General features: G+C 31.3%; 48 protein-coding genes and 1 other annotated feature (1 of these 49 running past the window's edge). Of the genes, 23 read left to right on the forward strand and 25 right to left on the reverse strand.

Going from position 1 to position 57,671, the window contains the following annotated elements:
* Nucleotides 1–1,847: MucBP domain-containing protein (locus tag IAE52_RS08145; RefSeq protein WP_200136777.1), on the reverse strand; the 1,847-nt coding region annotated here is incomplete at its 3' end.
* Between the two features lie 180 nt (nt 1,848–2,027).
* Between IAE52_RS08145 and IAE52_RS08150 the strand changes: the two genes are divergently transcribed.
* Together IAE52_RS08150 and IAE52_RS08155 are read left to right on the forward strand one after the other, a co-directional pair.
* Nucleotides 2,028–3,122 carry an AraC family transcriptional regulator gene (locus IAE52_RS08150; RefSeq protein WP_200136772.1) on the forward strand — a complete coding sequence of 365 codons (1,095 nt, stop codon included), beginning with the start codon at nt 2,028–2,030 and terminating at the stop codon, nt 3,120–3,122.
* 97 nt (nt 3,123–3,219) lie between these two features.
* Nucleotides 3,220–3,810, forward strand: a complete 591-nt coding sequence (locus IAE52_RS08155) for a PepSY domain-containing protein (RefSeq protein WP_109990705.1) — start codon at nt 3,220–3,222, stop codon at nt 3,808–3,810.
* Between the two features lie 623 nt (nt 3,811–4,433).
* Here the strand turns inward: IAE52_RS08155 and IAE52_RS08160 are convergent.
* The 4 genes from IAE52_RS08160 to IAE52_RS08175 all read right to left on the reverse strand — a co-directional run bounded on the left by IAE52_RS08160 (nt 4,434) and on the right by IAE52_RS08175 (nt 7,032).
* Nucleotides 4,434–4,757 carry a bacteriocin immunity protein gene (locus tag IAE52_RS08160; RefSeq protein WP_109990704.1) on the reverse strand — a complete coding sequence of 108 codons (324 nt, stop codon included), beginning with the start codon at nt 4,755–4,757 and terminating at the stop codon, nt 4,434–4,436.
* 143 nt (nt 4,758–4,900) lie between these two features.
* Complete coding sequence (locus IAE52_RS08165) at nt 4,901–5,536, reverse strand: ATP-binding cassette domain-containing protein (RefSeq protein ID WP_109990703.1); 636 nt, start codon at nt 5,534–5,536, stop codon at nt 4,901–4,903.
* Between the two features lie 6 nt (nt 5,537–5,542).
* A complete protein-coding gene (locus IAE52_RS08170) occupies nt 5,543–6,718 on the reverse strand; it encodes a hypothetical protein (RefSeq protein ID WP_109990702.1) in 1,176 nt (391 codons plus the stop codon).
* Between the two features lie 65 nt (nt 6,719–6,783).
* On the reverse strand, nt 6,784–7,032 hold the full coding sequence (locus tag IAE52_RS08175) for a hypothetical protein (protein ID WP_109990701.1): 249 nt from the start codon (nt 7,030–7,032) through the stop codon (nt 6,784–6,786).
* A 910-nt stretch (nt 7,033–7,942) separates the two neighbouring features.
* On the opposite strand from IAE52_RS08175, the gene IAE52_RS08180 reads away from it, so the two are divergent.
* The 5 genes from IAE52_RS08180 (at nt 7,943) to IAE52_RS08200 (ending at nt 12,116) form a co-directional block, all read left to right on the forward strand.
* A complete protein-coding gene (locus IAE52_RS08180; RefSeq protein WP_200136773.1) occupies nt 7,943–8,116 on the forward strand; it encodes a hypothetical protein in 174 nt (57 codons plus the stop codon).
* Nucleotides 8,117–8,726: 610 nt separating this feature from the next.
* Entirely contained in the window at nt 8,727–9,287 is a 561-nt protein-coding gene (locus tag IAE52_RS08185; RefSeq protein WP_109990699.1) for a helix-turn-helix transcriptional regulator, read from the forward strand.
* Nucleotides 9,287–10,228, forward strand: coding sequence for a multidrug resistance efflux transporter family protein (locus tag IAE52_RS08190; RefSeq protein WP_162551426.1), 942 nt, complete (start codon nt 9,287–9,289; stop codon nt 10,226–10,228). The genes IAE52_RS08185 and IAE52_RS08190 overlap by 1 nt, the downstream gene beginning before the upstream one ends.
* Before the next feature lie 598 nt (nt 10,229–10,826).
* Entirely contained in the window at nt 10,827–11,945 is a 1,119-nt protein-coding gene (locus IAE52_RS08195) for a hypothetical protein (RefSeq protein WP_109990697.1), read from the forward strand.
* Nucleotides 11,946–12,014: 69 nt separating this feature from the next.
* Nucleotides 12,015–12,116, forward strand: coding sequence for a type I toxin-antitoxin system Fst family toxin (locus IAE52_RS08200; RefSeq protein ID WP_109990696.1), 102 nt, complete (start codon nt 12,015–12,017; stop codon nt 12,114–12,116).
* Nucleotides 12,117–12,314: 198 nt separating this feature from the next.
* Here the strand turns inward: IAE52_RS08200 and IAE52_RS08205 are convergent, their stop codons facing one another.
* Complete coding sequence (locus tag IAE52_RS08205; protein WP_109990695.1) at nt 12,315–12,821, reverse strand: hypothetical protein; 507 nt, start codon at nt 12,819–12,821, stop codon at nt 12,315–12,317.
* A 391-nt stretch (nt 12,822–13,212) separates the two neighbouring features.
* Nucleotides 13,213–15,093 carry an FUSC family protein gene (locus tag IAE52_RS08210; protein WP_162551425.1) on the reverse strand — a complete coding sequence of 627 codons (1,881 nt, stop codon included), beginning with the start codon at nt 15,091–15,093 and terminating at the stop codon, nt 13,213–13,215.
* A gap of 1,515 nt (nt 15,094–16,608) precedes the next feature.
* On the opposite strand from IAE52_RS08210, the gene IAE52_RS08215 reads away from it, so the two are divergent.
* The 6 genes from IAE52_RS08215 (at nt 16,609) to IAE52_RS08240 (ending at nt 19,740) form a co-directional block, all read left to right on the forward strand.
* Nucleotides 16,609–16,806, forward strand: a complete 198-nt coding sequence (locus IAE52_RS08215) for a hypothetical protein (protein ID WP_017865361.1) — start codon at nt 16,609–16,611, stop codon at nt 16,804–16,806.
* A gap of 30 nt (nt 16,807–16,836) precedes the next feature.
* On the forward strand, nt 16,837–17,028 hold the full coding sequence (locus IAE52_RS08220) for a hypothetical protein (protein ID WP_017865360.1): 192 nt from the start codon (nt 16,837–16,839) through the stop codon (nt 17,026–17,028).
* Between the two features lie 51 nt (nt 17,029–17,079).
* A complete protein-coding gene (locus tag IAE52_RS08225; protein ID WP_003140242.1) occupies nt 17,080–17,256 on the forward strand; it encodes a hypothetical protein in 177 nt (58 codons plus the stop codon).
* Between the two features lie 147 nt (nt 17,257–17,403).
* Nucleotides 17,404–18,009 carry a helix-turn-helix domain-containing protein gene (locus IAE52_RS08230; RefSeq protein WP_109990693.1) on the forward strand — a complete coding sequence of 202 codons (606 nt, stop codon included), beginning with the start codon at nt 17,404–17,406 and terminating at the stop codon, nt 18,007–18,009.
* Nucleotides 18,010–18,471: 462 nt separating this feature from the next.
* The gene (locus IAE52_RS08235) at nt 18,472–18,924 is read left to right on the forward strand and encodes a GNAT family N-acetyltransferase (protein ID WP_058204273.1); all 453 of its coding nucleotides are present in this window, start codon (nt 18,472–18,474) and stop codon (nt 18,922–18,924) included.
* Between the two features lie 261 nt (nt 18,925–19,185).
* Complete coding sequence (locus IAE52_RS08240) at nt 19,186–19,740, forward strand: recombinase family protein (RefSeq protein ID WP_109990692.1); 555 nt, start codon at nt 19,186–19,188, stop codon at nt 19,738–19,740.
* Between the two features lie 1,250 nt (nt 19,741–20,990).
* Here IAE52_RS08240 and IAE52_RS08245 read toward each other — a convergent pair.
* Nucleotides 20,991–21,827, reverse strand: coding sequence for a hypothetical protein (locus tag IAE52_RS08245; protein ID WP_058223462.1), 837 nt, complete (start codon nt 21,825–21,827; stop codon nt 20,991–20,993).
* 358 nt (nt 21,828–22,185) lie between these two features.
* On the opposite strand from IAE52_RS08245, the gene IAE52_RS08250 reads away from it, so the two are divergent.
* Nucleotides 22,186–22,671, forward strand: coding sequence for a helix-turn-helix transcriptional regulator (locus IAE52_RS08250; protein WP_233610974.1), 486 nt, complete (start codon nt 22,186–22,188; stop codon nt 22,669–22,671).
* Between the two features lie 245 nt (nt 22,672–22,916).
* Here the strand turns inward: IAE52_RS08250 and IAE52_RS08255 are convergent, their stop codons facing one another.
* Complete coding sequence (locus tag IAE52_RS08255; protein ID WP_033898703.1) at nt 22,917–23,894, reverse strand: Gfo/Idh/MocA family protein; 978 nt, start codon at nt 23,892–23,894, stop codon at nt 22,917–22,919.
* Complete coding sequence (gene rpiA / locus IAE52_RS08260; protein ID WP_327063416.1) at nt 23,867–24,589, reverse strand: ribose 5-phosphate isomerase A; 723 nt, start codon at nt 24,587–24,589, stop codon at nt 23,867–23,869. The genes IAE52_RS08255 and rpiA overlap by 28 nt, the downstream gene beginning before the upstream one ends.
* Before the next feature lie 144 nt (nt 24,590–24,733).
* On the opposite strand from rpiA, the gene IAE52_RS08265 reads away from it, so the two are divergent.
* On the forward strand, nt 24,734–25,555 hold the full coding sequence (locus IAE52_RS08265) for a MurR/RpiR family transcriptional regulator (RefSeq protein WP_033898701.1): 822 nt from the start codon (nt 24,734–24,736) through the stop codon (nt 25,553–25,555).
* A 47-nt stretch (nt 25,556–25,602) separates the two neighbouring features.
* The gene (locus tag IAE52_RS08270) at nt 25,603–26,970 is read left to right on the forward strand and encodes an MFS transporter (protein ID WP_109990691.1); all 1,368 of its coding nucleotides are present in this window, start codon (nt 25,603–25,605) and stop codon (nt 26,968–26,970) included.
* Between the two features lie 460 nt (nt 26,971–27,430).
* Here the strand turns inward: IAE52_RS08270 and scrK are convergent, their stop codons facing one another.
* Both scrK and IAE52_RS08280 read right to left on the reverse strand, forming a co-directional pair.
* Nucleotides 27,431–28,303: a fructokinase ScrK gene (gene scrK / locus IAE52_RS08275; protein ID WP_109990690.1), complete on the reverse strand. Its 873-nt coding sequence runs from the start codon at nt 28,301–28,303 to the stop codon at nt 27,431–27,433.
* Nucleotides 28,304–28,315: 12 nt separating this feature from the next.
* On the reverse strand, nt 28,316–30,268 hold the full coding sequence (locus IAE52_RS08280; protein ID WP_109990689.1) for a sucrose-specific PTS transporter subunit IIBC: 1,953 nt from the start codon (nt 30,266–30,268) through the stop codon (nt 28,316–28,318).
* A gap of 178 nt (nt 30,269–30,446) precedes the next feature.
* On the opposite strand from IAE52_RS08280, the gene IAE52_RS08285 reads away from it, so the two are divergent.
* From IAE52_RS08285 to brnQ, 5 genes are all read left to right on the forward strand, one after another.
* Nucleotides 30,447–31,865: a sucrose-6-phosphate hydrolase gene (locus IAE52_RS08285; RefSeq protein ID WP_109990688.1), complete on the forward strand. Its 1,419-nt coding sequence runs from the start codon at nt 30,447–30,449 to the stop codon at nt 31,863–31,865.
* The gene (locus IAE52_RS08290) at nt 31,847–32,818 is read left to right on the forward strand and encodes a LacI family DNA-binding transcriptional regulator (RefSeq protein WP_109990687.1); all 972 of its coding nucleotides are present in this window, start codon (nt 31,847–31,849) and stop codon (nt 32,816–32,818) included. Before IAE52_RS08285 ends, IAE52_RS08290 begins: the two co-directional genes overlap by 19 nt.
* Before the next feature lie 1,107 nt (nt 32,819–33,925).
* Entirely contained in the window at nt 33,926–34,198 is a 273-nt protein-coding gene (locus IAE52_RS08295) for a (4Fe-4S)-binding protein (protein ID WP_015425977.1), read from the forward strand.
* Nucleotides 34,198–34,470, forward strand: coding sequence for a GNAT family N-acetyltransferase (locus tag IAE52_RS08300; protein ID WP_021214922.1), 273 nt, complete (start codon nt 34,198–34,200; stop codon nt 34,468–34,470). Before IAE52_RS08295 ends, IAE52_RS08300 begins: the two co-directional genes overlap by 1 nt.
* Nucleotides 34,471–34,706: 236 nt before the next feature.
* Nucleotides 34,707–36,077: a branched-chain amino acid transport system II carrier protein gene (gene brnQ / locus IAE52_RS08305; RefSeq protein ID WP_058203230.1), complete on the forward strand. Its 1,371-nt coding sequence runs from the start codon at nt 34,707–34,709 to the stop codon at nt 36,075–36,077.
* A 77-nt stretch (nt 36,078–36,154) separates the two neighbouring features.
* Here brnQ and IAE52_RS11720 read toward each other — a convergent pair whose 3' ends face one another.
* The 6 genes from IAE52_RS11720 to IAE52_RS08330 all read right to left on the reverse strand — a co-directional run bounded on the left by IAE52_RS11720 (nt 36,155) and on the right by IAE52_RS08330 (nt 44,301).
* On the reverse strand, nt 36,155–37,342 hold the full coding sequence (locus IAE52_RS11720; RefSeq protein ID WP_333493600.1) for a collagen binding domain-containing protein: 1,188 nt from the start codon (nt 37,340–37,342) through the stop codon (nt 36,155–36,157).
* Nucleotides 37,309–37,608 carry a hypothetical protein gene (locus IAE52_RS11575; RefSeq protein ID WP_233610975.1) on the reverse strand — a complete coding sequence of 100 codons (300 nt, stop codon included), beginning with the start codon at nt 37,606–37,608 and terminating at the stop codon, nt 37,309–37,311. The genes IAE52_RS11720 and IAE52_RS11575 overlap by 34 nt, the downstream gene beginning before the upstream one ends.
* Nucleotides 37,609–37,634: 26 nt before the next feature.
* Complete coding sequence (locus IAE52_RS08315; RefSeq protein WP_033899631.1) at nt 37,635–38,528, reverse strand: polysaccharide deacetylase family protein; 894 nt, start codon at nt 38,526–38,528, stop codon at nt 37,635–37,637.
* 272 nt (nt 38,529–38,800) lie between these two features.
* The gene (locus tag IAE52_RS08320; RefSeq protein WP_109990685.1) at nt 38,801–40,021 is read right to left on the reverse strand and encodes a glycosyltransferase; all 1,221 of its coding nucleotides are present in this window, start codon (nt 40,019–40,021) and stop codon (nt 38,801–38,803) included.
* Nucleotides 40,022–40,025: 4 nt separating this feature from the next.
* Nucleotides 40,026–41,057, reverse strand: coding sequence for an acyltransferase (locus IAE52_RS08325; protein ID WP_109990684.1), 1,032 nt, complete (start codon nt 41,055–41,057; stop codon nt 40,026–40,028).
* A gap of 487 nt (nt 41,058–41,544) precedes the next feature.
* Entirely contained in the window at nt 41,545–44,301 is a 2,757-nt protein-coding gene (locus IAE52_RS08330) for a cation-transporting P-type ATPase (RefSeq protein ID WP_033899635.1), read from the reverse strand.
* Between the two features lie 51 nt (nt 44,302–44,352).
* Nucleotides 44,353–44,396: a sequence feature (sodium ion sensor (DUF1646 type); this cis-regulatory element may regulate processes involved in with the transportation of sodium ions), on the reverse strand.
* A 247-nt stretch (nt 44,397–44,643) separates the two neighbouring features.
* Here IAE52_RS08330 and IAE52_RS08335 point away from each other — a divergent pair.
* Complete coding sequence (locus IAE52_RS08335) at nt 44,644–45,807, forward strand: DUF998 domain-containing protein (RefSeq protein ID WP_023188922.1); 1,164 nt, start codon at nt 44,644–44,646, stop codon at nt 45,805–45,807.
* 380 nt (nt 45,808–46,187) lie between these two features.
* Here the strand turns inward: IAE52_RS08335 and spx are convergent, their stop codons facing one another.
* Nucleotides 46,188–46,586 carry a transcriptional regulator Spx gene (spx, locus tag IAE52_RS08340; protein WP_003129597.1) on the reverse strand — a complete coding sequence of 133 codons (399 nt, stop codon included), beginning with the start codon at nt 46,584–46,586 and terminating at the stop codon, nt 46,188–46,190.
* Nucleotides 46,587–46,745: 159 nt separating this feature from the next.
* Complete coding sequence (locus tag IAE52_RS08345; RefSeq protein WP_003129594.1) at nt 46,746–47,276, reverse strand: hypothetical protein; 531 nt, start codon at nt 47,274–47,276, stop codon at nt 46,746–46,748.
* A 196-nt stretch (nt 47,277–47,472) separates the two neighbouring features.
* Between IAE52_RS08345 and IAE52_RS08350 the strand changes: the two genes are divergently transcribed.
* A complete protein-coding gene (locus IAE52_RS08350) occupies nt 47,473–48,072 on the forward strand; it encodes an ATP-dependent Clp protease proteolytic subunit (RefSeq protein WP_003129593.1) in 600 nt (199 codons plus the stop codon).
* 63 nt (nt 48,073–48,135) lie between these two features.
* Here IAE52_RS08350 and icd read toward each other — a convergent pair whose 3' ends face one another.
* From icd to IAE52_RS08375, 5 genes are all read right to left on the reverse strand, one after another.
* Nucleotides 48,136–49,374 (reverse strand): NADP-dependent isocitrate dehydrogenase, encoded by a 1,239-nt coding sequence (icd, locus tag IAE52_RS08355; protein ID WP_010905501.1) that lies wholly within the window; start codon nt 49,372–49,374, stop codon nt 48,136–48,138.
* A 20-nt stretch (nt 49,375–49,394) separates the two neighbouring features.
* The gene (acnA, locus tag IAE52_RS08360) at nt 49,395–51,941 is read right to left on the reverse strand and encodes an aconitate hydratase AcnA (RefSeq protein WP_017864222.1); all 2,547 of its coding nucleotides are present in this window, start codon (nt 51,939–51,941) and stop codon (nt 49,395–49,397) included.
* Entirely contained in the window at nt 51,938–53,263 is a 1,326-nt protein-coding gene (locus IAE52_RS08365; RefSeq protein WP_017864221.1) for a citrate/2-methylcitrate synthase, read from the reverse strand. Before IAE52_RS08365 ends, acnA begins: the two co-directional genes overlap by 4 nt.
* Before the next feature lie 123 nt (nt 53,264–53,386).
* Nucleotides 53,387–56,800, reverse strand: coding sequence for a pyruvate carboxylase (locus IAE52_RS08370; protein WP_109990683.1), 3,414 nt, complete (start codon nt 56,798–56,800; stop codon nt 53,387–53,389).
* A gap of 105 nt (nt 56,801–56,905) precedes the next feature.
* A protein-coding gene (locus IAE52_RS08375) for an FtsW/RodA/SpoVE family cell cycle protein (RefSeq protein ID WP_012897351.1) crosses the window boundary here: on the reverse strand, nt 56,906–57,671 show its 3' portion. Its footprint extends 497 nt past the window's final position; 766 of the gene's 1,263 nt are visible here — the last part of the coding sequence; its start codon lies beyond the right edge, outside the window; its stop codon occupies nt 56,906–56,908.

Genomic DNA, 57,671 nt, shown 5'->3' on the forward strand with positions numbered 1-57,671 from the left:
CCTGTTTTATCGGTCGCACTGCCTTTGAAGTCACTAACTGTTGGCGTTGGGTCTCCTACATACATGCTAAAGTCTGAACCTGTGATGTGTTGTTCATTTTTAGTATAAGTCAATGTGATATCTGTTGGCTGACCGCCCTCCCCATAGTTCCCAGTTAAAATATCTGGGGTTGCTGATACATAATCGTAAGAGAACCCTCCTACATTAACCGCTGAATTATCTACTTTATAGGTATCTCCGATATCCCCAGAAAGGATTACATCATCTTTTATTTTGCTTCCATCACTATCTTGGTAATGTACTGTAATATCTGAGTAAATCGTTATAACAGCGGTTGCAGTTACAACATTTCCATCACTATCAGAAACTTTATATGTAACCGTTACTGGACCATTTTTATGATTAGTTAAATTTTGAGCAAACCCTCCATCATCTTTAATGGTTACTTTATCACTAATAGCTCCATCTTCAATATCAGTAGCTGTCACATTTTCTAATAACCATTCATTAATATCATTTAGAGACGTTCCTTGTTTTATCGTCTTATCTGAAGCATTAAGAGTTGGTATAAATCCAACTGTATTAGTAGTTTGGTAATTTCCCCAGAGAGTAATTGAATTACCTTGAGGAACAACTCCACCATTACTGTTTCCTGAAGCAGAAGATGTTACAAAAACATCGGCTTGCTTATTTATGTTCGGTTGTTCAGCTTTCAATACTATAGTATATCCAGAATATTGTTTACCATCAGGGACATCTACTGAGATTGTTCCATCTGAAGCAACTGTATAGTTCCACCCTGAATCATTTAAAGACACATATTGTGGATTGCTTGAATATGGTCCTTGAGAAACCCAAAAATTGTTAGGATTTATACTTACTCCAGAACTAACGGTTCTCTTATCAGGAGTGAAAACTATTTTTCTACCCGTTAATTCAGATTGATTGCCAGATGGATCCACATTTACATAATAAATCATACTAGTTTGATTAGGTAGGTAGGTATGAGATCCTAAATAATTATTGTTAAATATTTCGTTATCATTTATAGTGCCAGAGTCCCCACCTATAATCCAAGATGAGCGATCTTCATAATTGTAGTCGTGGATAGTAAAAGCATTATCGCTTGTAAGTATTGGTGTTTCAATACCATCTATATTAATTTTTCCCGAAATAGCACCATCTCCTAACTTAGATGGAAGCATATTCACAATAAATTCTAGCTCTGGAATTCCTGATAAATCTTTTGAAAATGTAACCGTCAAGGTTCTAGTTAAATTATCAATTGCAAATGTTCCATATTCTCCAAGCCCGTTAATTTTAACCGAAGAAATATTTATAATATCAGGAATAGTTAAAGTAATTTGATCTCCCTTTTTTAGGACATTACCAGAAGTGATATCGAATTTGATATTGATGTTGCTATTAGGATAGAAATAAGTGGAAAAATTTGTAGTGATAGCAATCCCTTGAAGAGGATCCACAGTTTTTGTGTCTTTTAACAGTGTGTTGACATCTTGAACAGAACTTGATTGACTTTGTTCACTACCCGATTTTTCAATTCCCCCTGCTTTAGAAGCGGTATCTTCTTGAGATGCACTAGATTTTTGAGAAATTTTTTGTGAATCATCTAAATTGGAATTTTCTGATATGGCAGGTAAAGATTGTTCATTTTTTGAATTAATACTGTTTTCTGAAACTGATTCTTGTACTTGAGTATCCGCATAAGCCATTGCTAAAGGTTCTATCGCTCCGCCAATAGCCAATACAAAAACACTAGAAGCGTATAACCATTTTTTACCAGATTTCCATGACCTGAAATTTTTTATTACTGAATGTTGTTTCATTTATAGCTCCTTATTTTTATTCGAAAAAGCAAGTCAAATTATTTGCTTACTAATAATTGTACATGATAGAATACATAAAATATATATTTATTTTTATATTTTTATTTCTTTTTTTAGATTTATTAAAAATAATTACTTTATTAATTTTAATATAAAATTTATATGAAAGCTATTTTACACATGAACGATACACTTGACCTTCTAATCCCTTTTATCGGGACACCTTTTGCAATATTTGAAAACAATATTTGTATACTATCATCAGAAATAGAAAACAACTATTTCTTAAAATACCTCAAAGATAATCTTTATAACGAAACTGAAAAAGAACAGCTTACCATATTAAAAAGTAATGATTATACTTCTGTAACGATACATTTTGATATTAATCACATAAACTATTTTTTAATAAGTATAGTTTCTTCCAAGCTATCAGAGGATTGGACGTCAAAAGAATGGAACATTCATTATAAAAAAGTAGAGATTTTGGTATCAACTCTTAAAGATTCAACAACTTATAAAATAAAAAAAATAGATAATATTGAAGGTTACAAAAAACAAATTACTTTTGACAAACCCCTTCATCCAATAGCTACAACTCTACATTTACAGCATGACTATTTGGATAACTACAATCTTGAACAGCATATTGTTAATCTTTTAAAAGAAAATAAGCCGACAGCCATTCGTCCTTTATTTAAAACGATTATCAGAATAAATGACTACCCCTTATCCGAAAATAACTTAAGCGACAAAAAATATAAGTTAATTTCACTTATATCATTACTAACAAGAGAAGCTATAAAAAATAATTCTCCTATTAATTTAGCCTATCGTCTCTCTAATCATCTAATACTAAAACTTGACAAAGTAGACAATATTAAAATGTTTTCTGGATTTCTAAATTATATGTTTATAGAGTTCTCTCATTTATTTAACTTTGAAAGCAAGAGATATCCCTCTAACACTGTTAACTTAGCAATAAAATATATACAAAATCACTTATATGATTCATTATCAAATAGTGATATTGCAGACTACTTATTTATAAATTCTTCATATCTTTCTTCTTTATTTAAAAAAACAACCGGCACCTCCTTACGCTCATATATCATTACCTTAAAAATAAAGGAAGCAAAACATCTCCTCCTTAGTACAGATTTTTCGTTGTCATATATCTCGGAAATACTAAATTTCAGTTCTCAAAGTCGCTTCACTAAAGTATTTAGAGTGGAGACTGGGTATACTCCAAAATCTTTTAGGGCACTTTTTTAATGATATAATAGATAAATATTGAACTGAGATTAGCTTTCAAAGTTCTTGTCTTTATTATAATTATTAACTAAGAAATAACTTATGTTATAATAAAAAAATGAATAAATTATTTATTTTAATATATTTAGTAACTTTATCTACTGCTCTATCTGCTTGTAATAATTCATCAACTGACACAGAAGTTTATCATGAAAAACTTGCAAATCCTAGCTCAAGCTCCTCAGAATCCAATACTATTCCTCCTACCCACTCAGAGGAAATACAGGATAATACCGTAATTGATCTTAAAAAAGTTGAAAAAGTTATTCAAAAAGATTTTCCAGAGAGTCAGTTGCTATCAATTAAATCAGATAACTATTATGGAAAGTCAGCAATTCGTGTCACTTCCAGAATTGGAGCTACAAGAAAAGAAATTATCTATAATAGTACTCTTGATAAAAAATTAGATGATTATAATCATTATGATAAACATTATGATGAAAATAAAAAAATTAATTTAATTAATATTATTTCTTTGAGTGAAGCAATAGATATCGGGGCTAAGGCAATTAATCATGAGTTTAACATCGACGAATGGAAATTAACTTTTGAAGATGATGAACAGGCAATAGTTTGGGAGATAGAAGATAAAGATTTTGAAGTTCAGTTGAACGCTCAAACAGGGGAAGTTTACGATATAGACTCATAAAATCAAGAACTCATACTACAAATAAAGAAGTTTTATAAAATTTTTAAAACTCTCTCATACTGGGGGAGTGTTTCTTAAGTATCATAATGTTACATTTTTCGTAAAGCTTTTGGGGTCACAACATATCAAAGTAGAACGATCATTTTTTTGCTTTTATTTATGACAATAATCATTAATATTGCAAAAGCAATAATTAAACTCAATTTATGAAAAAACAGTCAAAAAATTTTCGCCTTCCATGTTTTGTGAGATATTCTCCTGAAAAAATCATAATCCCCCACACTCAGACTACCGTTTAAAAACTCTACAAAAAATGTTATATCATACTTAAACTAAAAAATTTATAAAGTGTCCAATTTATAGCGCCTTATAGCTTTAAAAAAATGTAACATATGATAAACTGCTTATTTTATGCAATTATTACTCTTACTCTTCCTAAATAAAAACATTCCATAATTCTCGAAATGTATTGAAGTAACAGCAGCTTGCAAAATAAAAAGTCACATAGACATTCGTGCTTATAATTAAAAAACCACTAGTTGTTATAACCAGTGGTTTTTCATATTTTTATATATAATTTCCCCATAATGCCACTAAATAATTCGTGACAAGATGATATAATCTCAACTATCCCAAATAGGTAGCAACGCAGTTGATAATGCAACACCTTTTGTTAAACCACTTGTCGCGCTATTACTTTGATAAAGCTTAGAATAAAATTCTGAAACTGGTTTACTTAAACTTCTTTGCACTGCACCTAGTCTAAAACTATTCATCAAATCATTGATTGATTTAGGAACATTCCCCGTTTTCTCCAATTCTTTTTTTGCAGAAAGCAAAATATTTCGTTCATCTGATTTAATTTCTGCAGACATTGATAGATTATATATTGAATCTAAGAAGGCTAACTCTCCGTCAGAAAATTTAATCTCTTTTTTATAAAACATTTTAACTCCTTACTTTTTAAAACCTTAGAAATTATCTTAACCAAAGCTTCCTATATATTAATTACTGTTTGCATCATTTAGGAGCTTACTAATTGCATTTGTATCCGTATATATTTTTTGTGATACATTTCGGAAATATTATTTCACTTGCTAAATACATCACTTTCAAAAATTAATTTTTTGGCTTCACTTAAACTGTTTACACTAAGAAAACCTGTATCACTTAAGAAAAAGATTTCAGAACAATTGACCTCAACTTCTTCTAAAATATGAGAAGTTAATAAAATAATTTTTGTTTTTGCAAGTTCATTAAGAATCTTAAAAGCTTCTTTTCTCATTGTATTGTCAAGTCCATTCATTAATTCATCTACAATAATAAAATCAGATTGGAGACTTACACTATATATAAAAGCAAGAATTTCTTTCATACCCAAGGAATATTTTTTTATTTTTTTTCCAAAAAAATTAGATGCTTGAAAAATACTCATATATTTTTGGGCTCTATCGTATTCTTCTCCCTTCAACTCTTTGATATAATCATTAGCAGTTAAATTATTATCAAAAATATCTAAGTTAGGAACATAAGAGATTCTACCAAAAAATTTAGCATCCTCAAACCTTATGGTACCTTTATACAACATTTCCCCACTTATAGCAGTAAATAGTGTTGACTTCCCTGCTCCATTTCTACCAATTACACCATATAGACCTGGAGTATTAATTTTTAAATTAAGATTCTTAAAAGCATTTGTTTCTAAATTCTCAATTATAAATTTCATATGATATTATTCCTTTCTATAGGTATACTTTGAGAACATAAAGTAAGTAGTACTATAAAATATTATAGTACACCCTAAAAGCATTAGTGCCCCTATCCAAAACGAATTATGACCAAATAAATAATTTCCTGTATCAGGCCAATTTTTATCTCCATTTGAAAGATAAATTACCTTAGTTATATTTAAATAAGTCAAAGGAATCCATTTTATAAAATCCTGCATTACTTTTTGAGTTTCCAAAATAGAATAGCCAACTAAAACAAGGACTATTATTGCAGAAGAAATGTAAGCTTTCTTTATAAATTGGGAGATAAGTTGTCCTAAACTAGTAATGAATAATAGAGCTAGGACGAAATATATAACTTTCCATATTAGAATCTCTCCTGCATACTGCGTATATGTTGCATTAACAACAAACTCTGGAAATTTATAATCTCCAATCCCGAATTGAATAATAGCTATTATTAAAGGAATAATTAATCCTCCAACTATAATTATTAGAGTGGTAATGATAGGAACAAATAGATAATCAAACTGTAGTTTAGATCTTCTCTTCTTTAATAGATGATAGAAGCGTAAGCCATTTGGAAACTCATTCCCAAGGGCATCACCACATAACACGGTAATCAGAATCAGACCAAAAAGCCCTCCAAGTGCCGATAACAAATAATTAAGCCACCCAAATCCTGATGCATTAGCCCCTATGATTTCTGCAAATTTTTGATGAGTAAGTTTAGCCTGATTATACCAAGTGATATACGAAGAGAAATAATCCTTATTTGCTCCCATCATAGGAGATTTTTCTCCTTCTTCATCAATACTTTTTAAAAACAATAAAGCGTTTTTCTCTTCCAATCTATAGAATTCTTTATAGTCTTTTTTTGTAGCTGCTTCTAACTTTTCTTTATCCACAGCCAATTGTTGTTTCATTCTATCCAATAGTTTTTCATCATTAGCTTTTTCATCTTCTTTAATATCACCCTTTAGATACTCCGATAGTTCAGAAATTCCCTTCTCTCCAGATTTTACATTTACCTTTGTAGATGATACTAACCCATATTTGGTTGACATCTTTAAACCAACGGTTTGATATGAAATAAAAAAGAAAAATATTGATAAAAATAAAATTAAAGCCACTATCTTATTCTTAGGGTCTGAAATAAACTTTTTGAATATAAACATGTTACTCCTCTCAGAAATAATAATGAAAAAAGGTCTTAGACAAAGACCTCTTAAAGTTTTACTGCTTACCATGTAGTATAGATATAATCTCTATAATAGTAATTACCACTTCTAGCTAGAGGATTAACATATACACTATAACTATTTGTTACTCTCAATTGTCTGTATGAGGTACTAATAACCCTAAAATTTAAATTAAGTTTTTCTTGACTAATTACAGTCCCAACCCAAGCAGCTGAAGCTTTCTGTGGTTTAGTAAGACTTGCTCCAAATACGGTTAAAATAATGGCTCCCAACAAGATTATTTTTTTCATAAGTTTATTCCTTTCTAGAAAATAATATTATCTTTATTTTCGAATTTATTATATCATATTACAAAATATTATACAATATATATTCAGAAAAAAACAATCAAAAAACAATTTTCAGAAAATTATACATAAAAAATCAATAATACTGTAAAATAATCTAGAAAGTCATAAAACAAAAATTACTATGTGATATGTAATGGTCTTTATTTTATTATTTTCACACACTACATATTGCTTGGTTAGTTTTCAAATAAAAATGCAATTATCATTCTTTTTAAGTATCAAAATTTTAGATTTAAACAAACAGTATTATATCCTACTGTTTCAAATTGCCCCCATTGTGCCCCATTTTATTTTTTAATTTAAGACCCTTACTATAGAGAACGCTTTGAGACCCTTATAAAGCCTGTATTTAACTTTGAGAACGACCTAAATAATCCCCTCTTCTTCTTTCATCATTCCTGCACCATATAATAATGAAGTATTCTATACCCCTTTAAAAATTGGAAGGTTAATCTTTAAATCAGGAATGGCAATTCCACCAATGACTGGCAAATCCTGGTTTACTATGGTTTTGAAAAATAATAAAGAAAGCTGATGTTTTATTCATCAGCTTTCTTTATTATTAGTGGGAGCGATTTCTGCCCCTATAAGTGGATTAGTATTAGATAAGGTTCGAAGCGTATCACCAATCGTATTCGGAGTTGTTTTTCAGACTGTTGCTACACTACTTTTTTTTATCACAATCCAACACTTGACAACACCAATAATAATTGGGGGATATATGCTATATATGTTAGGCAACGGTTTAACGTTTAGTAACATATTAACTTTAGGTCTAAACGGATTAGAAGAAAGTCTTCAGAATAGTGGAATTACTGTTTATAATTCAATATAGCAATTTGCAGGAGCTATGGGAACCTCAATCGTATCCTCTATCATTGCTGTGGCTCAATATGGACGTGGCGATGATAAATTAACTGGTACAACTATTGGAACTTACAACTCTTTGATATTAATAATATTTTCACTGGTTGTAACTTTATATTTCTGCGGTAAAGTTTATAAAATAAAAAATAAAGACTGATAAATAATCTTACATGTGTTCAATTAGATAATATCAACTGAACATTTTTTCCAAGCACTAAAGCACTTTTTATCAATGATTAAATACTAAGTAATAATTTATGTAGGTTACTTATTATTTTAGTCGCTCTTAACTAGGTATTTTTTGCTATTCATTTGACGAGTAATTTGAGATTAGTTATAATGACAGTGGACACTCGGTTGAACGTCCACATTAGATTTGAGCTGCTCTTTGGAGCGGCTTTTTTATAAAGTAGTTTTTGGTGATCACATCACTTGCCCAGACTTTTGATCGGCTAAATTTGACTTATTAGATAAATTGCTTCTTTGCCTTTTTTACTACTATCAATATTAAAGTAACTCAGCCATAAGATTTATGAACGCTATAATTGTAAGAAAAAAATTTTTATGAATGATATATTTTTACGATATTAATAAGAATAATCTTTCAGAGCTATTTTGGTCCATTATAAAACTACCAGGCTTATCTTTTTTGGTAGTTTTCTTGTTCTTTTATTCGTACAGATAGCTTATCAGTTTGGCCTTGACTTTATACCAAAATAATTTTATAATAGTAAAAAATATTTATTATTATATAAAAAGGAATACATATGCTAGAAATAAAAATAGGAAATCAATTAAAACTCTATAGAGAATTACAAAAGTATTCTTTAGAAGAAGTATCAGAATTAACAGGAGTAAGCATCCCTTCCCTTAGTAATATAGAACGAGGCAATACGTCCCCCTCTATTAACACTCTCTGGAAAATATCTAAGGGACTTTCTTTGCCTATCTCATATTTTTTTGCCGAAAATGAGGTTGGGTATGAAATCCAAAAAATTAATAATTTAAAAAGTATTGATTCGGAAAATGATTTAGTAAAAATATTTACTGCCTTTACTTGGAATCCCGCAGATAATTTTGAAGTATTATTTTTGGAATTAGAATCAGAAGCTAGGAGATTTTCTAAAGCTCATTCCTATGGAACTGTTGAGATTATTATTCCACTTGAAGGAAATTTTAGTATAATGCTACAGAGTGAGGAAATCGAATTATCAAAAGAAACAATTTTACGATTTGATGCGGCTATAGATCATGAATATATCAATTCTAGCAAACAAAGCTGTAAATTTTTATGTATTATGATATATACTACTTCTGGAGGGAAATAATGATAGCTATCTTTATCGGAGTTTTGTCTGCCTTTTTTTTCTCTCTCACTTTTTTATTAAATCAATTGATGTCTTTCACTGGCGGGAATTGGCTTTGGACTGCGAGTCTCAGATTTTTATTTATGTTACCATTGTTCATAATAGCTGTTGCCATACAAAAAAATTGTAGTTTTTCAAGAATATATTATGCAATAAAAGAAAGATGGCAATCTTGGATTATTTGGAGTAATGTTGCATTTGTATTGTTCTATATCCCACTTTCTTTTGCCTCAACGCTATCACCAGCGTGGTTAATTGCAAGTACGTGGCAGTTAACTATTATCTCTGGAAGTCTTTTAGCGCCATACATTGAAGAAACGCCTCAGAAAAGAAAAGATAGCAGAATAACAAAGCATGATCTCTTCTGCTTTGGAATAATACTGACTGGAATAGCAGTAATTGAATTCCAGCAAATTTCTTTTAAAAATAACACTTCTTTTCTATTTATGGCGTTAATATTAATGGTCGTAGCTGCAATTAGCTACCCTTTAGGAAACCGAAAGATAATGAAAATAAATAAAGGAGAATATTATTTAAGTACAGGAGAGCGTATTCTAGCTATGTTAATTTGTAGTGCACCAGTCTGGGTTTTATGTTCTATTATCGGCTATTCTCAAAGTGGACTACCTTCTCAGGATCAGTTGATAATGAGTTTATCAGTTGCCTTCTTTTCCGGTTTTATAGCCACCTACTTGTTCTTTTTTGCAACACACCTTGCTCACAAAAATATTAGACAACTAGCATCAGTAGAAGCCACTCAGTCACTTGAAGTAATATTTACTATAGTTTTAGGCATTGTTTTTTTAGGAGATACTTTACCTAATATTGGTAAAATCATAGGCATATCTTTAGTGCTTCTGGGAATGGTTTTGAAAGTTTTAAAAATTAATTACCAACGATAATCTAAAAATTATATAGTAATTTAAACTTTTTTGGGGAAAGGTAGGCAAACCCCTATAAAAAAACTAAGTTTATTACAGTTGTGCTCGCTTCAGCAATTATTGCAGTAGGTTATTATGCTTCTGGATTGGGAGTAGTTCTGAATGGTTGGGACAGTTCTTTGAAGCCTCAATTTAATAGGAATATTAAATGGTAAAAATATCAAAGAAAGCACAACTCATAGAGTAAATTTCTAATTTAACAAATAATTAAAGTGTTTCTACTCAAGTATTTAGAATATTATCTAGTGAAAAAAATAAATGGAAATATAAAAATATCCACCAAAATTGATTTCTGGTTTTATTGACCATGGGCAAAGAAGAAGATAGATTATTCCGACTAGATAAAATATAAAAGAACCATACTCCTGTATAAGCATATGGTTCTTTTATATTTTTCTTAAAAATTGGAGTTTTTCCGAAACATATAACTTTACTTCTTTTTCAGTTGAAAATATTACTGCCATTTTTTACTGAATAAAAAATTTTTTTATATTTGAAAAACATAGTACTGTCTGTTAGAATGAAAATTATACTCTACTTACCTGATAAGGATAATCAAATGAATAATTTCGATATACTAGATACCTTTTTCCCTAGACTTGCAGAATTTAATGAGGATAGCTTCCCAGATAAAAAGTTTCCATTAATTGTTGAAAAAGATAATAGTTTAACAATTAAGGAAGATAAGATTGGCAAAGAATATGTTGTGCAAAAAATAGAAAAAAATTATGAAATAAAATACCTCATAAAAGATGTAAAGATCGTAAAAGATATGGGAATTTTCTACTCTAACTATGCTGAATTTATTCTAAACCCTGACTTAGAAATTAGTGAAAAACACTTTACTATTGGTGACCTTGAAGTTGATATAAACAATCAACCTACTCTATTATTCAATGCGGCACATTATGATTTGACCTATGACAAAGATTATCGTGAAGCTATCAGTAATCATTTCATATTTACTCTCTCTTTGAAAGGGGAATCGTTAAACCAAGAAAATCTAGAAGAAAACTTATCCAAAGCACTTTTCATATTGGGATATTATGGTAATGAATTTTATAAGTTTTATCCTAGCTTTTTTGAATACAAAGATTTCTACTATGAAGACTCAATACTAAAAGATACAACACCGATAGATAGTCGTCAACAGAGGAATTTAGAATACAATTTAGGCCATTTTGGTGATATCAATCATCCTACGGCAATAAGATTTTATAATGAGGGGATGCAAATTAAAGATAAAGAAATTTCTTTTCAATATTTTTATAAAGTGTTAGAGCATTTCTGGGTTATCGCACGTAAAGAAAAATTTAAAGTTCTAATTTCCAATGATCCAGATAACAAAAATATTGACGATTTATTCAATAATGTACAAAATGTTTTTAGTAATGATGAAGGTACTCAACTTAGAATTCTTTTGGAATCAATTGAAACTGATATTACTCAACTTGTTAAATCTGCTTCTGAAAATAAATTATCAAAAAAAAATAGCGTAAAGGAATTTTCTAGATCACTTTATAGCTATAGGAATAGCGTTGTACATGCTAAGGATGAAACAAACCTAACTCTAAAATTACCAAATATCTGGGAAAATGAAAAGGAAAAATTTTGGATAGAGGCCACCCGTCAAATTAGTGAGATATTGATTGAAAAATATTGTTTAAACATACAATAGAATGTATGATAAAATATAGCTTGGCGCACCTAACCATTGCAGAAATGCCTTAGGGAGGGGGTGAGAAATATGCTTCTGCAACTCTTCGTATCAGTTGTCGCTCCTTTAGTGGTTGGAGTAATCCTTGAGCTAGTCAAGGATTGGTTAAAAAATCGACATAAGCGCCATTAATCCACATAACACTCCTTTGGTAGAGGGGTGTTTTTTTCTAATAAAAAACCGAGGGTTTATTGGTAGTCCCTCGGTTATTTTGTGAGATATACTCCCACAACTCTTCGTTAATATTATTATAACATATTCATTAACCTTGTCAATGGTTTATAGATTTAGTTTAGCTTATGAACCAATATTGCAAGGGGACATTTCAAACTAAATCTTCTCCCCTTTTCTTATTTGTTCTAAAGCTTCATAAAATTCTTTAGCATATTCATGGATTATTGAAATACTTTTTCCATCATTTGGAAGTATTAAAGGAACAGCTAATAATAATGGATAATCTAAAGGTTCGAATAAACTTTCATTCAGAGTTAATTTTTCTATCATCTCATCCAATGATAGATTTATGGCTTCTTTATGGTAATCCAACATATGATTAATTGAATTTAATGCGTAAGCTTTCGGTTCCGTTTGTTCACTTTCCTGTATACATTTATAATAAATACAACTTGCAAAATATTCCTCAACTTCAGCTATATCAAGTTTATCAATTTCACTAATTCCTGAAAGAAATAGAGGTTCAATGTAAGCTGTTTTACCTCTAAAAATTTTTGAACGTTCTTCTGGTGCTTTTTTGATAAGATCAGGATAAAAACATGAGTTTAAAACAAAGAGTGTACCTAACATATTTATAGCAGTTTCAAGGTCTGCTTCTTTCAAATTATTTACTTTATCATGTTTAATAGAGTTATAAATTTTATATCAAATCCCTTTTAATTGCCCCAGATTTGTCCTATTTTATTTTTCGCTTTAAGAGATTTACTATAGAGAACACTTTGAGAGTCTTATAAATCCTGTATTTAACTTCGAGAGCAACCTAAACAATCCTGCACTCGGCATAACATTGGTTTAATATGAAAAATTCACACAAATCTTTTCGTGTGAATTTTATTTTTATAATCATATTGAATATTTTATAAATTTTTACCCAAGATAGTGAAGTATATACCATAAATTCTAAACAAAAAATTGTTCAAAACATAATCTTATTCTTTTTAAAGAAATATAAATTGAGGCATTACTTAAAAATCTATCACCAAAACAATATGTATCACTTTTTTATAAATTGTTCCAATCCCTCAATTCCTTTTTTTAAAAAAGGCAAAGAAACTTCATTATTTGCTATATTAATACTAAAATCGCTAAACGAACTTCTATTTTCTGAACAAATTAATCTATTTAATCTATATTGATAAGTACACAGTTCTTTTATAATTTCTCCCGATTTTGAATCTTCAGAACCAATATAATAGTAAGCTTGAATTACCCCCCATATTATAGAATTAGTTATTTTTTGTACATCTGACAATTCAGACAGACTCCAATCTAAATTATAAATGGAACTGTCAAATTGTAGTTCTTTTACAGATGCGTTTATTTTTACTTGGCTACTATATAAATCGTCTAATATATACTGCAAACTTTTATTATTTAATTTAGAAAAGTCTTTATCAATAAATATCTTTGCAAAATTCTCTATATTTTTATTGAAATCTTCATCATGATATGTAGGTATTATAAATATAATAACTATTGTAATAAGTGCTGCTAATATAACATCAATAATTCTTGTATATCCAGCATTATAACCTCCTAAAATAAACGATAACCATATAGTGACACTAAACATTAGGAAAGCTTGACTCATTCCTCTTATAATGCCATACAAAAAAACGAATAAACAGCCTAACATTATATAGCCTGCCAAGTGAAAAATTCCCGAAGAAGGTAACAAAAGGAAAAAACTTCCTCCACATACACAACCAATTAAAGAACCAATTGTCCTAGAGGTTACTTTCCCAAATGTACCATAATACCCTGGCATTACCATCAAACAACCTGATAACGGAATCCAAAAACCATGGCTACTCAAAGGAAAATTTACAACATGGGTTAATAGCAGTGATAATAAATGACATGCCAAACCTGTAAATAATAATCTTCTTATAAAAGTTTTTTGACTATTTTTAGATGATGAAAATATCTTTTTTATTTCATTATTAATTTTTTTATTGAAAAATAACCTTCTAAATTTTATGGCTTTTCTCTCATTCTTAGAAGCTATGATTTCAATTACATTCCTAATATTCTTATTGACCAGCTCTAAGTCTGCGACTTTCTCGTTCGAGTCTTTCTTTAATTTTAAAACAATATATTTAAGGGCTTCTACGTCTGCTTTTGATTTTTCAAAAGATAACTCAGATGCTATAATATCTGAGTATTGGACCAATTCTAAAAGCCAAAGCCTTTTTCTAAAATGTATTTTTGGCGCTAACTCTAAAATAGACCATACCTTAATTCTTGAATTAAGGTAATCTGACGTTTCCTCTTTAGCCATTAAGTATAATTCTTGATATAAATCTATTACTAAAGATAATATTTTATCTTGCCCTCTATATAAAACACAAAAAACTAGAGAAACAATCATCATCCCTAATAGGACTGCTAATAAACCAAGCCAAACCTTTTCAATTTGAAAATTCCCTCGCAATTCTGCACTTGCAACAACTGAAAATGAAAAAAAGAGAAATCTGACATATTCACCAACACTAAACTGCCATAGGATTCCAGCTAAAAATAAACCAATACAGAAAAATAGTATTGTAATAACTACATGCGATGAAAAAATTATTCCTAAAGCCCCGCCTAATGCTATCAATACTATTCCCTTTGTACATTTTAAAAGAGGACTAAAATTACTAGGGAGCATACATAGAACTGCACCTAAAAAACTTCCTACATTCACTAATGTAAAAGCATGAACACTTACCCCTAAAAGAGAAACACCAATCAAATTTGATAATAAAATTGATACAATAAGAATCTTCCTCTCTCGTTTCTCTTCGAAAGAATGTTTATGAGTTTTTACTGGTTTGGTATAAAAGACAGTTGATCGAGCTAATGCCTTGAAAAAAATATTTAATTTATTCATTACCAAAAATTGAACCTCCTATATGTCCTATCAATGAAAATTTATATAGCTAAAAAATAGCTCCAAAGGTTTAGAATAATGTTATAAAAATTTAGTGATAATATATTGCCTTGACCTGTCACTAATTAAAGAAGACTTTAACGAGCAATATTCAGACGGTTTATTAACTTCGTAATTTAATTTTATCACTACAAAATAACATTTTTGTTTCTTTTAGCATCATCTAAGGTTAAAATAGCTAATGCTAAATCAATACATGTAATTTACATAAATATTCAGATTTAAATAACTTGATTCTTTGGAACATCATTTTTTTGATTTAGCTCAATAATTTTATATCAATTCTCTCGTAATTGCCCCAGATTTGTCCCATTTTATTTTTCACTTTAAGAGTTTTACTATAGGAAATATTTTGAGATCCTTATAAACCCCGTATTTAACTTTGAGAGCAACCTAAAAAATCCCCTCTTCTTCTTTCATCATTCCTGCACCATATAATAATGAAGTATTCTATACCCCTTTAAAAATTGGAAGGTTAATCTTTAAATCAGGAATGGCAATTCCACCAATGACTGGCAAATCCTGGTTTACTATGGTTTTGAAAAATTTGAATTTTTCCGAAACTTATCATTTCTAGAGTGAAAATTATTAAATTCCCTTTTAAAAAATTTTTCATTTTTATAATGAGAAAACTCTTTCAGTCAGAAGGATGTTTTACTATAGAGATTTAAAAATTAATGACTGTTTTTTTGATGGAAATATTTATTTAAAGCTGAACTCAAAAATTATTTTCGAAAAAAGTTGTTCATTTTGTGTTTAAATATTTGATTGTAGTCCAGCATCCAAATAAGCAAAATTATGGACGGAATTATTTTAAAAAAACCAGTGAGATAAAAACTCAAAAATAGTAGTCCCAAAAAGCATAAACCTAAAATCCATGAATATATAAAAAAAGCTTTAGATATATGCTTTCCTTGTTTTTTTTCTTTTAGACACCAAAGGTTTAACTACAAACTCATTAGCAGTAAAATAATATGCTAATAGACAAAAAATGATTATTAATATAAATAAAAAGAAAGCCATAACATCACCATAATTCTATCCAACCATTATTCCTATTTATCTTAACTTTTAATATATTTGGCTACAACAGTTACAGAATCAAATTTACTAACTACTTTTCCAATTGCTGTTCCTTTTTTACTCAGATAAATAATAAAAAATATTATATAATTATCTGAAAAAATAAGTCAACTTATTTCTATTCACTTTCTTTTTATCTCGTTTTACACTAAAATAGACTTATTAGCCAATATCGTAAATTAAAGTCAATGGAATTAGATCTAATTCATAAATAATGGAGGTGCGTTTTCAAAATAAAAAAGACCTATGAACAGAAGAAAACAATCAAATCAATTTTTGATACTTTAGTAGATTCTATCACTACAATATTTTTATTTTTACGATAGGGATTTTAATTTAAATACTATAAATTTTTAAGAGAGGATGATAACAATGAAATATAAAATGAGCAAAGGGATGAAAATCATGATAACAGCTTTTATTTCTGTTTATCTTGGTAATTTGATTTTAGATATACTAAGTGCCGATTCTCACATTAATATTTGGTTAGCTCGTATCATTGGACTTTTTGTTGTTCTTATTATTTATCTTCCTTTGAATTTTTTCTGGATAAAAAATTCAAAAAATTAGAATGATTAATAAATTACTTGGAGAAATTAAATGATTTATAGAATTGGTTATTACATTGCTGTTATAGGATTAGTCATTATGATGTTCGGTTTTAAAAGTTTTTATTCACAACTGAATAAATGGAGTCGTTTTGGCTTTATCTTTTTAACTCTAGGCCTTGCATTTCCAATAGTTTATGATTTTATTATTGGATTTATAAATGGTTTATTAAAAAATATTTAAATCATAATTTTTTAAAGAAAGGGCACTTTTAACAAGTGTAAGTATAATATTATGGGAATTGTGACACCAACACCTACTCCACCTCCTTCAAATGATAACTTTTTTAAGCAAATAGAGAAATTACAAGCCAATTTTTCAAAGGAAGATAATAAAATTTGGACTGATGTCAATAAAGAATATAAAAAACTAAAGAATAAAAAGTCCAAAACAGAGCAGCATGAAAAATAAAACAATAATAAAAGCAGTTTTTTAGTATGATTACTGCTTTTATTATTTCCTCCAAAACTGTTGTTTTACCTCTGTGTCGGTAGATTGTCGTTCTTTTGTCGTCTATCTGTCGTGTACATATTTTAAAAAATAGTTTATTATATATTCATGAATAAATATAGAGTTGCTGAGTTAAGAAAAAAAAGAGGTTGGACGCAAGAAGTGCTGGCTGAGAAAGCAAATATAACTGTTAGAACGATTCAGAGAATAGAAAATGGAACGGATGTTAGTTTAGATACTTTAGCATCAATATCTAATGCTCTTTTAGTTCCCGTAAGTGAACTATTTGAAAGAATTGAGGAAGAAGCAAAAGAGGTAAAAATCATGGATATGTCTAAAGAACAGCTTATTCAACTGAAATATAGACAAACTATAACCGTCTCAATTACTTTATTGGTTATAGCAGCTATACTTTTGGTTATGTCAATTTTAGGTGTTGAAATCAATGAATTAGCATCTGGCTATAACATTACACTTTCTTGGCTGGCATGGGTAAGTTTATTATTATTGTTAATAGGTCTAGCAAATTATTATTTAGGAGTTAAATTAAATGAAACGTTAGACCAAAAGTACCCTCTTACTAAGGGCATAAAATTAAAAGAAAAAAAAGAACGCTTTGAAAACTTTTGGCAATTTTTTTCAATTTATTGGTGGATGATTTTCCCAATTTTTGGTTTTATAACTTGGTTCATTTCTTTCTTTAATAATCTATAAATTTTTTATCGAGCGAACAGACAATATAATTATTATAAAAAGTTACTGGCAAGCAACGGGTTTGTTTACACAAACCTCAAAAAGTACGTAACGTACATTTTTGTTTAGGAGTACCTAATCCCCCTTATATCAACAATCAAATAATACTTTTGATTTGATAAATGTCGTTACGCTCGATAAAAAAATAATAGCAATGACACTCTAAATAGAGTGTTTTGAATAAAACTCGCTTTCGCTCGTGGTAACGTTGAATAGATAAATCTTTTATCTCACATTTTTAAAAATAAAATGATAAAGTAAGAGAAAACAAAACAAAAAGAGAGGGTATAAGAAGTTATATATATAATTGTCTAAAACAACACTTCCTAAATGGGAATTGGCATGCTATTTAACAGATGTCAAAAGGAATGTTGACTCAAACATAGTATACTAGAGGAAAGAAAAGATAAAAAGGAGACTACTATGAAACTACGTCCTATAGAAACGGCTGATTTTCCATTAATTGTAAAAAAATATGTCGACGTATTTGCTGCCGAGCCTTGGAATGAAACCCATGATCCTACTCAAATCAATGAATACGTTCAAAATCTTTACGCAATGAATACCTTTATCGGATTTATTGCACACGATGACCACTCTAATGGTTTTATTGGCGTTGCTCTCGGCTTTATTAAACCATGGTATCAAGGCACCGAGTATATTCTAGATACATTTTTTATTGACAATACCAAGCAGCATTCCGGATTAGGTACGATATTTTTAAAACATGTAAAACAAGAGTTACACATACGTTCAATCTCTGCAATCATGCTCGATACAGACCGTAGCACACCAGCTGAAAATTTCTATACTAAAAATGGCTTTGAAGCGTTAGAAGAATCAGTTCTAATGGTAAGCAGTACGACGGAGGTCTAACTACTATTGCGTCAATTTATCTTATTGCTTAGCTTTGAAATCATGCAAAGGATCCGCCTGCGCAAGTTCTTTCGGCAATGAAGTCACTATTTTTTCAATATTTGAGTGTTCAGAAAATGTTATTTTCTGAACACTCTTCTTTTCCTATTAAATTTCTCAAAAACATTTACATTTAATGTTCATTAACCCGTAATTTATTCTATGTTCATTTATATAAGTGCTTTCAAGTTATGGTACAATAGTATCAGCGGAGGAATAAAAATGAATATTGGATATGCCCGAGTTTCAACTGGACTTCAAAATTTAGATTTACAAAAAGATAGCCTTGAAAAATATAATTGTGAAAAAATATTTACTGACCATATGTCAGGAAGTAAAAAAGAAAGACCTGGATTAAAATCCGCAGTTGAATTTTCTCGTCCTGGGGATACGATTGTTGTTTGGCGATTGGATCGATTGGGTAGAAATATGGAAGATCTCATTAATATTGTTAATTCTCTTAATAATAAAGGGGTAAGTTTTCATAGTCTACAAGAAAATATTACAATGGATAAATCAAGTTCGACTGGACAATTGATGTTTCATTTGTTTGCGGCTTTTGCGGAATTTGAGCGAAATCTTATTTTAGAACGTTCTGCCGCTGGTAGAGAAGCCGTACGTGCAAGAGGACGGCTGGGAGGAAGACCTGAAAAATTTTCAGAGCAGGACATAAAGCTTCTTAAAACATTAGTTGAAAGTGGTACTCCAATTAAGTCGATTGCGGATTCTTGGGGAGTTTCAAGAACCACAATTTATAGATATATTAATAAGTTTTAGAATAAAATAAATGACCAGCTCACAACGCTTAAGTTATGAACTGATTAGATTTTATTAAATTTTATTTGGTTTAAAAGATCAATTATCTATTTTTTAACAAACACTAAAATATTAAAAAAATGAAACTAGCTTAACCATGTTTATTTCTTTACCTACTGTGTAACTTTGGTATAGTGAGGAACATAAAAAAGACTAAACGATTGATATGCTAGCCTTTTTGTGTCTTCTGCTCAATTTTTTAAAGGTGTTTTTTTTAACTTAAAAGAAGCACAATTGGATAAAAAGTTGAAGGGCTCCAATTGAAAAAATGACTTTCAGAATGTTAAATAAAAAATAGTCATATTTTTTAACTTCTCCATTTTGTCTTTTTTCAAAAAGGATTTCAAGCCAGGTAAAGGATTGGATTCCTAGTATTAGGAAACATCCTAGAATAAATAAATACCCTCCCCCCTTTCCTTGAGTTAATTCTCCTAAGTAGAGAAATGCTGTTCCTAAAATTCCTAATAAAGAAATTACTAAAAGTAAAGTTGCAGTTATAATTTTCATAATGAGTTAAAACATGAAGAAGCTCCATTTTGATAATTTATAAAATTAATTATATAAGATACCAGTAAGATTATATCTTCTGCTCCTATTCCTCCTCCCCAAAGTGTGGTTAAAGTTAAAGAAATTGCATCTACTGCTACATTGAATACCGGAATTGCCTGAGCAATTGCAAATAATGTAAATACCCTTTCATTTTGTTTCTAAATATCTTGCATTAATCGAATTCAATTTGACAATATTATATAGGACACACTTAATGTTTATAAATTAAAAACAACCAATTAGTATAAGATTTATTGGGCATTTTATATAATTCATTCTATTAATTTTTATTGTAACCAAATTCTTATGCTTTATAAAATGCAATTATCTGACGTTCTAGACTGTTTAAAATGTCGAATTTACTATCATTTAATCGAACTGCCCAGACTCCGAAAAATTGACCCCGTCTACATCTTCGAAATATATAAATCAAGGCCAAATATAAGGTTCTTTAGAAATTTCTAAATAATAATAACTATGTTGTTTGTATCCTTCTTTAATAATGCACGATGTCCATTTGGCTTTATCAGATTCCGTACGACTAATCGAAGTAAGCCAGTAAAACGGAAACTCTAGTTTTCCGTCTTTTATTTTTTTTCTACTTTTTCTTCAAATTTTTTAAGTGAATCTTTGATCACTATCTAACAAAAAATGTTATTTACTCATTTACTATTTGAAGTGCTCGCTGCTGTATTTGTTTCAATATATTTTCCCTCAAGGGAATAGATATCAGAATATGTGGTGTGTCCTCTGATATCTTCAGCACTCAGTGTCCAATACCATCTTCCACCACTCTCAGATAATATAAGAATTGAAATTCCCCTATAATAAACCGGAAGTTTATTAACTCTTTGTTTTGATTCACTCAACATTTTAGGAATTAAATCCCAAGGAATTTTATTATAACTAATTGTTTCATCTACTGGTAATGTAATATTATTTGACGATTTAGACCACTTTAGAAAAGGATTAGTAGGATAATACCAATACTCATCCTGTAATTCTGTGACAGGATTTATAATACGACTAACCGCATATACCCCTGTTTGCAAAACTGGGTTACGAAAATGTAGGCTATAACTAATCAGTTGGATATCTTTTTGTCTTAAATCTTTCTTTTTTAAAAGACTAGTCATAGCAGAGTAAGAAGACATTTTTTTCCTAAAAATATTTTGATCAATTGTTGAAATAGATGTGCTTACACCAATTAAGTACCATATCCCAGTTGAGATTATTATAATTAATATACCTATAAACCATCTCTTTTTAAAATTTTTTACTGAAATGGCAAATCCAAAAACAATTATTATAAAAAGTATAAACCACCAACCAAGACTTAAGAAGTAAATTAATTTATCTCTAAATTCAACTGCTTGGTACTCAGACCACCCTAATAAAGCATTTGATAAATTAATATTGGTAACTATGAAAATGGTCAATAGAAAAAAAATACTTATAATAATTATCAATAAAATTAAAAACTTGCTCATTTTTTTCATTCCAGATCACCTTATTATTGAATTTACAAAATCAGTATAACATAAATAGCAAAATATATTTCTTGTATAACCCCTTACAAATTCATATAATTCATTTTTAAAATGAATTATACCCGTTTTTAGTCTCTAAATACTTTTTACAAATATTAAACGATCTCAAACTTTTTATACCCAACAATAAAACTCCCGATTTGTTCCACTTTATATTTTAAAAAAACATTACATTGGATAAATGGCTATAATTCTTTATTTATAAGAATGCAAAAATTATTTGCAAATAACTATCAAGCTTGCAAAAAATAATTTCTAGGAAAATATCGAATGATAATATATACTTATAGCTATAAGGAGGTTATAAATGAAACTATCTGAAGTTTTAGTTAGTGAAAGGCATAAAGTGGGAAAAACTCAACAAAATGTAGCAGGTGATTTATTTCTTACTAGACAATCATTTTCAAATTGGGAAAACGGAAAAAACTTTCCCAACATTCCAACCCTAATTAAACTAAGTAACTATTATGTTTTTTCACTAGATACTATAAAAGGAGACGAATATCTTATGAAGCACGTAAAAAAGGATTATGAACTGATCAATTTAAAGAAAGCAAACAAAAAATATTCATTAACACTCACCGTTCTATTGGTTATAATTATCCTTATGGCAATTTCAATATCTATCTTTAGATTCAGCATACCTGTTACTAAATTTCTAACAATTATTTTATTAATTCTGAGTTCTGTTCTAATCTTACTTTCTTATAAATTCTTGAAATTTGTTTATAAAGATTATAAAGGGGATAAGAATGCTCCCCTGTGGGTTCCAAAAGGCTTTGGTATGGTATGAGCATAAATCCTTACCATAAAAGTGGAAAGTATATTTTGATTGTACTTATAATTATAATCTTCACTCTTTTTGGATGGACCATTTATTCTATGTGAATATGATATTAGTTTCTCAATTAAAAATCCGGCTAAATTTGGCCGGATTTTTTACATAAAGTATTCTTTAATTTATCAGTAAATTAAGAGGTGTTTCATACATCCTATAACCATGTAAAAAGTTCTGTTAATTAAACAGTAGAAATACTGTTACTTGTTTTCAAAAGGATAAATGAAGCCCCACTTCTCCCTTATTTTTGTCATCAATTTCACCACTTCTAAGGTAAAACTGTTGGCAGAAGAAAATTCCTTCTGTTCTATTAATTTTTCCATGTCCGAAACTTCATAAGCTAGCGCTTTTAGTGAATCACCAATTTCTATTATTCTCTCGTCACCAGTTTCAGTCTCTACAAATTTTGCTTTTGTCCCACGAGGATAGTCGTATACTTCGATGTATCCTTTATCTCCCGTGATTAAAACTCTTTTAGGTTGTTTAGCCTGCATTGATAAAGTAATAGAGGCCATTTGTTCTTCTTTATTTTTTAATACGATTACTGATTGTTCATCAACCCCTGTTTCAAAATATTTTACAGTAGTTAAAATTTCAGTGGGTTGAGAATACATAAATAAACGAGCTACGCTTATAGCATATCCCCCTATATCAAGTAGAGCGCCTCCAGCTAAGCCTGGGTTAAAAAATCTATTATTGATATCATATTCTTTGTGACTCCCAAAATTAACTTGAATCATTTTAACTGTTCCAACAAGTCCCTTGTCAACTTCATCTTTTATTGTTTTCCATAATGGCATATGTAAAACAGTCATTGCTTCCATTAGCACTAATTCATTATCCTTAGCCAATTGGATTAGTTCTTCTAACTCTTCATTGTTAACTGTAATAGCTTTTTCCGAAATAACATTTTTCCCTGCCTCAAGTGACTTTTGAATTATTTCTGAATGTACATGATGAGGTGTAGCTATATAAATAATATCTACTTCTTTATCATTTAATAATTCATCTAAAGAGTAATATATTTTTTTAACTGGGTATTTTTTCATAAATTCTTTTAACTCTTTTGAATTTGTACTCGTTATCGAATAAATTTCTCCATGTTTATCACTTAGAGTTTGTGCCATCTCTCCAGCAATCCATCCTGTACCTACAATTCCCCAATTATATTTTCCCATTCTTCTTCTTCTCTCTCTCTATTTTTATGTATGTGCTTTACGTTATCATCATTGTATAGAACTTCTGTAATTTCATTCAAAAAAAAACTATGAGAAACAATCCCAGCTAATGAGTCTAAGACTGTACTTATATATTCTGGAATATCACTATTTTTCCATTGAACATCAATTAAATAATTTCCATGTCTTGTTTTTATTGGCATATTATTTGAAATCCTTAAATTAAAATCAGCATTATAATTTAATAATTTTTTTCTAATTACTTTTATTGAATTTGGCAAGATTTCACAACAAATCGGTAATTCTGTTTTTTTAGGATCATATAGTTTATCTTTTGTTACAAGTAAAACATAATGTTTAGAAACTTGAGCCAACATTTTCTCTTCAGTTTGTATCCCTCCTCTTGTTTTCAACGCTTGAAACTTTCTATTAATCCAATCACAGCCATCAAAAGTCCAATCGACTTGATCTACTTCTTCAAATTCAACTAAATTAAGACCCATTTGTTCACACAGAGTCTTTGTTTCGTTAGACACTGTCACAATTCTAATATGCTTAAGAGAACTTTTTTCTAAACTCTTCACAATTAATGATACGTTTCTTCCTCCACCCAAACCTATAGTTTGCCCATCTTTTATAAGATTTATTGCAAAGTTCGCGATATTTTCTTTCGTTATGATGCACCTCCGTGAAATTTATTTACACATCAACTATATCATGAAATTTTATTTTACGCAATTTTTTAAAAAGAAATTAAATTTTGCGTTTTATCTTATATGTGCTATAATAATATATATAAAGGTTGATATTTATATTAAAAAAATAAAAAAGGATAGATAATGAATATACTCGATCAAATACAAGTTAATTTTCAAAATTTCTTTGAAAGTGAAAAAAAAATAGCTGAATTTATTCTGAAAAATCCTAAAAAGGTTATTGACATGCCTATTGCATTACTAGCCAGAAACTCTAATGTAAGTGAAGCAAGTATTTCAAGGTTTTGTAAAAAATTAAATTTGACTGGTTTTCATCAATTAAAAATTGAGCTAGCTAGAATACAAGACAACGAAAATATAAAAGTAAATAAAAACACGTCACTAAATGAATTAATTAAGAATATTAGCAAAATAAAAACTACTGAACTCATTGCTGCAACTGACAATTTGGATATAGATAATCTACAAAGCATCATTAAAATTATAACTAATGTTAAACTCACTCATTTTGTTGCATCTGGGAATACTATTCCTGTAGCTAAAGATGCAAGTTATCGATTTAATCAACTAGGTATTACATCTGTCGTATTTGATGATTGGCAAGTACAAACAGCTTTTACTTTAAATATGCGAAAAGAAGATTTATTAATAGTCATTTCAAACTCTGGCGAATCAAAGTCTTTGATTAAACTAATTAATATTGCAAAAGAAAAAAAAATTCCTATCATTTCAATAACTAATCATCCTGATTCTCCTATTGCACGACTTTCTAATTTCCATCTAACAAGTTTCAGTAGAGATTATTTCTTCCATAATGACTACTATTTCTCTAGACTCTCAGCAATGTATCTGATTGAATTAATTTTTCTGATACTTTCCCAAGATAAGAGTAGATTAGAAAATATAAAATTGCATGAACAAATTATTTCTGAAGCTAAGCTGTGATTTTTATCTAAATGAAAAAATATAATTAGATATGGAAGGTAGAAAAGGTGGTTGATAATAATATAGATAATACAGTGGATAAAAGAACTGCTTTAGGAATAATATCCATTGGATTTATAAGTTTTTCGGGTATAATTTCAGAGACAAGTATGAATGTCGCTTTCCCCAGTTTAATGAAGTTTTTTAATGTCAGTTTAAATACTGTACAGGGACTCACTAGCTTTTATTTGTTAGATGTGGCAATTGTTATGACTTTAAGTGCTTTTCTAAAACAGAAATTTTTAGAAAGACAACTTTTTTTTATGGCTTTAGGAAGTTTCTTACTAGGTAGCATTATATGTATTTTTAGTATCAACTTTCCAATGCTACTTTTAGGTAGACTTTTTCAAGGTATTTCTACTGGTATAGGAACTCCTCTTTTGTTTAATGTAATTTTGGAGCGTATTCCTCACAAAGTTATTGGATTATGGATGGGTATTGGAAGTTTAATTATTTCAATAGCTCCATCAATTGGACCATCTTACGGAGGCTTATTAGTAAGTACTGCAGGTTGGCGATGGATTTTTATCGGATTACTCACTCTACCAATTATTGCTTTATTCATAGGTAATCGAAATCTTAGTAATTCTATACGTATTAAGAACATAGTAAAATTAGATCTAGTAGCATTTATCCTGTTATCAACAACTTTGACTAGCTTTATTCTAGGAATAAATAGTATAGCTAAAGGTAATATTAATATAGTTCTATTGATTGTTTTCTTACTCGCTTTAGGTATGTATATATGGCGAAGCCTTACTTCCTCAAAAACTTTTCTAAATATTAGAATATTTTCAAATTCTTTTTTCAGTTTTTCTTTGTTATTTTTTGGGATTTATCAATTTTCAAATCTAGCTGTTAATTTTATTATTCCAATATTTTTAGAGAATTCAAAAGGAACTGGTAGTTTATTAGCTGGTTTTTCAATGTTACCGGGTACATTAATTGGAGCTCTTTTTAATCCTAAAGTAGGAAAATTATATGATGCTAAAGGACCTGAGCTTGGGATAATCTTTGGTAATGTATTACTAGTCATCTCTTTATCATTTTTATCTATAAATACAGGTCAGTTATCTTTTCTAACTATCATGTTCCTCTATATAGGATTTACAGTTGGTAGAAACTTTCCTATGAATACAATAATTACAAATACACTTGATAAAATATCTTTGTCAGATAAAACTAATGCTAACGCTTTCTTTCAGACAACAAACCAATTTTTAGGATCTTTAGGAACTTCAGTTGCTAGTCTCGTTGTTTCAAATTCAATAAGTCTAGAAAAAGGTACCCATAATTTATTTATTTTATTGCTTTGTTTAGCACTATTTAATTTTATAGGTGTCTTCAAAATATTAAATAAAAAGTCTTTAGATTAGAGTTCTGTCATTTTTACTGACTTTCAGCTATTATTTATATTGTAGTTACTCAATTTATTTAATATAAAAAATATAAAGTCACTAAGAATTTTTAGTGACTTTTTATTTTATAAGTTTTTCATTTTTTAGATAATGCTTCATGATTTTTGTATTTTAAATTTTGCCCACTATTTTCCCACTAAATTTTATTTTAATTTCAATAATTCAATGCTACATAGGCATTCAGTAATATTCCCATATTTGAAATATTTTTGGGCATTTCAACTTTTCTTATTCTAAATAAGATAATACATAATTTGTGAAATGCTGCCTTCCAATAAAAGAACTTTCGATTATGTTGCAAAAAGTTAAAAGATAACAAAAAACTGAAACTTTTTTATAGTTATAATATTGACTTAATATTTACAATTACCATTATATTTTGTTGAACTGCATGCTAGAAAATATGGATTTTATATAATTATTTTTTTGTAAATAAAGAATATGCTAAATAAAAATTTCCTAATGTTGCTGAGCCATTTTCTTTGACAGTTGGTAAGCGAATATACTTTTCTACAGAACAAGGCAGATCTATATAATTATTAAGCATAGAAATGAATTGTTTTTGTATAAGTGATATCATATTTGGTTTTTCCATTACACCACCTCCCAAAATTATACACTCGGGAGCTAATGCCAATGTTGCATTAATAGCCGCTTGAGCAATATAATAGCTTAAGATATCCCAGATAGGATCATCTGAAGGAATTTTTTCCCCAAGTATTCCTGTTCTAGCTTCAAGACTCGGACCCGCCGCAACTCCTTCAAGACAATCACCATGGAAGGGACAGATTCCTTCAAAAGTAAAATCATCTCTATGACGAGTTATTCTTTGGTGACCCATTTCCGAATGCCCAATGCCACCAATAAAATATCCATTTTGAATTGCTCCCCCTCCAATACCTGTACCAATTGTTAAATAAACAAGATTTTTTATTCCTGTATTTTTCATTTCACCATAGGCTGAGGCGTTTACATCAGTAGTAAAATATATTGGAATATTAAGTGCTTCTTTTAATTGGCCAACTAAATTTATATTTTTCCAACCAACTTTTGGCGTCGAAGTAATGTAACCATACGTTTTACTTGAAAGGTTTAGATCAATAGGACCAAATGATCCTAAACCAATGGCAGAAACTCGATTTTCTTTAAAATATTTAATCGTCTTACTTATAGTTTCTTGTGGCGTAGTAGTAGCAAATTTGAATTTTTTTATAATATTAAAATGTTCATCTGCAATAGCAAGTACAAATTTTGTGCCACCAGCCTCAATTGATCCATAGTATACGGACATAGTTCTCTCCCTCTAGTTCAATAATAGAATCTTTTCTCCAACTTTGATATCAACATTTTCACTCAATGGCAAAATCTCATTGTAACTTGCTGAATTGGTAATAACAATAATCACAGTATCATCGAATCCACTCTTCTTAATTTCTTCTTTATCAAAAGATCCTAGTAAATCCCCTGCTTTTACTTTCTGTCCAACTTTAACATTTTGTATGAATCCATTACCATTCATTGAAACAGTATCTATTCCAATATGTAAAAGAACTTCACCTCCATTTTTTGTTTTTATACCGTAAGCGTGACCTGTTTCATAAGCAATAATAACTTCTCCGTCGGCTGGTGAGAAAAGTTCTCCAGATTTAGGCTTGATTGCAATACCTTTTCCCATAATTTCTTTTGAGAAAACAGGGTCACTTACATCAGACAGAGGAATCACAAATCCATTTATCGGAGCAAGGAGTTCGTCACTTTTAACTGGTTCGATAATAACTTTCTCAGGTTGGTATTGAGTTGTTGCATTCTGTTTATTTTTTTCTTTCGTAATAGATTTAGCTTCCATCCTCCGACCATAGATTGAGGTAACAACAAAAGCAATAAGAAAGCTAATAAATATCGAAATCATAAACTGTAAGTTATACCCAGCTTTAATAGAGATAAAGCCAATTAATCCTGCGGATCCCAGACTAACCGCAAGGACATGGAATAAGCCCATAAATAATGAACCAATTGCTGAAGCCCCAAGAGCAATAAAGAACGGATATTTTAGTTTTAAATTAATCCCAAATAACGCAGGTTCAGTAATACCCAGGATGGCAGATACACCAGCTGGAGCTGCAAGAGCTTTTGTCTTAATGTTTTTAGTAACAAATAAAATTGCAAAAGTTGCACCAGCTTGAGCCATATTTGCGCAGGCCGCAACTGGAAAAATAAAGTCTCCACCAATACCACTGTGTTGATAGTTTGTGATTAACATTGTTTCAATGGCCGGAAAACTCTGATGTAATCCGGTTACTACTATTGCGGAGTAGAAGCCTCCAAACACAAGCATTCCTAGTGCCCCTAATGTGTTATAAAGTCCAACCAAACCATCTGTCAAGCCATTTGATACAAAACGAAGTGCTGGTCCTACAATAGTGAATGTGAGAAATCCAGTTATGATGACTGAAAGCAACGGAGTAAATGTGAAGTCTATAGCATCGTTAAGGTATTTATGAAAGAATCTCTCAAGTTTAGCAAGGATAAAAGCCACTCCAATTACAGGAAGAACTTGTCCTTGATATCCAGCCTGGGCAACTTTAAAACCAAAAATATCCCAATAAGTCATTGTATGATTAGAGATTGCTTCAGCAACATTATATCCATTAATAAGCCCAGGCATTACCATAATCATACCTATAACAGCTCCTAAATATGGGTTTCCGCCAAACCTTTTTGTGGCAGAATAACCTATTAAAATTGGCATGAATGTAAATGGTGCGGCACTCATAGTATTAACAATATCAGCAAATCCTTTCCACATCGGAAACATTTCAACAAGCGATTTCGTCGCGAAAAGATGTTCAGCTGTTAGCGCATTATTAAGAGCCATTAACAGACCACCAGCTACAAGAGCTGGTATCAAAGGAACAAAAATATCAGAAAGCAGCTTTACAAGTGCCATTACTGGATTTTGTTTTTTTTGACTTCCTGCAATCTCTTTGAGATCTGCAGTTGATGCCTCACTTATTCCTGTAAGTTTAATAAATTCTTCGTATACAGTGTTAACATCACCTGGCCCTACAATAATTTGATATTGACCAGCTGCTTCAAAAGTACCCTTAAGATCTGGGTCATTATCTAGAGCCTCTTGATCAATAACGCCAGTATCTTTTAAGACTAAACGTAGTCGTGTCGCACAATGTGCAGCTCCTTGAATGTTATCACGCCCAACTGCATTTAAAATGCGTTCAGCTACCTGCTTATGATTCATAATTTTCTCCTCAAATAAAATGATTTCGCTTACAGAAGTTATTTTATCATTTTTCTGATATATGTCAAGCGCTTGCCATGTTTTTTTATTTTTTTATTTTTACATGCTTATTTATATTGATTTTTTTATAAAAAACGTTTATCATAAATATATATAATTTAGTAAATGAGGAAAAAAAATGAAATGGTCTACCAAACAACGATATCGTACCTACGATAGTTATTCTGAAAATGATTTACAGAGTTTACGCAAACTGGCACTAAAATCTCCTTGGAAATCAAATTTTCATATTGAACCAGAAACTGGACTTCTTAATGATCCAAATGGATTCTCTTATTTCAATGGAAAATGGCATTTGTTCTACCAACATTTCCCTTTTGGGCCAGTACATGGTTTAAAATCATGGGTACATCTGGTCTCAGATGATCTCGTCCACTTTGAGAAAACAGGGCTAGTCCTTTATCCAGATACAAAATATGATAATGCAGGAGCTTATTCTGGGTCCGCTTTACCTTTTGAAAACTCCTTATTTTTAATATATACGGGTAATCACAGAGGCAAAGATTGGGTTAGAACTCCATATCAACTCGGAGCAAAAGTTGACAAAAATAATCAGTTAGTCAAATTCACTGAACCACTAATTTTTCCTGATTTTTCTCAAACAACCGACCATTTTCGAGATCCCCAAATTTTTTCATTTCAAGGACAAATTTATTGCTTAATTGGTGCTCAAAGCTCTCAAAAAAATGGTATAATCAAACTTTATAAAGCAATAGAAAATAATTTAACTGATTGGAAAGATTTGGGAAACTTAGATTTTTCAAAAGAAAAAATGGGTTATATGATTGAATGTCCGAACCTTATATTTGTCAATGGTAGGACAGTATTAGTTTTTTGTCCACAAGGACTAGATAAATCGATTGTTAAATATGATAATATATATCCTAATGTGTATGTTATTGCGGATGACTTTACTACTGGTTCAAAAAATCAGCTAAAAAATGCAGGACAACTAATTAATTTGGATGAAGGTTTTGACTGTTATGCTACGCAGTCATTTAATGCACCTGATGGCTCTGCTTATGCCATTTCATGGCTAGGTTTACCTGAGACATCATATCCCACTGATAAATACAATGTTCAAGGTGTCTTGTCCATGGTTAAGAAGCTTTCAATAAAAGACAACAAATTGTATCAATATCCAGTTGAAAAAATGAAAGAATTAAGACAAAAGGAACAAGATCTCTTACTAGCAGATAATAACATTATTACATCTAACTCTTATGAACTTGAGGTCGATTTTCGTCAGCAAAACTCTACACTCCTATCTTTAATGACAAATGAAAAAGGGGATAGTGCACTTAAAGTTGAGATAGATAAAGAAAATAATACTATTACACTTATAAGAAATTATGAAAAACGTTTGGTACATGTTAAAATAGAAAAAATGAATGTATTTATTGATCAATCAATTTTTGAAATTTTTATTAATGAAGGTGAAAAAGTATTATCAGGTCGTGTATTTCCAAATAAGAATCAGTATTCGATTAGAAGTCAAAATCCGATAAAAATAAAATTATGGGAGCTAAAAAAGTGATTAAACTTGAAGATGTTGCAAATAAAGCTGGGGTTAGTGTAACGACAGTTTCGCGTGTTATAAATCGTAAAGGATATTTGAGTGACGCAACAATATCAAAAGTAGAAAAAGCAATGCAAGACTTGCATTATATTCCAAACGCAGCCGCACGTTCTTTGCAAGGAAAGTCCTTAAAATTAATTGGGCTAGTATTTCCAACTATAAAAAATATTTTTTATGCAGAATTGATTGAAAAAATTGAGCAAGCTCTTTTCAAACGAGGTTACAAAGCTATGTTAGCAACAACAGAACATGATGAGCAAAAAGAGCGAGACTACCTTGCCTTACTACTTTCTAACCAAGTTGATGGAATTATTTATGGGAGTCATAATTTAAAAGCACATGATTATATAGCAATTGAAGCACCTATTGTTGCTTTTGACCGTTTATTAACCCCTGAAACGACTGTTGTTAGCTCTGATAATTTTGAGGGAGGAATTCTAGCTACTAAAGCTTTGATTAACTCTGGAAGTAAAAAAATTGCCATATTTACTGGGAACGATAATACCAATTCTCCTACATATTTAAGGCGTGATGGATATTTGCTTGAGCTAGAAAGAAATCAATTAAAGTCTCATATAATAAAAATTCCTTCTCAATGGACTCTTCTTCGCAAAAAAGTTGAGATCAAAAAAATACTAGAAAACAATGATTTTGATGGTGTATTTTGTACAGACGATTTAACAGCTATATTAGTAAAAGATCTCGCCTCAAATTTAAAAAAATCACTTAATGTGGTAGGTTTTGATGGAACTGAATTTATAGAGAACTACTACCCTAACCTGACAACGATAAAGCAGCCAATAAATGATTTAGCGGAACTGTTAGTGGATTTAATCATACGAAAAATTGATGGAGATAACATTGACATTACATATCAACTTCCTGTTCAGCTGCATCATGGTATAGATTAAAATATATTTCCCTCTTTCAAAAAGACACTGATTTAATTCTACAGTGTCTTTTTCTATAACGTTTTGCGACCCCAAAATTTGAACCCACTCAGTCTATAGATAAAAAGTATTGGGATATCATTCTTGAAAGTGCCAAACTCTTTCCAAGCTAACTTCTTTATGAATCCTGGAAATTTTTAGTTATTGACAATAGTGAAATGAGAGAAGATCTAAAGCTAATTGGATGGGGAGCCGTTAATAGTTTAGAAGGGGCCAATAAGTTTGTTGTTGTTTTAGTTAGAAAAAATATCTACGAAAAAAGATAAAATATTGAAGATATTGCCAAAATTATCTAAAAATAAATCTAATAAATTTTATTAGGCTTAAGCTAATTTAACCTAAAAATAATTCAATAGTTACATTCAAATCTTCCAAGAAAATAGGTTTAGTTCTATATTTATTTAAATACTTATAGGCTCAGACACTTAATAATTACAATATTTACTCATATTTTAGTTAAAACACCGATTTATACAATAATATTCAGATTTTACTTATTTTATTCAAAATTTTTCATAAATATTGCTTTAAATGCTATCTATACAATACTTTCCTAATACATTATCATAAATTTGATTTAATATTTTCTACTACAAAAACCTACTGTAAAATTTACAGTAGGTTTTTTGATAAAGTAGATGCTGTATAGTTTTGCTTTGGTTAGTTCTTTGGTTCATTTTATTTTTATCAATGATACATCTTTTAATTCTAGGTTAAAATGCACTTTATATGTGTATCAAAAATTTCCATTATCTTATTTGAAATTCCTTCTCCGTAATTTTTTAAGCAAAAAATTTTCCAATTTATTACTAGAGTTTTTTCTCTTTTTTATTAATCTGTCATTGATTAATTAATTTTACTTTTATTTAATCAACCCTAAAACATATTTTCATTTTTTTCCAAGACAAAAAAGTCAATAAGCATTTATATTATAACATATCTGTATATCTCTTTCATCTCTTCCTAGACCCCTATATTATTTTTTAATACTTTCTATAGATATCATTCTGATAAAGCAGCTTGACAAATGTCATATAAAAAAATACAATCGTAAACAGGAGGAAGAAAATGGATAATTCAAAATTATTTGGCGAAGCTGCGAATGAAGAACAACTATTGAAAAATGATTATCGTAAGTATCGTGGTGAAAACATGGATATTTATTACAATGTAGCAATTTGTGAACATGCAGGTGAATGTGTTAGAGGAAATCCTTTAGTATTTGAAGTTGGCCGTAAGCCTTGGATTATCCCCGATAATGGCGATGTCGCTTCCAATCAATCAGTAATCAATAGATGCCCTTCTGGAGCACTAAAATATTTGGCGAAGGAGAAAAACTAATGAACATTATTGAAAGAGAAAATCTATTTGAACTTCTGTCAGATAAAGGAGAAGTCATTGGCGAAATGGCCTATATGCCTATGAATAATTCAATAATAATCACTCATACTGGCGTTTCACTTGACTATCGCGGTCAAGGCCTAGCCGAAAAATTAGTTCTTGCCGGAATCCAAAAAGCAAGACGCGAACAATTAAAATTAGGAGCCACTTGCCCCTATGCCGTCAAATATTTCAGAGAACACAAAGAAGAATTAACTGATGTTTTAAAATAAGCTAATCCTTAAATATAAAAGACCTTTTAGCGGGGCCTTTTTTATGTATTCTAAATTAAGCAATAGAAAAAATTTTCTTCAAACTTTACTTTAACACTGAATTTACTTGGTAATTTAAAAGGCTTAATAAAATCAATCGTCATGTTTTCTATAAAATTGTGTTGTAAATTCACAATTTTTTTGCTATAATAATTCATTATTTTATCTAACAAACAAATCAATTATAAGGAGTATTTATGGAGGAAAAATTAGCTGGTAAAGATTACCTCTTTATAGGGTCAATGTTATTTGGACTTTTCTTTGGTGCTGGAAATTTAATTTTTCCAATACATATGGGTCAAGAGGCCGGAGCTGCTATTTCACAAGCAAATTTTGGTTTTTTAATTACAGCAGTCGGCTTTCCCTTTTTAGGAATTATCGCCCTGGGAATTTCTCAAAGTAACGGGGTTTTTGAGTTAGCTTCCCGAGTCAATCGTATTTATGCTTATATTTTTACAATTTTACTTTATCTCGTTATTGGCCCCTTTTTCGCTCTTCCTCGCTTAGCAACTACTTCTTTTGAAATTGGAATTTCACCTTTTTTAAGTCATGAACTCCAAGCTCCACTATTGGCTCTTTTTAGTATCCTTTTCTTTGGGACCGCCTGGTTTCTGTCTAGAAAGCCAACAAAACTCTTAGATTATATCGGAAAATTTTTAAATCCCCTCTTTTTGGTTTTGTTAGGTATTATTTTGGTCATTGCTTTCACTCATCCATTAGGAAAAGTTAGCCAAGCAGAAATTGGTAAAGCCTATCAAGCATCTCCTATTTTGACAGGTTTCACACAAGGTTACAATACTCTTGATGCCTTGGCCGCCTTAGCTTTTGGAATCATTATCATCACAACTATTCGCCAACGTGGCGTAAAAAATCCTAAAATTATTGCAAAAGAAACCATAAAAGCTGGCCTTATCAGTGTAGGACTAATGGCTATCATTTACACCTGCCTTTCTTACCTAGGTACTATGAGTCTTGGGCAATTTGCTATTAGTGAAAATGGTGGAATTGCTCTCGCTCAAATTTCCAACCACTACTTAGGAAATTTCGGCATGATTATCTTAGCACTCATTGTCATCATCGCTTGCTTAAAAACAGCCGTTGGCTTAATGTCTGCCTTTTCTGAAACCTTTGCCGAATTATTTCCTAAAAAAGAATACCGTTTTTATCTCCTCATCGTAAGTATTCTTCCTTGCATCTTTGCAAATATTGGTTTGACAAAAATTATAGAACTTTCAGTTCCAGTCCTCATGTTTTTATATCCCTTAGCCATTATCCTTATTTTATTAGCTTTATTAAGCCCGCTTTTTAAACATTCTAGACTCGTTTATCAGATAACAACTGCTTTTACACTTTTAGCGGCTATTATCGACGGACTCAATGCTCTTCCAGCCAGTCTTCACACAATTACTTTCATATCAGTAATAATTAATTTTGCTAAAGACTTTCTACCCTTTTTCTCCCTAGGAATGGGTTGGATTCTTCCGGCGGTTTTAGGCTTTATCATCGGATGTTTATGTCAAATCGCGATTACTGTATATAAAAATAAAAAGTCTTCAACACTTTCATAAAAGTTGAGAGCCTACAATATATAAAAAGGAGTTTCAAATAATTGATAACTCCTTTTCTTTTACATCAACTCAGATAATTAAATTTTTGATTTTCTCTTAATATAGATCATTCCAAGCACCCCAGAAATCAATAGAAGTATTCCCAACACTTTGAAAAAATCCCTTGGGCTATCCCCCGTTTTAGGCAACTCTTCAGATGTTTCTGATTCCATTGAAGAAGACGAAGTCGACATTACTTGTGAGGATGAACTAGGAGTAGTAATTGATTGGTCGGGTTTTTCAGGAGCTTCTTCTTTAACAGGGATGATTGTATTTATAAAATTATACCCCTCCTGTTGATTCGTGTAATTACTAACAGACACCTCTTTTACATCATAATCGTAAAGTTTCCCACTTTCATCATACTTATCCAAATTGGTAAACGAATATTTCCAATTTTCTTTAGCCGTCACATCTCGTGAATCAACTTTCTCTCCATTCCGATATAACTCAATACTAATAAAACTTGGTCTTAAACCACGTGCATTATTGTCATCAATCCAAGTTTTCTCTCCAGAAATAGAAAGTTTCATACTTGCATTTCCATTTCCACCATTGTTAGGAGTATGAACTTCTACTACCTGTTTTTCAATATTTTCTCCCGTCAATTCTCCTCTATTTTCATACTGTTGAGAAAGCTCTCCATCCGTTGCCCTCGTTGAATAATCGATAATAATCGTATTTGAAATATCACCTAAATTCACGGTAAATCTGTTCACGCCATTTTCTAAAATACTAGCCTGAGGATAATAGCTATCAACATTATAATTCTCTCCATCACTACTATAAGTCACATTAGCTACCGAAATCGAACCAGAAACTAAATTCTGATTCCCACCAATAATATCAGTATAAATAGCTTTCTGGATATTTTCTTTAGCATAATTGATCCGAACCTGCCAATGAATTAAGGTTGAATCATTCTCGTCAACCCATCCCCATTTATAAAGTACCTCATCTTTATCCGGTCCTGTTGCCGGACCAATGTTAACCTCTGTTGTTCCTCCATCTTTCCAATCAACTACTACCCTTGTATTTTCCTCTACTTTTTGTTCATCCCAATTAACCCAAACGGAAAATGAATCTTTAATGTCTGAAGTTGCATTTTCAACAAGTTTTGAAAAAGTAACAGTTACCACCCCCGTAAGATGATTAGCAACCGCCGTTCCGATAATATTTCCAGCTTCATCTTTTATTTCAAAAGTAATATCTTTTGATAAGTTAATAAATCAGGAACATTGACACTCATTGTATCCCCCTGAGAAACGCTTCCCACTGGAATATCAAAATCCCAATGAGCCTGAACATCATCATAAATACCAAAATCTGTTTTCGGATTTCCCAAATCATCAGTCAGTTCATGTCCCGTTATAAATTTATTTCCATAGTCAGCAGCAAATACATTTGAAGGTTTAAATAAATTAATTCCAACCAAGCACATCAATAAACTCAGAACCATTAATAATTTAAATGACTTATTATTCGCCTTCATGAATATCTCCTTCTTATTTTCTCTTATTATTGTGTCCCTTCACTTAAGAGCCAATGTTTGATAGTTTTCCAATTATCCTTCGTAACAATCAACCTAGGAATATTACTATATAGTGTTTCATTAGTCACTACACCTGGAGATAGTGTGAATATTCCTTGAATTCCATCTTGTAGCATATAATCTTCTAAGTCTTTATTTTGTGCTCCATAGGGATAAGCAAAAACTTTTCCTTTTTGATCTAACTTCTCACCAAATGCTTTCTGACTTTTTTGGTAATCTTCTTGCACTACTTTTTTTGAAATATTAGTAGATAAAATCGCTTCAAAGTTTTCTTGATAATGTAAGTCATTCGTATGTAGTCCTGAAGTAACCAAAGGATTTTCATTCATTTTCTTTATTTCTTTCCAAGTCGACATTTGTGAACCATCAATGGTTTGTCCAACTTTTCCCGTGATAATGAATTGTGTAAAGGGTAAGTCTAATTTTTTCATTATTGGATAAGCGTTCTCTGGCAAAGACTTATCAATGTCATCAAAAGTAATCACTACTGCTTTGCCAATCACCTCTTTTTTATTAAGCTTCTCTATCAGTTCTGAACTAGTCAAAACTTTAATATGATTTTTCTTTAAAAATGTCATTTGCTGTTCAAAATCTTGCAAGAATACATTATATTCATGGAGTTGAGAATTATGCGAAATTGAATAAGCGAAATTTGTAACCACCGTATCTTTTAACACACGGTGATAACAAAGAACAATAATTCCATCATTGTCTTTAAGCAAACTCTCATAAGCAAAATCTGGCTGCTCCTTTTTTCCATCTTGTACATATTTTTTTGTTTCACGTGTGGACATAAACACCAAGATAGCAATAAGACCAAACATCAATATCAAAAAAATATTCTTTTTACTAAATTTCATATTATAAATCTAAGCCTCCTTCGTTAAAATATAAAGACTAGGAATCGTTAATATTGAAAGAAGACAAAACAAATCATAAATTATATCTTCCCAATTTGTTATTGGAAACCCAATGATTACAAAAACAGAGATAATTCCATCACTATATATCCCCAGCAAAGAGATTAATAAAAGAACGAAAACAATTAATATAAACAGCCAACATAGTGAAACAGCCAAGAATTCCAAAAAATGTTGTTTTTTCATTTTTTTACGTATTACTAATTCCATTATTACACCCCTCTATCAGGACTTTCCCATTTTCCTTTATTTGTCCGATTAGTTAAAACAACAAGTTCAGCAGAAAGAGCACTAATCAAATTTAGAAACCAATAAGCAACAAGATAAGCTGGAAATATTAATTTATCAGTCAAGGATAAGCGACTCTCCCCTTTATCATTATTAAGTCCTAAAAAGAATACAAAAAATGAAATAAGAACAAAAATCACGATAATTTGACCCGATACTTTGAATTCTTGATTTAACAGCATTTGGAGAAAATACTGATAAGATTCTATTAAGAAAAACCAACTCCAAATATGACTACAAATCATTTCAATCAAAAGAAACCGATGTTTAAATTCTCCTCTTTTAAAAACCCATGATAAATTTGTAATTAATACTTCTACTCCACCAACTGCCCATCTTCTCCGTTGCTTTAAAAGAGATTTTAAATTTTCAGGAACGAGAATATAGCTTAAAGCTTTAGGGACATATTTGACTTTCCATTGATTACGATGAAGTCGCCAAGTGACATCAATGTCTTCCGTCATCACTTCGGTATTAAAGCCCCCAATTTCTTTCAAAGCCTCTACACGATACATAACAATCACACCTGATACGGTCATTATTGCACCTAGAAAAAGACTTTGTGCTCTCTTAATCGCATCAATCACACTTAAATACTCTAAGGTTTGTAATTTCCCCAATAGAGTTGTTCTGTTTCTAACAATAGGTCGTCCAGTCACAGCCCCAATATCTGAACTAGAAGTTAATTCGGCCAATAAATAAGATAGAGCATCTTTAGAAAGATATGAATCCGCATCAATAACAAGCATATACTTGCTGTTAACTTGTTGCAAAGCAACATTTAAAGCCGTGGCTTTTCCCTTATTTTCCTTTTGCTCAAGAATAGTTAATGTTTCCCAATCGTCGAAAGATTTTTTTACTTCATAAAGTTTCTCCAAAGTGCGGTCACTACTCTTATCATCAACAATAAAGATCTCTAGGAAAGGGTAATTTAGATTATGTAGTGATAATAAAACTTCCTCAATCGTTTCTTCTTCATTGTACGCAGAAATAACAATACTAATTTTTTCAAATTCTTTTGTTTCATCAATTGCTTTCTTATCTCTTTCTTTCCGCCGAGATAAAAAAGCACCACTTGCCCAAATGAAGGACAAGATAATCGGATAATAAACAACATAAACATCTACCATTGTTGAGATTATCATAGTTTTAATTTTCCTTTCTTTCTTTTTTTCTCTTAAAAGGGAAATTTAAAACTTTTCCCACAAAAATTCCTAGTAATGCCGCACTAGTAAAGGCTACTGGAATAATAATCGGTCCTGCTATCACTCGTTGACTTAAGTTTGGAATTTCATGCTTAAAAAATCCATAGACAAACTGATCCGTTAAATCGGATATAAGATAGATAGTCAAAGTAGCGGTAGATAGAGCCTTTAGCAACCTAACGCTCCATTTTGGAATGGGAGTTCTCCACAAGATTGCTATAACTAATACTGTCATTATGGCTGTTTGATAACCAAAATAATCATTGTGGTCTAGCCACTGAAATTCTTGATTCCAACTTGCAAAAGTGTCCGTCAAAGTAAAAATCGTAAGTGCACTTAAGAATGCTGTAACAAGTTTTCCTATTGAAATTTTCTTTATTTCATTTTGATAAGTATAAAGGTAAGCTCCAATAAAATAATAACTAACGGGATAACAAATTTGCCAATAGTCTGGAATAACTTTTCCAAAACTATTTAATAAAGAGGGTAAGAATGTTAGCAAACTTGCGATAAAGACAATATATAAATGATAATTTTTTATTTCTTTTTTATAATTCCAGATAATATTTAATAAAGGGATAAAAAGATAAAGTCCTAAATACATTTCAACATACCAAGAGTAAGAATCGGTTGAATAATCAAAAATTCCATTTATGGCTGTGGAGAAGTCGCTTCCTTTTCCGACAAAAGATAGAACTCCCCATACTAATAAAGATATGCCTATATATGAAATGATGACAGGAACTATTCCCAGAACATATTGAGCACTTAATTCTTTTCGATTCATTAAAAATCCAGTTGCCACTAAAAACAAGGGCACACAAGTAATTAAAATCGTTCTTATCCCAATCCAAAAAATTCCTAAAGTGGAATGAATTGTCATATCATAAAAGCCCGAATTTAATAAAAAATGGACCGAAATGACAAAGAATATTGCACAACTTTTCATTAAATCTATTGATGAATTACGTTTCATTTTTTTATATTTATAGCAGAAAAATTTTGCTCCTATAAATCCTTTCTCTAATTTGGGTTATAAACCGCTCAATTCAAACTTTATAATTATTTTTCCTTTACATCACTAAGTTGTCTCGAAATCATGTTATTCTCCTAACTTTAATTTAGTATGGATTTATAACTACCGAAAATCATTAATTTTTGATTGCAATCCACCAATTTATCACAGTATAACATAACAAAAAGAAATATTGTAATATAAAGCTTACAAAAATTACTTAATATCATCATATTATTCATTTTTAATTATTATTAAACCCTATAAAGTAAAATATCAATCAATAAAAAAAAGCGGTATAGCCTTTATAAAATGGCACTTACGATGATTTTAAGCATATTAGGTAATACTCTAAATTGAAAATTTAGAAATCAAAAACAAACATCAGTTTGTAATTAGTAACATACAAAAAAAGTACTTACTCAAGTAAGTACTTTTTTGCATTGATTTACCATATTTTTATTTTAAAAACTTCTTTTATTCCTGACAATATTAATGTAGGTAGAGCAGGAATAAAAATCACAAGTAGATATACAGGTAATGTTAACTGAGCAGTTCCCATCACACTATTGAAAAACGGAATGATTGTTACTAAAAATGAAGAAACTCCTGCAAATAACACTGCTCCAACAAGTCTAATATTCCCAAAAGGATTACGTCTAAACAATGTTCTTGAACTTCTTGCATCAAATACATGCCATAATTGTCCATAAACTAAAGTCAGAAAAGCAACTGTTTGTGCTTCACTAGCGTTCAATCCATTTTGAGCAGCCAGGAGAAATCCAAGATAAACCATCGCTCCCATAACTGTTCCCCTAATCAAAACCCTAGACCACGTGTGGTTAGCAAGAATAGATTCATTAGGGTTCCGTGGTTTTTCTTTCATCAAATCTGTTTCGGCAACATCATAACCCAAAGAAAAAGATGGAATCGCATCACTCACCATATTAACCCAAAGAACCATTAAAGCAGTCAATGTCGGAGTCATTGCTGCTACATTTCCAACACTACTTCTAAATAAAACTAAACCTAATACAAGGGCCAAAACTTCAGCAACATTTGTTGTCAGTTCGTGTCTCATAAAGTTTTTTATATTAGCATAGATAGTACGACCGCTATAAACTGATTTTTCTATCGTTGTAAATTTATCATCTAGTAAAATGAGATCTGCAGAATCTTTAGTTACTTCTGTACCAGTAATTCCCATCGCCACTCCAATATCAGCAGCTCTTAAAGCTGGAGCATCATTTACTCCGTCTCCGGTCATAGCAACAACTTGTTGATGATTTTGGAGCTGTTTAACAATACGTTGCTTATGCTCTGGTGTCACTCTTGCATAAACATTAACATTTTTTACTTCTGCATAAAGCTCCTGATCTGACATTTCTTCAAGGTCAATTCCCTTTAAAACTGTTGCATTTTTTTCTTTTACAATCCCCAAATCATAGGCAATCGCACGAGCTGTTTTTTCATGATCCCCTGTAATCATAACCACATTAATATTTGCATCATGAAGTTGTCTGATAGATTCTTTCACTTCTTCTCGTGGAGGATCAATTATTCCTGCAACTCCCGTTAATATAAAATCTTTTTCTACGTCTTCCGTGGCTCCGTATAATGCCTCTTCTTCATCAACTTTTTTGTAGGCCACAGCCAAGGTTCTTAGTGCTTCATCCGCATAATCATCTACCACTTTAATAAAGTTATCTTTTGACTGCTCAGATTGGTCAACTATATCTCCAATCAAAATCCCCGAAGCTTTTTCCATTAAAACATCTGGTGCTCCTTTGGTATAAACGTAAAATCCTTCATCATTTTGAACAATGACACTCATCATTTTTCTACTGCTACTAAAAGGAAGAGTTCTTATAATTTTATTGTTTATTAATAACTTATTCTTGCTATAGCCGGCTTTACTACCAAGAACGGTAAGAGCAACTTCTGTAGGATTACCAAAAGTTTTTACTTGCCCCTCAACTTCTTTGACACTTGAATCATTACACAAAACGATATTTTTCATAAATTGAGCAAAATTTACATTTTTTTCACCTTTTGATACCAAGTGAATTTCACCAATGGAACGATATCCCAGACCATCCACATTATACAGTTGACCATTAGCGTAAAATTTTGTAACGGTCATCTCATTTTGGGTCAATGTACCTGTTTTATCAGAACAGATGTAAGAAGTACTCCCTAAAGTTTCCACACTACTTAGTGTTTTAATCAAACCTTTATTTTTTGACATTTTGACTGCACCGATTGTCAATACTATTGAGAGAACAACTGGTAAAGCATCTGGAATAGAGGCAACTGCGAGAGCGATTGAGGTTGAAAATACTGAAGTAATTGAGTTAATTGAAAATTCTCCAGAACTTATTAATCCAAATACAAAAGTTAATAAAACAATCCCAGCGGATATTTTCATCAGTGTTTTAGTAAGTTTTTTTACGGTTTCTTGTAATGGAGATGATTTCATTCCCTCATCTTTCATCAACTGAGAAATTTTCCCAAGTTCTGTGTTTTCTCCCGTGGCTACAACTATTCCAATTCCCTGTCCATTTGAAACGATAGAGCCAGAAAATCCCATATTCGTTTGATCACCAATTTCGACGTTTTCATTAATGACCTCTATATTTTTTATTATAGCATCAGCTTCACCCGTTAAATGAGACTCAATTAATTGAAGTTCATCAAGCTCTAACCATCTTATATCGGCCTCCACAAAATCACCTACTGTAACTTTTACGATATCACCAACAACTAGCTCATTTGATGAAATTTTTTCTAAGGCTCCATTTCTTAGTACAGATGCAAAACGATTGTTCATTTCTTTTAGTGAATTTAAATTTTTACGAGCACTAATTTCTTGCCAAAAACCTAAAAATGCATTTATAATAATCAAAATAGCTATAGCAATCGCTTCATATAAGGATTCTAAACCATGTTTTTTATCTCCAACTATTTGGAATGAATAAAATGAACTAAAAAATGATAGAGCGACTGCCCCTAATAAAACAATGATTATTGGTTCTTTAAAACTTTTAAAAAATACTTTTAAATAGCTTTCTTCCTTTTCTTCTGGAAGTTTATTTTCACCATATCTTTCTCGATTATCAGTAACCTGAGTACTCGAAAGTCCTCTATCTATCTTAACATCATAACTATGTAATAATTCTTCTTTGGATTTTTGATAAAATTTCATATCATCCCTTTCTAGTAAAAAACGACAAAAAAGAACGCAAACCTCAAAACAATCTCCTCACCCTTGGAGATATGTCTTGAAGCTTGCGCCCAACCTAGTCGTTTATTTAATTAATTATATTTTAACATTATCCATATCGTAAGTCAATCCATTTTATATTGTTTTGACTACAACACAATATATAATTATATTAAAACTCAAATTATCCCTCCGTTCCCAAAACAAATAAGTTCCAGTAGCCCCTTTAGTAAGTTAAATGGTAAAATATTATTAGAATGTATGAATTTATAATATGTACTATATAAATGAATTTTCAATTATTTTAAAGCTAGAAAGAATATCATGACTAAAAATTACTTAGAAATCCCTGAAGAACTTTATAATAAATTAAGTGATTATGCAGAAAATGACCAACTATCAATCCGTTTAGAAAATCAACAGATATTATTAGAAAATCCGAAAATTAATCATACCAATAAACAAAATTTAGCTTTACACTATTTTATAGTACCTAGTTTAGCATCTGGAATAATTGCATTGCTTATCTTTTTAAGTACCAATCATCCACAAATCGCATTTACGGGGAGCCGCCACCTCTCTGTTGCAAGTTTGAGCATAATTCTATCAACCCTTTTTGGTTTTTTTGGTTTCATATGGACTTATCTTCGCAAAAGTTGTGACTTATCCAAATCTAAATTTAAAATTTTTAGAGAAACTTTAACGCTATCGGTAGCCTATACAAGTATTTCTTTTGCTGTTCAAATCATTTTTTGGTACATAATTGGCAAAACATTTAGCGGAGTAACTTTTGACCCCTTTACTGCAGGGTTTCTTGTCTTAGTATTTGTTGGAATCATCTTTTATTTTCTTATTTCAGCAGCTCTTTCCATCACTTTACCTAATCTTATTTTGCTCCTCTTTACCACTTTCATAGGGGGGATTCTTGTTTCAATGGCAACAAACAATCAAAAAGATTGGTGGCAACATAACTTCAGCTTCTTAGGAACTGGTGAAGCCACACAGCACTGGCAGTTCAATATCACCTTAATATTTTCTGCTCTTATTCTTCTTACCATAACTGATTTTCTCTTTGCTGAGTTTTCTAAGAGCAGCCTTTACAATTATAAATTTAAAATAATTCGTGTTTTTTATATTCTCATAGCACTTTTGATCGCTTTCGTCGGAATTTTTCCAGCCCAATCATGGACAATGCCTATACATAATAATTCTGCATTTGGTCTGGTTGCGGTTGTTCTTATTATGATTATCTTTCTTAAATGGTTAGTTCCCACCATTTCTAAAGAATTTTTAGCATTATCTTGGACTGCTTTGATAGCATTAACTTTATCTGCCGTTGCCTTTATGGGAATTCACTATCTCTCATTAACGGTCTTTGAAATTATTGCTTTTGCTATAGCTTTTACCTGGCTCGTTATGTTTATCAATTCACTCAGGGGAATTATTCAAGAAGGAAACGAATGGCAAGTAAAGCTCCTTCAAAAATAATTACCTCAAGCATCAGATAAGAAAAACAAAAAGGTTGAATTTTCAGAAAATTGTGTTATAATATCTTCACAAATACATTTTGGTTGGAGGTTCATCATGGAATTTAAAAGTTTACTGCTCCTTTCACTTGCTGCAGTTTCTGCAGTTGATCCATACTTACCCACAATTTTTATTTCAGCCACAACACTTGATGATATTGAATTTGAAGGATAACAATAACCATAAAAAATTTTTTAATTCATTTTCTTTTATTATCCAATAACAATTACTATGCACTCAACAAAAAACCATTGTTCCTTTCTGGCAGTGGTTTTTTTCAATAAAAAAAAGACGCAAATGCGTCTATAAAAATTCCAATAAATGAATATTTTAATTATGAATTAAATTGCTGAACGCAAACGAGCGCCACCATTTTCTAAAACACGAACTGTACGAGGTAAAAAAGCACGGATTTCTTCTTCATTATATCCAACATGAAGACGTTTTTCATCCATAATAATTGGACGACGCATGATTTGTGGATTTTCAGAAATAATTTTAATTGCTTGTGAAAGTGAAATATCTTCAAAATCAACACCCAAAGTCTTCACAAAGCGATTTCTACTTGAAATTAATCCTTCAACACCATCGTCACATTTTTGTAGAATTTGACTAATCTCTGTTGTTGATAAAGGATCCGCGATGAGATTTCTTTCGTTAAATGGGATGTGGTGATATGAAAGCCAAGTTTTAGCTTTTTTACAGCTCGTACAAGAGGGTGCTGTATAGATTGTGATCATCGTCTCTCCTTCGTGTATATTTATTTATCTAATAGTATTAAACATCAATGATTGTACAATTATACCATATTTATAGACTTAAAAAAAGACCTTTTCAAAATTTTTTCACAAATTTTTTCAATAAAAAAACCACTGAAATCAGTAGTTTTTTTCACTGCATTAGATATTATAATGTTGTTTTTTCAACATCGATGGATAAACATTTTTAGCCTTTTGTAACTCTCGTTTTTTTGCCTCAATATCATCAGTAATTTCGACAGAAAAATTCTCGAAAATTGTACGAGATTCTTTGAAAATGTATCCCCCATTTTTCAAGTCCTGCTCGTCATCAAATACAGCTAAATGGTGAGAGAGCTTTTTGAAAAATGTATTCAAAAAATAAGTTGGAATGTATAAATTATACATTGAAGTATAGTTTTTCAAAAAATTATAATCGTAAAAAGGAACTTTCACATCACTTTGAGGATTAATTAATTCTTTATCACTCCCAGTAATTGGGCGATTAAGAATTTCAATCACTTTTTGATTAAGTGTGTTACGAACTTCAATTTCACGAAGTAATTTTTCAATTGTTAATCGTTTCTTATAACGATTTTCATCATAAATTTTGTAAATGTAGATGCCTGCAACCATTAGCCACGCGCCAATAATCAGACCAAAAATCATTGCAATAATAAGTTCTGTATTCATGTCATAATTATAACAAATTTGAAAGCGTTAAGAAAGTTTAAACTCTTTTTTTATCAAGTTTTAGGAAAAGTCATAAAAAAAGACAATATTCTTTGACCTTTTTTGACCAATGAGTTATAATATAGAAAAATAAACAAATGAATTCAATTTTATCTAAAATTAAATTCATATCTTATTTATAAAGGAGATTCAATCTATGGGTTATTTAGTACCTACCGTTATTGAACAATCAAGCCGTGGCGAACGTGCTTATGATATTTATTCACGACTTTTAAAAGACCGCATTATCATGCTGACAGGACCTGTTGAAGATGGAATGGCAAATTCTATCATTGCTCAACTTCTTTTCTTGGATGCACAAGATAACACTAAAGATATTTATCTCTACGTAAATACACCTGGTGGTTCTGTATCTGCTGGTCTTGCCATTGTTGATACAATGAATTTTATCAAATCAGATGTTCAAACTATCGTTATGGGAATGGCTGCCTCTATGGGAACAATCATTGCTTCAAGCGGAACAAAAGGCAAACGATTCATGTTGCCAAATGCTGAATATCTTATTCACCAACCAATGGGTGGTACAGGTCAAGGCACTCAACAAACTGATATGGCTATTGTTGCTGAGCAACTTTTGAAAACTCGTAAACGTTTGGAACAAATTCTTGCTGATAATTCCAACCGTTCACTTGAACAAATTCACAAAGATGCCGAACGTGACCATTGGATGGATGCCAAAGAAACTTTGGAATATGGTTTCATCGATGAAATTATGGAAAATAATTCCTTAAAATAATGATGTAAATTTTAAAAGCCCTGATTTCAGGGCTTTTTATTTTTCTGATTATCAATCTATTTTTTAATATGTTTTTATAAAATCAATCAAAACGTCGGAAAATTTTGAAGTTGAAAGTTTTCCACCTAAATCAGCTGTCAAATTTCCATTCCTGAATGAAAATGAAAGAGCAATTTTGATTAATTCAGCCACCTCTTGCCAGCCTAAATACTCAAACATCATCACTCCAGATAAAATTAGACTAGAAGGATTTGCTATATTTTTTCCAGCGATATCTGGAGCTGTTCCATGAGTTGCTTCAAAAATAGCATGACCGCTTTTATAATTAATATTCGCACCTGGTGCAATTCCAATTCCTCCAACCTGTGCGGCAAGTGCATCTGAAATATAATCACCATTTAAATTAAGAGTGGCAATTACTTCAAAATTTTCAGGATTTAAAATAATCTGTTGGAGGAAGTTGTCAGCAATTACATCATCTACATAAATTTTTCCTGATTTTAATGCTGCTTTTTTCTCATTTTCAGCTTGTAAACTTCCTCTTTCATTTTTGATTTCATCGTATTCTAGTTTTGTAAAAGTTGGATATTCCCTAGCAACCTCATAGGCCCAATTTCTAAATCCTCCTTCAGTAAATTTCATAATATTTCCCTTATGAACAAAGGTCACTCTTTTTTTGTTCATTTTCAGAGCGTACTCAAAAGCCGCATTAACCAGTCGTTTACTTCCTTCAGGACTAACAGGTTTTATTCCTAGTGCTGAAGTTTTTGGAAAGCGAATAGAATGGACATTCAATTCTTTTTCTAAAAATTTTAATAAGTTGTGAGACTCATTTGTTTCACTAGCAAATTCAATACCTGCATAAATATCTTCTGTATTTTCTCGAAAAATTGTCATGTCAACTTTTTCTGGCGCCTTAACTGGGGATTTTATCCCTTTAAAATATTCAACTGGTCTTACGCAAGCATATAAATCCATTTTTTGTCTTAAAGTAACATTAATTGAACGAAAGCTTTCACCGACCGGGGTCATTAGTGGTCCCTTTATCGCAATTAAATTTTCATTAATATGAGCGAGAGTTTCTTTGGGCAGATATTCTCCACAAGTCTCAAATGCTTCTCCTCCAGCCAATAATTTTTGCCATTCTATTTTCTTTTTTTGACCATAAATTTTTAGAACCGCAGCATCAAAAACTTTTTGCGCCTGAGGAAAAATATCTTCGCCAACACCATCTCCTCTAATATAACCAATTGCTGGATAATCTGGCACAACTAATTTTCCATTTTTCATCTCAATTTTCATAATAATTTTCACCTATTTTTTTATTTTTTCCGAATCACATAAGGCATTATACCGTCATTAGCATAGTAATCTAAATCCGCCTGAGAATCAAAGCGTAAAAGAACCTCAAAGTTTTTTTCGGCAGTACTTACAGTAATTTTTTCATGAATTTTGGGATTTTCTGGTAGCTCTATAGAAAAACTTTCATAACCACTTAATCCTAAAGTTTCGGCATTTTCATTATCTAGAAACTGTAGGGGAAGAACACCCATCATGACGAGATTACTTCGATGAATACGTTCAAAACTCTCAGCAATTACAGCCTTGACTCCAAGTAATTTTGTTCCCTTGGCCGCCCAGTCTCGACTGGAACCCATTCCATAATCCTTACCAGCAAGAACAATTAATCCTTGTCCTTGTTCTTTATATTTTTTAGCTACCTCATAAATAGGTAATGTTTCATTATTGAATAGAGAATAACCTCCCTCAAGAGGAGCAACAAGCTGATTTTTGATACGGATATTAGCAAATGTTCCCCTTGTCATTACTTTATCATTTCCGCGTCTTGAACCAAAACTATTAAAATCCTTATAAGCAAGTCCTCGAGAACTTAGATAATCCCCAGCTGGGGATTTTAAAGGAATATTCCCTGCTGGACTAATATGGTCAGTTGTGATAGAATCACCAAATTTTGCTAAAACATGTAAATTTGACAGTGAAGCTATCGGTTTATTTATCATAGTTAAGTTTTCAAAATATGGTGGATTAGAAATATAGGTAGATTCAGATTTCCAGTCATAAACTTCACTTTTCTTTGTTTTGATATTATTCCAGACTGTATTTTCATCAAAAACCTTAGCATAACTTTCAGCATATAAATCACTTGTTACGTATTTTTGCACTAAATCATTCACTTCATCAGAAGTTGGCAGAATATCTTTCAAATATACCTTTTCACCTTCTAGATTAGTCCCCAGAGCAACAGTTGTTAAATTTTTACGAACAGAACCCGCTAAAGCATACGCAACTACTAATGGAGGACTTGCTAGATAGTTCGCCTTCACTAATGGATGAATTCGACCTTCAAAATTTCGATTGCCACTCAAAACACTCGTTGCAATCAGTTCTTTATTTCTAATCTCTGTTTCCATTTCACTTAAAAGTGGCCCTGAGTTACCTATACAGGTTGTACAGCCATATCCTACTACATAAAATCCCAACGTTTCAAGATAAGGAAGGAGACCCGCTTTCTCTAAATAAGAGGTAACAACTTTTGAACCAGGAGCTAATGAAGTTTTAACCCAGCTAGGAACCGTAAGGCCTTGTTCTACTGCATTTTTTGCAAGTAATCCCGCCATCATCATAACATGTGGATTACTCGTATTGGTACAACTTGTAATAGCGGCAATTGCAATTTTTCCATCCTCTTCTTTCAGAGGTTTTTGTTTTTTAGCAAAGTCTTCAAAGTTATTTGCTAGCTCAGACAATTCAAGCATATCTTGGGGACGAGAGGGACCTGATAATCGTGTTGCTACTTCACTTAAATCAACATTAATCGTCTTATTATAGTATGGTTCACGTTTTTCGTCATAAAATAACTTATTTGCCTTTGCATAGGTTTCTACTCGCGCAACCACTTCCTCAGAACGATTTGTCGCCCGAAGATATTTCAAAGTTTCATTATCAATCGGAAAATATCCACAGGTGGCACCATACTCAGGAGCCATATTTGAAATTGTTGCTCTATCTGCTAAACTTAAATTTTTTAGTCCTTCTCCAAAAAATTCAACGAATTTTCCTACCACTTTTTCATCTCGTAAAATTTTTGTCATTGTCAAAGCTAAATCTGTTGCAGTAGCAAATGCTCCTAAATTACCTATTAATCTAACTCCTACTACTTCTGGAACAGGCAATGAGCTAGGCTCTCCTAGCATCACTGCTTCTGCTTCAATTCCTCCTACTCCCCAACCAAGAACACCAAGGGCATTAATCATTGTTGTATGACTATCTGTACCAAAAACACTATCTGGATATAAAACGCCATTTTTTTCGGTAATTACTTCACTTAAATATTCAATATTAACTTGATGAATAATACCTGTTGCTGGAGGGACTACTCTAAAATTATCAAAAGATTGCTCTGCCCATTTTAAAAATTCGTAACGTTCACGATTACGTTCAAATTCTTTTTTTGAATTTAACAGAAAAGCCTCTTCATTTCCTTGAAAATCTACTTGAACAGAATGATCAATTACTAAATCCACTGGAGTTTCTGGGTTAATTAGTTCAGGATTCTTTCCTAATTCAACCATTGCGTCTCTCATTGCCGCAAGGTCAACAATAGCTGGAACTCCTGTGAAATCTTGAAGAACAACACGGCTTGGTAAGAAAACTGTTTCTTGACCAACTTCCCCTTTTAAATAGTCTTTAACGGATTGAATATGAGCCTGATTAATATTCTCATCATTTTTCTGTCTAAGCAAACTTTCTAAAAGAACTCGTAAACTATATGGAAAGTCTTCAATTCTTTCAGTTTCTGAGATATCATAATAATGGTATATTTTATTAGAAATACTTATTTTTTTCATCTTTCCCCCAACTTTATATAATTTTTTGATTCTAAGACACTTTCATAGGCTGGACGGATAATCTTATTCATATTAATTAGTTCTTCTATACGATGTGCTAACCAACCTACAATTCTAGCAATCGCAAATAATGGAGTAAATAATTCTTGTGGAATTTCTAATATTCTATAGACAAAGCCAGAGTAGAAATCAACATTTGGACAAATCGTTTTATATATTTTCCGATTTTCCGATATTACTTTAGGAGCTAGCCTTGCAACTTTTTCATATAACTTGAATTCCTCTTCCAATCCTTTTTCTTTTACTAAAGTCTCGACATAGGATTTAAAAACCTCAAACCGTGGGTCGCTTACACTATAAATGGCATGACCAATACCATAAATTAATCCTTGCTTATCAAAAACTTCTTTATTTAAGATTTTATGGAGATACTTTTCTATTTCAGCATCATCTTCATAATTAGAAATATTTTCTTTTATATTTTCTAACATTTTTGCTGCCTTAATATTAGCCCCACCGTGTTTAGGCCCTTTTAAACTGGAAAGGGCAGCAGCAATTGTAGCATAAGTATCTGTTCCACTTGAGGTGACCACATGAGTCGTAAAAGTCGAATTGTTACCTCCACCATGTTCCATATGGAGAATCAAGGCAATATCTAATACTTTAGCCTCTACCTCTGTGTAATGGCAGTCTGGGCGAAGCATTCGTAAAATATTCTCAGCGGTCGTCATTTTTGGATCAGGATAATGAATATAAAGACTTTCTTTTTTAAAATAATGAACATAAGATTGGTAACTGTAAATCGCAAGAAGTGGAAAATCAGCAATAAGTCCCAAAGATTGTTCTAAAACATTTTCAATCGAGATATCTGAAACTTTCTCATCGTAACTAGCAAGAGCTAGTATACAACGGCTCATCGAATTCATCACGTCACTTGAAGGGTTGGTTAAAATAGTTTCACGGACAAAAAATTCTGGTAGAGTTCTCCTACTGGCTAAAAGGTTTTGAAATTCCTGAAGTTCATTTGCCGTGGGAAGTTCTCCAAATAACAATAGATAAGTCATCTCTTCAAAACCAAAACGATTTTCTTTTCTTAAATCATTAATAATATCTTTAATATTATAAGCTCTATACTCTAAAATACCGGGAATTTGGTTTCCTTCTTTATCAAAAGAATGTATCGCCGAAATATTGGTTAAACCCGCTAAAACTCCTTTCCCATTAATGTCTCTTAAACCTTTTTTAACATTGTACTTTTTGTAAAATTCACTAGGAATTTGTGAATTTTTAATCATTTTTTCTTCTTTACTTAATAAATTCATAAACGCCTCCATCTATTTCATTATTATACACTTTTTATTCCGAAAATTATATATTTTCTGAAAATTTAAATATTTTTTTGAAGAAAAATAAAAAACCTACCCAAAAGGTAGGTTTAATTTATATTAATTAATTTCGATTAACAAGTCTTGAGTTTGAATTGCCTCACCTTTAACCACATGAAGGTCAACAATCTCGCCATCAAATGGTGCTTCAATAGTTGTTTCCATTTTCATGGCTTCAGTAACCATCAAGGCTTGACCTTTTTGAACTTTGTCACCAGCTTTAACTAAAATTTCAAGAACAGAACCTGGCATAGTAGCTCCAATTTGGTTTGGATTTCCTGTTTCGGCTTTGCGTTTAGCCACAACTTGAGTTTGTACAGATTGGTCATTAATTACGACTTCTCGACGTTGACCATTTAGGTTAAAGAAGAGAACACGATTTCCAGCTAGGTCAGGTTCTCCTATTTCATCTAAACGAATGCTGAGTGTTTTACCTTTTTCAATTTGTACTTCAATTTTTTCATTGAGACGCATTCCATGTAAGAAAGTAGGAGTGTCAAGTAGCGTAACTGCTCCAAATTCTCTTTGCATTTTTTGATAATCAAGGAAAACTTGTGGATACATGATATATGAGATAACTTCGTGATCTCCTGGTTCATAGCCAATTTTTTGTTCTAGGTCTGCTTTAACAGTTTCAAAATCAACTTTTTCTGCGTGTAAGCCTGGACGGTCAGTAATTACGGCTTTATCTTTCACGATAATTTTTTGTAATTCTTCTGGGAAGCCACCCACTGGTTGTCCTAAATCTCCACGGAAGAATGATACTACAGATTCTGGGAAATTAAGTTCGTTACCACGCGCATAAACATCTTCTTCTGTTAAATCATTTTGAATCATAAAGAGAGCCATATCTCCAACTACTTTTGAAGAAGGAGTTACTTTAATAATATCTCCAAACATCATGTTAACTTTACGATACATTTGTTTGATTTCATCAAAACGATGTCCAAGACCAACTACTGCTGCCTGAGATTTTAGGTTAGTGTATTGACCACCAGGCATTTCATGCATGTAAACTTCTGTCTGAGGACTTGTAATACCCGCTTCAAATGGTGCATAATATTTACGAACATCTTCCCAATAATGGTCAATTTGTTCAGCATTTTTTACATTAATTGAGGCATGGCGAGGACCATGTTCAAGTGCATAGTAAATAGATTGCATTGATGGTTGAGATGTTCCGCCAGCAAGACTCGCTGTTGCTACGTCAATAATGTCTACACCTGCTTGAGTTGCACCAGAATATGTAATGATTCCATTTCCTGAAGTATCGTGTGTATGCAAATGAATTGGCAAATCAACGGTATCTTTTAATTCTGAAATCAAACGATAAGCAGCTTGAGGTTTCAATAAACCTGCCATATCTTTAACTGCCAAGATATGAGCACCTGTTGCTTCTAATTCTTTTGCTAAGTCTTTATAGTATTGAATATTATATTTTGGTCGGCTTGGGTCTAGGATGTCTCCCGTATAACAAATTGTTGCTTCTGCAATTTTCCCATTATCTCGAACGGCTTGAATGGATTTTTCCATTTGGGGTAACCAGTTAAGACTATCAAAGATACGGAAAACATCGATACCTTCATGCGCCGCTACTCGGATAAATTCTTCAATCACATTATCTGGATAGTTTTGGTAACCAACTGCATTTGAACCACGGAAGAGCATTTGGAACATGGTATTTGGCATGAGTTTACGTAGTTTACGTAGACGATACCACGGTGATTCATTCAAGAAACGGTAAGCCACATCAAAGGTTGCACCACCCCACATCTCAGCTGAGAAAAGTTCTGGTAGCCCTTGGTCAATCGCTTGGGCAATTCCTTTCATATCTTGTAAACGTAAGCGAGTAGCAAGCAAGGATTGGTGAGCATCACGTAAAGTTGTATCTGTTAATAATACTTCTTTTGTATTTTTAACATAATCAACAACAGCATCAGCACCTTGTTCATCTAAGATATTTTTGGCTGTCTTTTTCTTTTCAAGATTAAGAAGGGGTTGACGTGGTTCTTCAAAATGACGTTTTTCAGTATTTTCAATCCCTGGGAAGCCATTGACTGTAATCATTGATAAATAATGCAGCGTCTTTGTTCCACGGTCACGTAAGTGTGGGAAGTTGAACAGACTTGGTGTATTATCAATAAAGGTTGTTGTTGCTTGACCACTTGTGAAGTTTTCATTAGCAATAACATTAATCAAGAAAGGAATATTTGTTTTGACACCACGAATACGGAATTCATGGAGAACGCGGTCCATTTTTCTTACGCTGTCACTAAATTCATTGGCAAAAGTACAAACTTTTACTAAAAGTGAATCAAAATATGGAGTTACTTCATATCCAGCATAGGCATTTCCGACATCTAAACGTACACCAAAACCACCTGGTGAACGGTAAGTATCAATTTTACCTGTGTCTGGCAAGAATCCATTTTGTGGATCTTCTGTTGTGATTCGACATTGAATTGCTGAACCCAAAAGTGGAATTTCAGACTGTGCTGGAAGTCCAATTTCTCTATGTAAGTCTTTACCTTGAGCAATCAAAATTTGAGCTTGGACAATATCTACACCTGTGATAAGTTCCGTAATTGTATGTTCAACTTGAACACGTGGATTTACTTCAATGAAATAAAATTTATCATCTTTAACAAGAAACTCAACTGTACCAGCATTAACATAGCCAACATTTTTACAAAGTTTGACTGCTGCTTCACATATTTCGTTACGGAAGTCCAGTGAAAGTCCCACGGCTGGCGCAATTTCAATGACTTTTTGATTACGTCGTTGTACTGAACAGTCACGCTCATGGAGGTGAATAATATTTCCATGATTATCTCCAAGAATTTGGACTTCAATATGTTTTGGATTTTCAATATATTTTTCAACATAGATTTCGCCAGAACCAAAAGCTCCAATTGCTTCTGATTTTGCTCTAGCATAACCATCATGCATTTCAGCATCATTACGCGCAACTCGCATTCCGCGACCACCACCGCCTAAAGCGGCCTTAATCATAACTGGATAACCGTAAGTTTTAGCAAATTCTAAAGCGCCGTCGATATCTACTGCTCCATTTGTTCCGGGAATTCCTGGAACTTTTGCTTCGTCGGCAGCTGCTTTAGCTTTAATTTTATCACCGAAAATATCCAAATGATGAAGTTCAGGACCCACAAAAACTAAACCTGCTGCGCGAACTTTGGTAGCAAATTCGAGATTTTCAGATAAGAGGCCATAACCTGGGTGAATAGCATCCGCTCCTGATTCAAGGGCAACACGAATGATATCATCAATATCCAAATAGGCATCAATTGGTTTTTTTCCTTGACCGATTAGATAAGATTCATCTGCTTTAAAGCGATGAACAGAATATTCATCTTCTCTTGCATAGACGGCTACAGTAGAAAGTCCGAGTTCATTACAGGCACGAAAGACACGAACGGCGATTTCTCCACGATTGGCGACGAGTAGTTTTTTCATTTTGACTCCTTAATGAGGCTTGCTTGGAAAGGTAATTGGTCATTACCTTTCACTCTTTCATATATTATAAAAATCTTTTATACACTTTTAAACGACTGACAATTGTCAATCGTTTTCATAAGTTGGGACACTGCTACTATAATGATTTGAGAGCTCAGAAACTTCTCTTCGTTTCTCATCAGCTGAAATATTTAATGCAAATGCAATTCCCAACGATAAGACAAGGAAGGACGACCCTCCTTGTGATAGGAAGGGGAAGGTTACTCCTGTTTCTGGAATAATTCCGATTGCTCCACCCACATTGACAAAGACTTGAACTAACAATAAACCAGATACCCCAATCATAATGAGTGAGTTAAAGGCACTTTTAGCACGAATTCCAACAATTAACATTCTGCTTATCAAGAAAAAGAGAATAGCTAGAATAATAATTCCGCCAATGATTCCTAATTCTTCCACGACAATTGGAAAGATAAAGTCAGTTTGAGCTTCTGGTAAGAAACCATTTTTTTGAATCGAATTTCCTAAGCCACGTCCTGTCCAACCGCCATTAACTATAGCATAATATGAATTAGCTAATTGGTGTCCAGAATTGGCTAAGTCTGTAAAAGGATTAACAAAAGCTTCAAATCGTTTATTGATATAAGCGATGGGTAAGAAACTTGGAATGATATTTCCACCTACAATGAAAAGAAATCCTAAGAAAATGGCCATCAAAGATAGAATTAATTTTGAATAGCCGGAATACCAACGCCAAGATATACCGCTGGCTCCAATCATTATCAAAGCAACTGCAGCAATAATCAAAGTATTACCTAGGTCAGGCATGATAAGGTCAACCAATAAAATGGCAACTACGGGTAATCGCCAA

This window comes from Lactococcus sp. S47 (assembly GCF_016517475.1).
Taxonomy (GTDB): Bacteria; Bacillota; Bacilli; order Lactobacillales; family Streptococcaceae; genus Lactococcus; species Lactococcus lactis.

Excerpts from the sequence above, each read along its gene's own strand:
- IAE52_RS08285 (WP_109990688.1), top strand. The coding sequence starts at position 30,447 with ATGAAATGGTCTACCAAACAACGATATCGTACCTACGATAGTTATTCT.
- IAE52_RS08185 (WP_109990699.1), top strand. The coding sequence starts at position 8,727 with ATGCTAGAAATAAAAATAGGAAATCAATTAAAACTCTATAGAGAATTA.
- IAE52_RS08315 (WP_033899631.1), bottom strand. The coding sequence starts at position 38,528 with ATGAAATTTAGTAAAAAGAATATTTTTTTGATATTGATGTTTGGTCTT.
- IAE52_RS08300 (WP_021214922.1), top strand. The coding sequence starts at position 34,198 with ATGAACATTATTGAAAGAGAAAATCTATTTGAACTTCTGTCAGATAAA.
- IAE52_RS08240 (WP_109990692.1), top strand. The coding sequence starts at position 19,186 with ATGAATATTGGATATGCCCGAGTTTCAACTGGACTTCAAAATTTAGAT.
- IAE52_RS08215 (WP_017865361.1), top strand. The coding sequence starts at position 16,609 with ATGAAATATAAAATGAGCAAAGGGATGAAAATCATGATAACAGCTTTT.
- IAE52_RS08225 (WP_003140242.1), top strand. The coding sequence starts at position 17,080 with ATGGGAATTGTGACACCAACACCTACTCCACCTCCTTCAAATGATAAC.
- IAE52_RS08345 (WP_003129594.1), bottom strand. The coding sequence starts at position 47,276 with ATGAATACAGAACTTATTATTGCAATGATTTTTGGTCTGATTATTGGC.
- IAE52_RS08190 (WP_162551426.1), top strand. The coding sequence starts at position 9,287 with ATGATAGCTATCTTTATCGGAGTTTTGTCTGCCTTTTTTTTCTCTCTC.
- IAE52_RS08155 (WP_109990705.1), top strand. The coding sequence starts at position 3,220 with ATGAATAAATTATTTATTTTAATATATTTAGTAACTTTATCTACTGCT.
- spx (WP_003129597.1), bottom strand. The coding sequence starts at position 46,586 with ATGATCACAATCTATACAGCACCCTCTTGTACGAGCTGTAAAAAAGCT.
- acnA (WP_017864222.1), bottom strand. The coding sequence starts at position 51,941 with ATGAAAAAAATAAGTATTTCTAATAAAATATACCATTATTATGATATC.
- IAE52_RS08200 (WP_109990696.1), top strand. The coding sequence starts at position 12,015 with ATGCTTCTGCAACTCTTCGTATCAGTTGTCGCTCCTTTAGTGGTTGGA.
- IAE52_RS08365 (WP_017864221.1), bottom strand. The coding sequence starts at position 53,263 with ATGAATTTATTAAGTAAAGAAGAAAAAATGATTAAAAATTCACAAATT.
- icd (WP_010905501.1), bottom strand. The coding sequence starts at position 49,374 with ATGAAAATTGAGATGAAAAATGGAAAATTAGTTGTGCCAGATTATCCA.
- scrK (WP_109990690.1), bottom strand. The coding sequence starts at position 28,303 with ATGTCCGTATACTATGGATCAATTGAGGCTGGTGGCACAAAATTTGTA.
- IAE52_RS08245 (WP_058223462.1), bottom strand. The coding sequence starts at position 21,827 with ATGAAAAAAATGAGCAAGTTTTTAATTTTATTGATAATTATTATAAGT.
- IAE52_RS08325 (WP_109990684.1), bottom strand. The coding sequence starts at position 41,057 with ATGAAACGTAATTCATCAATAGATTTAATGAAAAGTTGTGCAATATTC.
- IAE52_RS08250 (WP_233610974.1), top strand. The coding sequence starts at position 22,186 with ATGAAACTATCTGAAGTTTTAGTTAGTGAAAGGCATAAAGTGGGAAAA.
- IAE52_RS08195 (WP_109990697.1), top strand. The coding sequence starts at position 10,827 with ATGAATAATTTCGATATACTAGATACCTTTTTCCCTAGACTTGCAGAA.
- IAE52_RS08290 (WP_109990687.1), top strand. The coding sequence starts at position 31,847 with ATGGGAGCTAAAAAAGTGATTAAACTTGAAGATGTTGCAAATAAAGCT.
- IAE52_RS08230 (WP_109990693.1), top strand. The coding sequence starts at position 17,404 with ATGAATAAATATAGAGTTGCTGAGTTAAGAAAAAAAAGAGGTTGGACG.
- IAE52_RS08295 (WP_015425977.1), top strand. The coding sequence starts at position 33,926 with ATGGATAATTCAAAATTATTTGGCGAAGCTGCGAATGAAGAACAACTA.
- IAE52_RS08210 (WP_162551425.1), bottom strand. The coding sequence starts at position 15,093 with ATGAATAAATTAAATATTTTTTTCAAGGCATTAGCTCGATCAACTGTC.
- IAE52_RS08280 (WP_109990689.1), bottom strand. The coding sequence starts at position 30,268 with ATGAATCATAAGCAGGTAGCTGAACGCATTTTAAATGCAGTTGGGCGT.
- IAE52_RS08265 (WP_033898701.1), top strand. The coding sequence starts at position 24,734 with ATGAATATACTCGATCAAATACAAGTTAATTTTCAAAATTTCTTTGAA.
- IAE52_RS08170 (WP_109990702.1), bottom strand. The coding sequence starts at position 6,718 with ATGTTTATATTCAAAAAGTTTATTTCAGACCCTAAGAATAAGATAGTG.
- IAE52_RS08150 (WP_200136772.1), top strand. The coding sequence starts at position 2,028 with ATGAACGATACACTTGACCTTCTAATCCCTTTTATCGGGACACCTTTT.
- IAE52_RS08180 (WP_200136773.1), top strand. The coding sequence starts at position 7,943 with ATGGGAACCTCAATCGTATCCTCTATCATTGCTGTGGCTCAATATGGA.
- IAE52_RS08330 (WP_033899635.1), bottom strand. The coding sequence starts at position 44,301 with ATGAAATTTTATCAAAAATCCAAAGAAGAATTATTACATAGTTATGAT.
- brnQ (WP_058203230.1), top strand. The coding sequence starts at position 34,707 with ATGGAGGAAAAATTAGCTGGTAAAGATTACCTCTTTATAGGGTCAATG.
- IAE52_RS08335 (WP_023188922.1), top strand. The coding sequence starts at position 44,644 with ATGACTAAAAATTACTTAGAAATCCCTGAAGAACTTTATAATAAATTA.
- IAE52_RS08255 (WP_033898703.1), bottom strand. The coding sequence starts at position 23,894 with ATGGGAAAATATAATTGGGGAATTGTAGGTACAGGATGGATTGCTGGA.
- IAE52_RS11575 (WP_233610975.1), bottom strand. The coding sequence starts at position 37,608 with ATGAAGGCGAATAATAAGTCATTTAAATTATTAATGGTTCTGAGTTTA.
- IAE52_RS08160 (WP_109990704.1), bottom strand. The coding sequence starts at position 4,757 with ATGTTTTATAAAAAAGAGATTAAATTTTCTGACGGAGAGTTAGCCTTC.
- IAE52_RS08320 (WP_109990685.1), bottom strand. The coding sequence starts at position 40,021 with ATGATAATCTCAACAATGGTAGATGTTTATGTTGTTTATTATCCGATT.
- IAE52_RS08165 (WP_109990703.1), bottom strand. The coding sequence starts at position 5,536 with ATGAAATTTATAATTGAGAATTTAGAAACAAATGCTTTTAAGAATCTT.
- IAE52_RS08220 (WP_017865360.1), top strand. The coding sequence starts at position 16,837 with ATGATTTATAGAATTGGTTATTACATTGCTGTTATAGGATTAGTCATT.
- IAE52_RS08370 (WP_109990683.1), bottom strand. The coding sequence starts at position 56,800 with ATGAAAAAACTACTCGTCGCCAATCGTGGAGAAATCGCCGTTCGTGTC.
- IAE52_RS08175 (WP_109990701.1), bottom strand. The coding sequence starts at position 7,032 with ATGAAAAAAATAATCTTGTTGGGAGCCATTATTTTAACCGTATTTGGA.
- IAE52_RS08235 (WP_058204273.1), top strand. The coding sequence starts at position 18,472 with ATGAAACTACGTCCTATAGAAACGGCTGATTTTCCATTAATTGTAAAA.
- IAE52_RS08350 (WP_003129593.1), top strand. The coding sequence starts at position 47,473 with ATGGGTTATTTAGTACCTACCGTTATTGAACAATCAAGCCGTGGCGAA.